The following is a 57671-nucleotide window of genomic DNA, read 5'->3' on the forward strand; positions in this document are numbered from 1 at the left end:
AAGTCTTTTTCTTCCATTCTCAGAATCTGTAAAATTAACAGCAAGCTCCGTATTAGTCATAAAAATATAAGATGGAGAAGTAGTTTGAAGCATTCTACTCATTAGTCTAACATCATCAATATCAACCCTATCACTATTAACATGTAGTAGGGCAGTTTGAGTCATAGCTGGAAGAGTTTTGTGACTAGAGTGAATAATAAGGTCAGCTCCAAGTTCACAAGCAGACTTTGGAAGTCTGTCGTTAAAATACATATGAGGACCATGGGCTTCATCTACAATAACTATAATATTTCTTTCATGGCAAATATCAATAATTTCCTTTAAATTACCACAAATTCCATAAAAAGATGGATGAAGCAGTACAATTGCTTTAACATCTTCATTTTCACTTAAAACCTTTAAAACTTCTTCTTTTTTTAAGTCGCCCACTACTTGATTTTCTTGATCGTAATAAGGCATCAAATATTCAACATCAAGGCCAGATAAAATAGCTCCATTGTAAACTCCAATATGAGAGTTTCTTTGAATTAATATTCTATCGCCAGGATTTGTAGCACTCATAAGTGCTATATGAAGGGCTCCAGTGGAACCATTAACAACATAAAGTGAGTGCTTCACTCCATAAACTCTTGCTATTTCTTCCATAGATTCTTCAATAATTCCCTCTGGACTATGAAGATTGTCTGTGCCAAATGTTTCAGTAGTATCAAACATTGGTAGTAAATTGTAGTCTAAACCATCGAATGTTCTTTTCCTATGACCAGGAAACTGAAAGTCTACAACCTGGTGTTGACTTAATTCTTTTAATTTGTTGTAAATTGGAGTTTTTATATCAATATACCTCTTTTCTATATTTTTTATTATAATTATATTATAAGTTAAAATAAGAATATTTCAAGTTTATTTAAGGGGAATTAGCAAAAAAATCAATTGACAGTAAAAAATTTATTAACTATAATTAATACATAATTAAAAATAAAAAAAGGAGAATCAAATGAAGAAATTATTTAAAAAAATATTTTTCTTAAGCCTAATTTTAAGTTTAACAGGATGCTTTAAATCACTTAAACCAGGTACATACGAATCCGAAGGAAACGGTCACAATAAAGATAAAAAAATCAAAATATCAGTTGTTATAAACGATGATAAAAAAATAGAATCAATAAAAGTTTTAGACCATGGAGAAAACGATGAACTTGGAGGAGTAGCACTTGAAAGTCTTGTAAAAGATGCAGTGGAAAAAAATTCAGATAAAATAGATGTTATAGCAGGAGCTACAGAAACTACAGAAGGTTTTAAAGAAGCACTTAATCATGCACTTGAAGAAGCTAGAGACGCCAAATAAATTAAACCACCATTTAATGAACTGACCCCAAAAAGTTGGACCTAAAAAAACCAACTTTGAGGAGGTCAGTTTTTTCATGACAAAATATAGTACAGAATTTAAGATGAAAATAGTACAAGAATACTTAAATAAAGAAGGAGGATATAAATATTTAACTGATAAATATGGACTCAGTGATCATTCAGTAGTCAGAAGATGGGTAAATTCATACAAAACACAAGGATATGAAGGCTTAAAAATTTCTAGAAAAAATAATAGTTACTCTTTCGAATTTAAGAAGAATATAGTAAACTTGTACTTAACAGGAGAAATGTCCTATCAAGAACTTTCTAATCAATTTAAGATTAATAATCCAGCGATCATTGCTAGATGGGTAATTGATTTTAGAAATCAAGGACTTGATGGACTTAGACCTAAAAAGAGAGGAAGACCTTCAAGTATGACTAAAGATAAAAATAATGAAAAAGAAAAAGAACAAGTAAAGAAAGAATATTCTAAGGAAGGGATAGACGAAATTGCTGAACTTAAAGATAAGCTTTACTGGGCACAAATGGAAATAGATTTTCTAAAAAAAAAGATGGAATTAGAGGACGAGGAAGATCAGAAAATGAGAGAATGGCTAGAATAATTCACTCATTAAGAGAAAAATATCCACTAAAAGATTTACTTAAACAATTTAATTTTCCAAAATCAACATACATGTATTGGCAAAAAAGATTTGATAGAAAAAATAAAGATGAAGCCTTTGAGAATCAAATCAAGAAAATGAGAAAAGATAATCCAAACTATGGATACAGAAGAATACATGCGATGCTTAGAAGACTTGGAATTTTAATAAACAAGAAAAAAGTTCAAAGGTTGGTACAGAAGCTGAAACTTCAGGTAACAAACTTTGCACGTAAATCAAGAAAATATTACTCATACAAGGGAACAGTAGGTAAAGTAGCACCAAATAGGATAAAAAGAAGATTTAAAACATCTGTAGTACATCAAAAAATCACAACAGATACAAGTGAATTCAAATACTATGAAACAGATAAGTATGGGAATATGCAAGTAAAAAAACTTTACTTAAATCCTTTCTTGGATATGTTTAATGGAGAAATCATTAGCTATTCAATAACAACTTCACCTACATTAGATGCAATAATAACATCACTTGAAGAAGCAATTTCAAAGACTTCAGATTGCAAGTTTAAAAGAATATTCCATTCAGATCAAGGATGGGCATATCAATTAAAACAATATACTGAAAAATTAGAATCTAATGGAATTTTACAGAGTATGTCAAGAAAAGGAAATTGCTTAGATAATTCTCCTATGGAGAATTTCTTCGGGATATTAAAACAAGAAATTTACTATGGTAGAACGTTTAAATCATTTAACGAACTAAAAAAGACAATAGAAGAATATATAAAATATTACAATGAAGATAGAATAAAAGAAAAACTTGGATATTTAAGTCCAGTTGAATATAGGAAATTGAATGCAGCTTAGCTGCGATTTCCCCTAGGGGAAATATGAGGACAAAAAAACCAGAGACAAATATTTCTAAATGTCTCTGGTATAAAGTCCAACTTTTTGGGGTCACCTTATAAAAATGGTGGTTTTTTATCTTTTTGAATTATCATAGATAATTTCGCCTAAATCCTGAAGCGTTTCAATTGGACTATCAATATTATTAGTATAAATTGTAAATATAAAAGTATTTTCCCCTTCTACAATTACAATATCATTATAATACCCATCATAATCACCCGTTTTATGATGAACTCCCTTGTCATCATTAAAATAAAAAGTAGCATATTCATTATAGACCGTATTTGCCATATCATTATAAAGCAGTTTGTAACTATCATACCTGCCATCATAAACCCTTATTAACATTTTAAGAGCCTCTTTTGGACTAATATAATTACCTTTCGTTGAAGAAATTCCATAATAGTCGTGAAGCTGATCTAAGAGATAGTATCCTCCATACCATCCCAAAAGACCATAGAGCATATTTGTAGCAACATTGTCGGATTCAGTAATAGAAAGTCTTAAAATGTCTTTAAGAGAGTAGATGCTGCCAAATTTATCAAACTGGATAACACCAGTTCCTTCTTCAAAATTATTTTTGTTGTAATTCATTATTCTAGATAGACTTAAGCCTTTCTTATTCACTATGTCATAAGTATAGACATTTATAGGAACTTTCATCGTAGAAGCTGCCAAAAATAATTCATTTTCATTGATTCCAAATCCCCTATCACTAGTCACATCATAAAAAGAAATTCCAATTAAATCTAATGGTATATTATTTGAATCTAAATAGTCATAGATTTCATTTTTAATTTTTTCTATATCAATACTATTTTCCTCTTCCCAGTCATAATTTATAATAATAGGCTCTATTTTTTCTTCATTTTCTAAATTAGAAAATCCTAAAAGCTCTAAACTATCTATTAAATAGTCATCATAAATCTCATAAGAATAATCTTTATTTTTTGGAATCCTATTACTAGACTTTTTACCTTCAGCTTTATAGCTAAAAATAATTAAATAAATAAGTAAAATACATAATCCTATAAAAAGAATACTTAGTATTTTTTTAAAAATTTTCAAATAATATTACACTCCTTAACTCTCATATCTATTTATATTGTATAGCATATATTTAAATTCTTCAATTAAAAAAATTCTATGATATAATTAATTGAGGTGATTTAATGGAATTTTTAGTTGCTATTGCTGGAATGCTTGTTCTAATACTCATACTTAAAATACTACAAGTTTCTGCAAAAATAATATCTAAAGTTTTTATAAATTCGATTTCAGGAATTATAGGTATATTTGTTTTTAATTTAATAGCTAGTTTTTTTGGTTACAATATAAATCTAAATTTTTTAAATTCATTAATAGTAGGAGTTTTTGGACTAGCTGGAATTATATTTATAATTCTTTTTAACATATAATAGACATTTTAAAAATATTTTGTTATAATAAGTAGTAGACTAAATATAAGGGAGGTCAATATTTTGGCAGACACTAAACTTAAAGTAATGAAGAGAGATAGTGTTGGTACTAACAGCAATAAGAAGCTTAGAAGACAAAACTTAATTCCTGCTGTTGTATATGGAAAAGGTGAAGATAATTTAAATATACAAGTTGAAGAAAAAGAATTAAATAGAGCATACTTAGATTGTGGTACTTCTGTTATTCTAGATTTAGAATATGAAGGAACTACTATTCCTGCTCTTTTTAAAGAAATTGTAAAACATCCATATAAAAACAACTATACTCACGCTGATTTTTTCAGAATCAATATGAAAGAAGCTCTTAGAATTTCAATTCCAATTATGCTTGAAGGTAGAGATGAAATTAGAGTTCAACCTTCAATATTAAATCAAATAATTAGTGAAATAGAAATCGAATGTCTTCCATCTGATATTCCTGAATTTGCAATTGTCGATGTAAGAGATATGCAAATTGGAGACTCAATAATGGTTAAAGACTTAGATATAGCTAATAATGATAAGCTTCAAATTCACGAAGATCTTGAAGAAATTGTATGTACTCTACAAGAACCAAGAGAAGAAACTGTTGAAGAAGAAACAGAAGAAAGTGCAGCTGAAGTTCCAACAGTTGATGAAACTGAAAAGGGCGAAGAAGGCGAAGAATAATTATAAGACCCTATGGGGTCTTTTTTAATAGGAGGAAAAATGAATATTACTTTTAATAAAAACTTTGAAAAAAAAGTTTATGTAAAATTTGAAAATGCTTCTACTGGAAATGCAAAGCTAGATTCTTTTTTAGAAAAGAAAGAAATTTCATACGATAAACCAAACATTAAATATTATATAGACCAAGATAAAGAAATTTTACTTCTTCTACTATCAAATCCAGATGACAAGAAAAATTTAATTATCGGATCAAAGAATCTATTTAATAGAGCAAAAGAAGAGAATTTTGACTCATTTAGCGTAATAATACCTAAAGAAAATGAAAGAGAAATTTTCAAGTCCATGCTTGAAGGATTTTTACATGCAAATTACTCTTTTGATAAATATAAAAAAGAGTCAAAGAAAAAAGAAATAAACATTTCTTTTGAAACAAGTGATTATAGCAAGGAAAAAGAAGAAATAGAAAATATAATTGAAGGCGTAAATTTAACTAGAGATTTAGTCAATACTCCTAGTAACGACCTTTACCCTGAAACTCTTGCAAATGAAGCAAAAGAAAATCTAGAAAAATTAGGAATAAAAGTCGAAGTTTATTCAAAAGAAGAAATAAAAAAGCTTAAAATGGAAGCATTTCTTGCTGTAGCTGAAGGATCAGACAAAGAGCCAAAACTTATAGTTATGAAATATCTTCCTAGAAAAGATGAAAAGCCAATCGTTCTTGTAGGTAAAGGACTAACTTACGACTCTGGTGGATATGCACTTAAACCAGCAAAAGGTATGCTCACTATGAAGGCTGATATGGCTGGATCTGCATCAGTAATAGGTGCTCTTTACGCAGCTGCAAAAAATAAAATCGAAAAAAATGTAATCGGTGTAGTTGCAGCATGTGAAAATATGGTTTCAGGTAAAGCCTATAAAAATGGAGATATTATTGGATCAATGAAGGGTGACACTATTGAAGTTATAAATACTGATGCTGAAGGTAGGCTTACACTTGCAGATGCCCTTTACTACTCAGCAGTAAAATTAGATCCAAAAGAAATAATTGATCTTGCAACTCTTACTGGAGCCTGCGTAGTTGGACTTGGTAATTATACTACTGGGGCTGTTACAAATAATAAAGATCTAATGGCTAGAGTTAAAAATGCTTTTGATGAATCTTTAGAATATGTTTGTGAACTACCTTCAAACGATGAACTTAGAGAAGAAATAAAAGGAGATCTTGGAGATATAAAAAATTCAACATACTCTTCTGGCGGAGCAATAACAGCTGGCCTATTTTTAGAAAATTTCGTAATGAATTACCCTTGGGTGCATCTTGATATAGCTGGCCCAGCACATGTTTCAAAAGCTTTTTCTTTCTATCCAGAAGGTTCAACTGGAATTCCAGTAAAATCACTTTATAATTTTATAAAAAACGAAAAATAAATTTTAAGAAATTAAAAAAAATTGCCCTCCCTACTAAAAAAGTAGAGAGGGCATTAATAATTTCATTAAACCTTAACTCTATAAATAATTAAGAGATCTTTTATAGTTATTAGAAAAACATCTATAAATTAAATAATAAAATATAAAGAAAATGAATGCAGCCATAAAGATTGCATCCCAAAATAACCTTACTTATTTTAAGTTTATTATAAATATTTCTCAGAAAATAACTTTTTACTTATCTCCATCCTGGTATGGCTTACCCCATCTAGTATATATGCTTCAGATATTTTTTTAAAACCAAACCTTTCATAAGGCTCAGTTAAATATGTTTCAGCATCAATTTCTATTTTCTCATCTTCAAAATTTTCAAATATATATCTAACTGCCTCTAAAAAGATTTTCCCACCAATACCTTTTCCCCTAAACTTTTTTGGAACATTAAATCTTCCCATACTTGAATACTCTCTTGAATCATATCTTGGTATAAGCCTCATATAACCAGCAAATTCACCATTAGAGTAGTAAATCATGTGCTTACAAATTTTATCTAAGTCGTCTATGTCATTGTAGGGAGATTTTTGTTCAACCACAAAAATGTCCTGCCTACTTTTCAAAATATCATAAAGTTGAAAAATATTAAATTCTTCAAAATCTTTAATACAAATTAAATCACTTTCATTTAAATTTATATATTCCATTAAAATATCCTTCCTATACCATAAGTTAGAATCATAACTATTAGGCCTGCCACAAAATTCCCACAAGCTATTATAGTAAGTGCATGTTTTAGTCTAATATTTAGAAAAGCTGCTATAAGTGAACCTGAATATATTCCTGTTCCTGGAAGTGGGATTGCTACAAAAAGAAAAAGTCCGAAAAGTCCTAACCTCTTTACATATTCTCCATTTTTTATGGCTTTTTTTTTCAATTTTATCAAAAAATTTCTTTAAAAAGGTATTTCGTAAAGTTGAAGCTACCGGCCTAAATAAGTATATAACAAATGAAATTGGAATAATTGATCCTATAAAACTAACTATAAAAGCCTCTATATGACTTAGACCAAGTGAAACCCCTATAGGTATAGCTCCTCTAAGCTCTATTACTGGAACCATAGCTATAAAAAAAGTATATAGATAAATATTAGAAATCATATAAGCACCTCTATTATATTATAACAAATAAATTTAAGATTTAAACTTATAGTTACACTTATTTATCATTTATTTCGTCTATGAAAAATGAGATTTTAATTATGTAAAAAAGGCATAGGGTAAATTCCTCTATGCCAAAGTTTTATTTTTTATTTTCTTTTAATTTAGCTATCTTCTTCTTTTCTTCTTCTAGCTTAATTTGAGCATTCTTTTCAAGTTGTTTTCTTTGGATTTCTTCAGCTTCTTCAACGCTTCTTCCTTCTTGGAAAAGATGGCAGCTAACAAAGTGATCATTTTCAACTTCTAAAAAGTCTGGTCTTTTTTGTCTACAAATATCCATTGCATTTGGACATCTAGTAACAAACTTGCATCCCTTTGGAGCATTTATAGGTGATGGAACTTCTCCTTCAAGATGAATCCTGTTTTCAATATCTGAATTGTGATCAGGATCAGGTACTGGAATTGCTGACATTAAAGCTTTAGTATATGGATGAAGAGGTTTATTATATACCTTTTCAGAATCCGCAAGCTCTACTAGAGATCCCAAATACATAACTCCAAGTCTATCTGAAATATGTTTTACCATTGAAAGATCATGGGAGATAAAAAGATAAGTTAATTTTTTTCTCCTTTTGAAGATGATTTAAAAGATTAACTATTTGAGCTTGAACAGAAACATCAAGTGCTGATATAGGTTCATCACAAACTATGAAAGATGGTTCTACTGCAAGAGATCTTGCAATCCCAACTCTCTGTCTTTGACCACCTGATAATTCATGAGGATATCTTAAAGCGTGCTCTTTATTTAATCCTACTTCATCTAAAAGAGTATTTACAACTTTTTTTTCTTTCAGCTTCGTTCATTTTTGGAAAATGAACATATAAACCTTCTGCTATAATTTCACCAACAGTCATTCTAGGGTCAAGGGAAGCGTATGGGTCTTGAAAAATATATTGACCATGTTTTTTAAAATCTAAGGCTTCCTTTCCTTTTAGAGAGTGGATGTCTTTACCATTATATAAAACTTCTCCCTTAGTGGCCTTATACATGCCAAGAATAGTTCTACCACAAGTTGTCTTGCCACAGCCAGACTCTCCTACTAGGCCAAATGTTTCCCCTTCATTAATCTTAAAGCTAACATCATCAACAGCTTTTAGATCTTGACCCTTTACATTAAAATATTTGGAAAGGTTTTTTACATCAAGTAATACTTTTTTATTTTCCATTAGTATTCACCCCTTCTCATCGCATCATAGTCTATTTCAGGTGCATTTGGATGTTCTAGGAAACATCTTACTGAGTGAGTATCAGATTTGCCAGTCTTTGAAGGATGATGCATTTTACAAACAGCCATAGCTTTTGAACACCTAGGTGCAAAAGGACATCCCTTTAAAGGTAATAGTAAATCTGGAGGAGTTCCACCAAGTGCTCTAAGGTCTTGATCTTTTTGGTTAACCTTTGGAATAGAGTTTAATAGAGCCCAAGTATATGGATGTCTAGATTCATTGAATATTTCCCTTGTAGTTCCCTCTTCGACAATCTCTCCAGCATACATTACCTGAATTCTATCTGCAAAATTAGCAACAACTCCAAGGTCATGAGTAACAAGTATAATAGCTGTATCAAGTTCCTCTTTAAGCTTGTTTAAAAGATCTAAGATTTGAGCTTGAATAGTTACATCTAGAGCCGTTGTTGGTTCATCAGCTATCAGTAAATTAGGAGAACAAGATAGAGCAATTGCTATCATAACTCTCTGTCTCATTCCTCCTGATAGCTCATGAGGATATGCTGAAAGTCTCTTCCTAGCTTCAGGAATCTGAACTATATCAAGTAGCTTTGCAGCTTCATCTTTAGCTTCCTTTCCACTCATATTTCTATGAATTTTTAAAGCCTCTATAATTTGATTACCAATTTTCATAGTTGGATTTAAAGATGTCATTGGGTCCTGGAAAATCATAGAAATATCTCCACCTCTAAGCTGAGTTAGTCTTTTATTATCCATTTTTAAGACATCTTCTCCATCGTAAGTTATAATGGAGCCTTTTTTTATTTCTGCATTTCTTTTTGGAAGAAGTCTCATAACTGATTTTGCTGTAACAGATTTACCGCATCCAGATTCTCCTACAAAGGCCAAGGTTTCTCCTCTGTTAACATGGAAGCTAACACCTCTTACAGCCTTTACTTCTCCAGCATAAGTATTAAAAGAAACGCTTAAGTTTTCTACATTTAGCAAAACTTTGCTTTTATCATTTTCACTAACTTTATTATCATTGTTTTTTATATTTTTTTCCATATTTACCTACTTCCTTAGCTTTGGATCAAGTGCATCTCTTAGGCCATCTCCTAATAGAGTAAAGCCAAGCATAGTGAGTGCTATCATTAAAGATGGGAAAAACATTTGATATGGGTGGTTCATAAGGTTTTGAGTTGCTTCTGAAGCCATAATACCCCAAGATGTATTTGGAGCTTGAAGCCCAATACCTAAGTATGATAAGAAGGATTCAGAGAAAATAAATCCTGGAATATCAAATGTAATACCTACAATAACTACTGGAAGAGCATTTGGAATTAAATGCTTCTTAATTATTTGCCAGTCTGAAACTCCCAATGTTCTAGCTGCTAATACAAATTCTTGATTTTTAAGTTTAAGAACTTCAGCACGAATAAGTCTTGCAGTTCCAGTCCAAGAAACTAGAGTAAGAGCTAATACAATAGACCAAAGTTCTCTTGAATTTAATCTAATTTGAACAAGAATAACTATTAAAAGGTAAGGTAGAGATGAAAGAATTTCTACGATTCTCATCATTATAATATCAGCCTTGCCTCCAACAAAACCTGCAATAGATCCATAAATTACACCTACAACTGTTGAAACGAAAGCGCATGATATACCAATAATAAGAGAAGCTCTACCAGCAACCCAAACTCTTGTGAAAATATCACGGCCAGAAATATCTGTTCCAAACCAAAACTCACCATTTGGTGGAATGTCTTTTAGCTTTGAAACCATAGTATTAAATTCATACTTATTGAAATATGGACCTACAGCACACATAAGAACAAGAAGTAGTAAAAGAATCATTGATCCAATAGCTACAGGATTTGACTTAAGTCTCATCCAAACATCTTGCCAAAATGTAAGTGAAGGTCTAGCTATTAATTCAGCCTCTTCCTTGTCTTTAGGAACTGGTCTAAAGAGTTCTTTATCTAAATTTAAATTATTATTTTCCATATTAATCCTCCGAAAGTTTTATTCTAGGGTCAACTATACCATATAAAATATCTACTACAAGTTGCGCTACAAGGAATAAAAATCCAAAGAATACTGTAGTACCTACTATCATAGGAAAGTCCATGTCAGATACTGATTTAACTAGATAAAATCCAAGTCCAGGTATAGAGAAAATCTTTTCAATAACGAATGATCCCGCAAAGATTCCAGATATTTGACCACCTAAGATTGTAAGTGATGGGATAATAGCATTTCTTAAAACATGCTTTCTAATTACTCCACCGTAACTTACTCCCTTTGCTTCCGCTGTTAATATATAGTCTGAGTTTATAACTTCTAGAACAGAAGATCTCATATAACGTGCATAAGTTGCAATAGTTCCAAATGATAAGGCTATCATTGGAAGAACCCATGAAAGTTTACTTCCCCAGCCATAAGCTGGTAGTAATTTTAATTTTACTGAAAATACATATTGTAGTAGAGGTGCAAGTACAAATGATGGAACAGTAACCCCTACTATAGCTAGAAATATAATTACATAATCTGGCCACCTATTACGGTTAAGTGCTGCTATTATTCCAAATAAAATACCTATAAACACCCCAACAACTAAAGAAGAAAAACCAATTTTAGCAGAAATTGGAGCATTTTTCTTAATTGTACTAGTAACCTTCATTCCTGGATAGATAATTGACTCTCCAAGGTCTCCATCGGTAAAAAAGTTTTTTAAGAACATAAATAACTGTTTGTGTACTGGTTCATTTAATCCATATTTGGCTTCAAAGTTTGCTCTAACTTGAGGCGGTAGATTTCTTTGAGCCATTTTACCTAATGGGTCTCCTGGAACTGTGTGCATTAGGTAAAATGTAGTTACAGTAATTACAAAAAGAGTAACTATCATGAAACCTATACGTTTTAGTATATACTTTAACATTTTAAAACTCCTATTTTTTTAAGTATTTACAAATTATATAATTTGTATTATCTGTAAAATTAGATATAAGGAAATAGCTAGGCTATTTCCTTATATCAATTTTTTATTACAGTTAAAGGTAAGATTATCTACCTTCAGTATGCATTGTTTGCCATCCCATAGTTTGGAAGAAGTTTTCTTGTGCTCCAACTACATAGAATTTTCTAAATATGTTAGAAATTGAATGGTTGATAGGTGCTATAGCCATATCATCTTTAATAAGAATTTTTTCAGCTTCTTTTAAATCTTTGATTCTTTCGTCAGCATCTCCACTTGCTTGAGCTTTTTCGATTAATTCATCATATTTTTCGTTCTTATATCCTTGTGATTCATAAGCTGGTGCTTTTGACCATAAAGTTTCAAGGAAGTTAGATGGATCGTTGAAATCAGCTCCCCATGCTAACCAGCAAATATCAAATTCGCCTGAATTTAACTTAGCTGAGAATGCGTTCCAGTCGTTATCAGTTACATTTAATTTAATACCTAATTTGCTTTCGATATCTTGTTTAATAAATTCTGACATAAGTCTTGATTTAGGATCATTTGATGAACCTTCGAATTTAATTTCAAGTTTAGATGGATCTTCTCCAAGACCTGCTTCTTTCATTCCTTCAATTAAAAGAGCCTTAGGGTCTTTAACTTCATCTATAACTTCTTTAAGAGGGCCTTCGCCGCTTGTATTGAAAGTCTTAGTTTGAAGTTGCATTGTTGGTGGAACAAATGAGTATGCTGGAACAGGGTTTCCGTCCATTGTAGCATCGATTAATTCTTGTCTATCAAGAGCTACTGCAATTGCTTGTCTTATCTTTGCTGATTTTGAAACAGGAGAATTTTCATTGAAGTTAAATAGTAAATATCCTGTCCATGGATTTTCTCTTCTTGTATAAGTTAATTCTGGATTTTCTTTGAATTGAGCTTGTTTTGAAGGATCTCCAATAGACGCAAAGTCAATTTGTCCAGTTTCTAGAGCTGTATTGATAGTGTTAGCATCTTGAATAATTTGTGCATGAACTTTGTCTAATAGAACATTTTCAGCATTCCAGAATTCTGGATTTTTCTTAAATTCTAGACTTGAGTTAACTAACCATGAATCTAAAATGAAAGGTCCGCAAGATGGAGTGTTTTCAGGTGCTGTAGCATAAAGATCAGCAAATTGTTTTACCATGTCTTCTCTTTGTGGGAAATATGTTCTCATAATAACTAAGTCTAGGAAATATCCAAATGGTTTTTCAAGAGTAATTTCTAGAGTCTTTTCATCAAGAGCCTTAACTCCTAATTCTTCAACTGGTTTGTCACCCTTGTTTACAGCTTCTCCATTCTTAATAGGATAAATTGTATTTGCAAAAGGTGAAGCAGTATTAGGATCAGCTGATCTCTTGATACCAAATTCATAGTCTTTTGCAGTAACAGGTGTTCCGTCTGACCATTTGTTATCATTTAATTTGAAAGTCCAAACTAATCCGTCTTCTGAAGTTTCCCAAGAAGCAGCTCCTGCAGGAACATAATCAGCTACAGCTGGATCATCTTTATTTTGAGCAATACGAACAAGTGGTTCTAATGTATTTAATAGAACTGTATTACCATACATATCAGATCCCTTTGATGGGTCTAAAGTGTTAGGTTGAGCGTCAATTAAAACATTTAGGAATTGATCCTTATCTGGTGTTCCAGTAGGTTGTTTCTTATCCCCACTTGTGTTATCTGCTGTATTATCATCACCAGCAGGCTCTTCTGTTTTATTAGTGTCATCTTTTTTGTTTTCATCTGTTGTTTGAGTTTTGTTTTCAGTATCAGATGGTTTATTTTCTTTATTACAAGCTACAAGTCCAAAAACCATAACCATAGCAGCTAATAATAAAGCTAAAATTCTTTTAGTTTTCATTTAAAAACTCCCTCCTTAAAATTAACGTTAATAGATAAAAACTATTTCCCAAAATTTTTATCCCTTACGTTCAGTTACTTATTTTATATCATAAACTAACAATATGCAAATTCTAGAATTTTTTAATAAAATGAAATTCCTTTTCCCGATTGATATTTTAATAACTTTAAGATCATAATTCAAAAAGTAAAGATTTTTTATCATCCTCTATTTTATAATGTTTGTTGAAATTTTTATTATTTAAATTTAATTTAAATAGTAATTTAAGATAAAAAAAATATTTTCCCAAATTTATTTTTTAAAATTATTGTCTTTTCTGAATATAAAATAATAGTTAAAAAATCTTTAGTATTTTATTCATTGTATATTTTTATTATAATTTATAGAATATTTTATTATTGCATAGTATATTTGATAATTTAGAGATCAAATGTTACAAAATAGTTAAAAACAATAATTTTAAGGTCAAATTTATTAATAATTTTACATTTTTTGCACATATTTTTTCAAGAATTAGAAAATATTAAATTTTTGTAACATTTATTAGTTTTTGTTTATATAGGTCATATCTGTGGTATAATTATTAAAAAGGAGGTTGTAAAATGCCTTATATAGAAGTAAAAAACATATCAAAAATATATAAAATGGGAGAAACTGAAATTGTAGCTAATGATAATATTAGTTTTGAGATAGAAAAAGGTGAACTAACAATAATTGTTGGCCCTTCAGGTGCAGGTAAATCAACTGTATTAAACCTACTAGGAGGTATGGATACGCCAAGTCTAGGAGAAATTTTTGTAGATGGGAAAGAAATTTCAAAACTAAATGATAGGGCCCTTACTAAATATAGAAGAGAAGATGTGGGTTTTGTTTTTCAATTTTATAACCTTGTTCCTAATCTAACTGCTCTTGAAAATGTTGAACTTGCTTCACAAATTGTTTCTGATGCAAAGGATCCTATGGAAACTTTAGAAAAAGTTGGCTTAAAGGATAGGGTTAATAATTTTCCTTCACAGCTTTCTGGTGGAGAGCAGCAAAGGGTTTCTATTGCAAGGGCAATAGCGAAATCTCCAAAAATTCTTTTATGCGATGAACCAACAGGAGCTCTAGATTATACTACTGGCAAGGAAGTTTTAAAGCTGCTTCAAGACCAATCTAGAATTTATGGCTCAACTGTTATTATAATCACTCACAACAAGGCAATTGCTCCTATTGCAGATAGAATTATTGAAATAAATGATGCTAAGATTAGAGATATTAAGATTAATAAAAAATTAAAAGATATAGAAGATATAGAATGGTAGGTAAAAATGAAAAAAGCATTAAAAACTGAAACCATAAGAGAGATTTTTAAGTCTAAAACTAGGTTTATATCTTTATTTGCTATGGTTCTACTTGGTGCTTTAGTTGTTGTTGGTCTATTTATTACAGGCGAAAATATGAGACTGAGTCTGGACCGATATCTTATAGAGCATAATGAACCTGATATAACTTTAACTCAAACCTACTCCTTTAATAATGAGGATGAAGAAATACTAAAGAGTTTTGATGAAGCTAAAAATATTTCTCTAGGTAGATTTGTGGATGTAAAGATAATGGATACAGAAAATATGATTAGGCTTTATTCTTATGAAAAAGATTCTATTAAATATGAAATTAAAGAAGGAAGGATGCCAGAAGCTAAAAATGAAATTGCTATTGACTATAATAGTAATTTTGACATAAATATTGGAGATAATTTAAATCTTGAATATTTTGAAATTCAAAAAAATGACAAGCCTCTAAATAGGACTGAATATAAAGTTGTAGGAAAGGTCTTGTCCCCTGAAAATCTATCTGTATTTATAAAAAATTCTTCCATATTTGGAAAGGGAGAAGTTGATGCTTTTGGCGTAATTTCTGGAGAAAATTTTGCAAATGAGGGTTTTGAAATAGCTAGAATTTACTTAAAAAAAGATTTTTCTTCCAAAATCTCAGATGAGTATAGAAATTATACAAATGATGAAAAAGAGAAACTTTCTAATCTTTTTTCCCATAGGCCTAAAGATAGACTCAAAGAAATAAAAGATGAATTATTCCAAGAAACTCAAAAAAACGAAAAAAAACTTGAAGATGCTAAAAAAACAATTGAGGATAATAGGAAAAAACTTCAGGATGCAGCTAGTGATTTGGAAGCTGGATTTAAAGAATATGAAGATAATAAAAATGACTTTGATAAAAAAATATTAGAAGCTAAAGATAAAATTTCAAATGAGGAAAAAAAGCTTATAGATGGAGAAAAGAAGTTAAAAAATGGGGAAAAAGAACTTTTAGAAAATAGGCAAAAGGCTGATAAAGAATTTTCTGATGCTGAAGAAAAGCTTAAAGAAGGAAAGATAAAACTTGATGATGGAGAAAAGGAATATTTAGATGGTCTTAAAAAACTGGTCGATGGTAAAAATCTCCTTGAAACAGAGAAGAAAAAGGCCTTTAGTAAGCTGGATTCAGCAAAAAAAGATCTTGAAGCTGGAGAAAAAAAGTATCAAGATGGGCTTATAGAATATGAAAATGGAAAAAGAGAATTTGATGAGAAAATAGCTAGTGCTGAAAATGAAATTATTTCATCACAAAATAAACTCGATTCAGCTAAGACTGAAATAGAAAAGGCCAAAGCTGAGATTGAAAGTAAAGAGGCTTATTTAAATCAAAAGGAAAAAGAATTAGAAGCTGGAGAAAAAGCTTTAAGTGAAAATGAACCTATAATAGAGAACTTAAGGTCTTCTGTCCTTCCTGATCTAGAAAATAAATTAGTTAATCTTTCTAAAAATATCGATAGCTTAAAATCTCAAATCGAGGCGTTAAAGTCTCAATTAGGTAGTGAAACTGACCCCATAAAAATAGCAGAAATCAAAGCAAAAATTGAAGCTTTAGAGGCTAAAGTTAATGAGTTAACAAAAGCAAAAGCTGAGCTTGAAAAAAATATAAGTGAAATAAAAACTAAAATTTTAGAATTCGATCAAGCTAAAGCTAAACTTATAGAAGCTAGAGAAGAATTAAATGAAGGAAAAAAAGCTCTTGAGGAAGCTAAAATTAAATTAAAAGCATATGAAGATGACTACCAAGATGGTCTTATAAAGCTAGAAGCAGGCAAAAAAAGACTCGAGAAGGAAAAAAAGGCTGGAGAAGAAAAATTAAAAAATGCTAAGCTAAAATTAGATAGGGCTAAGGAAGAGTTAGATAGAGGAAAAGCTGAGCTAGATGGAGGCTATAAGACAATAGAAGAAAAATTTAAGCCTGAAGAAGATAAGCTTAGAGAATCTGAAATAAAACTTCAAAATGCTAAAGATAATCTAGAAAAGGGTAAAAAAGAATATCTTGATTCTTATAAAAAATTAAGTAGCGAAAAAGAAAGTGCTTATAAAAAATTAGCGGATGGTGAAAAAGAGCTTAAAGAATCTAGAAAAAAACTCGAAGATGGAAAAAGCAAAATAAAAGATGCTAAGCTTGAACTTAAGAAAAATGAAGATGAAGGCAATACAAAGCTTCATGATGCATATAAAAAACTTCTTGATGGTCAAAAAGAGCTAGAAGAAAATTATGATAAGTTCAACAAAGAAGTTTCTGAAAAAAATGATGATATAGAAAAAGGCGAAGAAGATATAAAAGATGCAAAGAAATCTATATCTAAATTAAATACGCCAAAATATAGAATTAATACTATTAATGATGACCATGCTATAAATATTTATAGAACTAATGCCGCAAGGATGGATCTACTTTCCATGATATTTCCTGTGTTTTTCTATCTTATAGCTATGCTTGTTACAACAACTACTATGAAGAGAATGGTTGAAAAAGATAGGCAGCAAATTGGTATTAAAAAAGCTCTTGGCTTTACAAATAGAGAAATTTCATACAAGTATCTAATTTATGGGCTTATATCAAGTATTCTAGGATCATTAGTTGGAATCTATCTAGCCCACAGCCTTATTACGAAAATTATTTTTAAGGCCTACTCATCAGGATATGTAGTTGATACAATGAAGGACAAGTTTTATCCCCTATATTCAATACTGGCTTTTGTACTTTCAATTTCTTTAATTTTATTAACTATAAAAATAACCTTAAATAGTTCATTAAAAGAAAATGCTGCAAGTCTTCTAAGACCGAAGGCTCCAAAAGGCGGAACTAGAATATTCTTAGAAAAAATAAAACCAATTTGGTCAAAACTAAACTTCTTAACAAAAGTAACCTATAGGAACCTATTTAGATATAAGGGTAGAATGGTTATGACAATAGTTGGCGTTGCCGGATGTTTTGCCCTTATATATATGGGAATTGGAATAAAAGATTCAGTATCTAACATCTTTCCTGTACAATTTGATGAGCTTTTAAAATATGACCTAAATGTAATCATAAATGATGACTTAGATAAGGGTTATTTAGAAAAAGTTGAGAGAGAACTCGCAAAAAAAGATTCAGTAAGCTCTTATATTGATATTAGATTTAAACTTGGAGAAATAAGTAGAGGTAAAGAACCAGATCTAAATGTATTTATAATGTCAGCAAATGATGAAAAAAAATTTGAAAATTTTGTTACACTTAGAGAAAAAGATGGAAATAAACTTTCTTTAACAGATGAAGAAATTATCCTTTCAGAAAAGCTTAAAAAAATTATTCCAAATAAAGAATATCTAGACTATGAAGATACAGATGGAGAAAATAGAAAATTAAATATTGATAAAACAACGGAAAACTATATTGGAAATTATATCTACTTGTCAAAAGAAAAGTATAATGAAATATATGGCGATGAAAAATCAAATTCAATTTTAGTAAAGCTGAATAATATATCAAATGAAGAAAGAACAGAACTTATATCAAGTATAATAAATACTGAAGGAGTTCAATCAGTTTTGGACCTAAGTAAAACTGGTTCAAATATAAGTGCCCTATTAGATGCTATAAATTCAGTTGTTGGTGTAATACTTGTAGTTTCTTCAATTCTTGCTATTGTAGTATTGTTTAACCTAACAAATATAAATATAGAAGAAAGAATAACAGAACTTTCTACAATAAAAGTTCTAGGATTTTATTCAGAAGAAGTCACAGCTTATATTTATAGAGAAGCAGGAATCTTAACCCTTGTTGGCTTAATTTTAGGCTACGGACTAGGTAGAGCCTTGCACTGGTTTATAATTACTATTATTGTTCCAGATGATGTAATGCTATATCATAGGGTATTTACAAGTAATTTTATAATAACCACCTTGTTCACCATCTCCTTATCTTTTATAGTTATGATCATTATGCACTTTAAACTTAAAAATGTAGATATGGTTGAAGCTCTTAAATCGGGAGAGTAAAAAATTTAAAAAACTTAAAATACCATAAAAAAATAAACCCTTATAGGTAAAATATCATGTGAAGATTTTTCTCATTTAGATATTTTTATAAGGGTTTATTTATATTTAGTTTTAAATAGTATATAATTTTTTAACTAAAAATTTTATATTTCAAATAATTCTTCCTTTTTCTTGATAACTTCATTAAATCTTGTCATATATTCTTCTAAAGATCTAAAATTAGAAACTCTTTCAATCCTATCTTCATCTTTAAAATATACCTTACTCATAGCTGCCATTCCGCATCCAATAATTGACTCCTTATCTTCCATACTAATAATATTATAGTAGCATTGTTTAAATACCTTTGAGTATCCTATGTTTTCAAAACTTCCCAACATATTTTTTTGCCTATATAAATAATAAGGAAGATAACCATTTTCCTTTGTAAATTCTAATGAGTAGTTGAACATTTTTCTAATTTCATTAACTCTCTTTTCATCTTCTTTTGTTCTTTTGATTTTACTACCTTTTTTAAATGCAAGATTGTGAATAGTTAAGTTATCGGGGCTTAATTTTTTTATCTCATTTAAAGTATTCTTAAAGCTATCAAAAGTATCTCCCTCAAGTCCAATTATTAGGTCCATGTTTATAGTATTAAACCCAATTTGCCTAGCCAATTTAAATTTTTCTACAACATCAGATGGACTATGCCTTCTTAGTGCTTTTTCTAAAGTTAGTTCATTCATTGACTGAGGATTTATAGATATTCTATCAATCTTTAGATCATGTAAAACACTTAGCTTTTCTAGGTCAATAGTATCTGGCCTACCTGCCTCTACTGTAAATTCCATAATACTTTCTCTAGGATAAACGCTATATATAGTTTTGATTAAATCTTTTAACTGATCCTTATTGAGTGTTGTCGGAGTACCTCCTCCTATATAAACAGACTTAATTTTTTTATCCTTAAAAATATTTTTAGAATGAATTATCTCCTCTTTAAGTAAAGCCAAATAATCGTCAATCCTATCTAAATACCTAGAACTTAAAACTGTTGGAAAAGAACAGTAAAGGCATTTACTAGGGCAAAATGGAATATTAATATAAAGAGAAAATCCTTCTTCATAATTTTTTAAATAGCTATCTTGATTTTCTTTGATTTCTAGTAGAAGATCACTATTTTTTTCAGATATTTCAAATAAATTCACTAAAAGATTTTTTATTTCGCTTTCATTAAATCCATCTTTATCAAGCTGGCGGCAAAGTTTAACTGGCCTAATTCCAGTAAGTGTTCCCCATTCCGATTTTTTCCTAAAAGCATCAGATAAAGCTGTGTAGAGGTTCTTTTTTATTAATTTATATTCAAAATTTGAAATCTTTTGGTATCCTTCAATTTCATCATAATAATTTACATATTCTTTAAAATTATTTTTAGAAGTGTAAAAAATAGTCTTAACTTTTTTATTGCCTTTATCCAAAATACTTTCTATAAAGTTTTTACACCTATAGTCCGATTCTTCTTCTACAAAATTAACTGATATTTCGGGCTCAAAAGATTTAATTAACTCATAAACATCGTGTTCATAGTGATGACCGGTGAGCTTTACATATATACTGTTCATTTCCTATAATATTTCTTCTATTTCTATACTTTCTATTTTAATTTCATCAAGTGGTTTATCATTTGGATCAGTTTCGACTTTAGAGATAGCTTCAGCCACTTCCATTCCTTTTAAAACTCTTCCAAATACTGTGTGTTTAAAGTCTAACCAGTAACATCCTCCAAACTTTTCATAAGCGTCTATAACATCTTCGCTAAATCCGCCTTCTTCTCCTAGTTTCTTCATTTGTTCAATAATTTCTTTTTCTACACTTGACTTTGTAACAATAAAAAATTGAGAACCATTAGTATTTGGTCCGCAATTTGCCATAGAAAGTGAACCATAGATATTTCTAAAATTTAAATCAAACTCATCTTCAAATTCTTTTCCATAGATTGACTCTCCGCCCATACCTGTTCCGCTTGGATCTCCAGCTTGAATCATAAAATCTTCTATAACCCTATGAAAAATAATTCCATCATAGTAGCCTTTTTTAGCTAGACCTACAAAATTTTCAACAGTTTTAGGAAATTTATCCTTAAAAAGTAAAATTTCTATATCTCCAAGTCTAGTTTTAATAGTAGCAACAATATCATTTGTTTTCTTTTCTCTTAATTGTTCTAACATCAATTTCTCCTTAAATTAATATTTCTCTTATAGGTTTTGCTTCAGCCCCTCTTAAACCTAGATCCATTATTTTAGAGATGGTAGGTGCTATATTTATAAGTTCACTATTTTCTAGACTGGCACCTTTTTTAATCCCCTCACCATACATAAATAAAACTGCAGAAAAATCTTTTATATTTGGATCAAATCCATGAGTTGCTTTATATTTTGGCTTTTCTACGAAAAAATCTTCCCCTATGCTTTGATCGAAATAATAGCCCTCTTTTGTACTAATTAAAAAAGTTGCACAAGGGTCAGCTCCAAAATCTTCTATTTCTTTTTTATCATAGACTTTATCAAAAATGTCATATTTTTTACCAATATCTTCCAAATCTTTTTTTATTTTATCTATTTCATTTTGTTTAAGTCCATCAGTATAAATATAGCAAGCTCCGCCAGCTTCATGCATAATCGCCCTATAAGATTTAATTCTTCCGTCCTTATATTTTTTAAAATATCCATTTTTATCAAAATAATTATTAAGTCTTATACCCTTAGAAATATTAAGCTGGGCATGATCAGAAAGAACTACAAAAGTCGTTTTTATTCCATCCTTTTTAATAATCTCAAGCATATTTTGAATTCTCTTATCATAAGTTTTTATAGCCTGGGCTACTTCGTTTGAACTGCAGCCGTAGTGATGTTTTTTATCGTCAACTGCAATAAAATGTGTAAATGATAAGTCTGGCTTATATTTATTTAAAATAAAAGTATTTGCTGCTTCGACAAAATTATCAAGCTGGGGCTGATTTAATCCATCAAGCAAGTGAGAATATTCTTTATTTATCTTTAATAAAGGAAGAAGGCTAGAATTCATTAGGGAAACCATAATTTGATTTTGCCACTTCCTATTTGGAAATATTTCAGCTATATTGTAATCTATAAGTCCTCTAGCGGATACTGGCCAAAGAACTGCCGAAGTTTTTAAATTTTTCCTTCTAGCAGCTCTAAAAAGTGTATCCCCCTCAATATCCTTTTCATACCAATACCAGTCCATGCTCTTTCTGGAAGGCTGAAGATGTAGATTATTTACAATTCCAGTTGAGCTCGGCATCCTCCCAGATATAATACTTGCATGTGATGGATAAGTTAAACTTGGAAAAACTCCCTTAACTTTTTTTACATAAGCTCCATTTTCAATTAAAAATCTAAATCCCGGAAGATTTTCGAAAATATAACTATCTGTTGAAGCTATGGCATCCAGTGAAAAAACAATTAATCTATGTTTCATATTAGTCCTGCTCAGTAATTATCTCTACCCCATCATCTGTTACGGCAAGGGTGTGTTCAAATTGACAAGAAATAGATCCATCTAAGGTTCTTGAAGTCCAGCCATTTGAATCCATTTTCATTTTATATTCTCCCATATTTATCATAGGTTCAATTGTAAAGACCATTCCTTTTTGTAATCTAGGTCCTTTAATTTTTGTTTTGTAATGAAGAACCTGAGGATCCTCATGCATATTACTTCCAATTCCATGGCCAACAAAATCTTTAACTACAGAAAAGCCTTCTTTTTCTACAGTCTTTTGTATAACTTCCCCAATTTCACCAAGCCTAGTTCCTGGTTTAACGATAGCAATTGCATCATAAAGAGATTTTTTAGTTACATCATAAAGCCTTTTAACATCATCACTTACATCCCCCACTAAATATGACCAAGCAGAGTCTGCTAACCAGCCATCAAGATTAACAACCATATCTACAGTAACAAGGTCCCCATCTTTTAAAATAACCTTATCAGATGGAAAACCGTGGCAAATTTCATCATTAACTGATGTGCAAGTTGCAAAAGGATATCCCATATACCCCTTTTGTTCAGGTTTCGCTCCGTTTTCAAGAATAATCTTTTCACAAAAATTATCTATATCCATAGTGGAAATTCCAGATTTTATAAAATTTCTTAATTCTTTATGAACTTTAACCAGAATTTTTCCGGCTAATTTCATTTTTTCGATTTCTTCCTCAGTTTTTATAATTATCATTTTATAAACCTACATTCCAATTTTTCCAATATATACAAGACTTTCTGAGATTTTTTTAGGTTCTATATCCCACTTTTCTCTTAATCCTATTGTTTTTGCAAGTTCTTCAAAATAATAAAGCATAATTCCAGCATCTACATATCCATCATTGTTATCTGCATTTTCTAGATAAGCTTCAATTATTCCATCTTTTTTTATAATAAATCTAACTGGCTGTTTATTGTATGAAGATGGAGCAAATCTTAAATAATAGAATAAATCTAAAAGTCCTAAAGATTCAAGTTCATCTTCAGAAATTTTATTTCCTATACTTTCATTAAATACAAGTTCATCAGTTCCAATTTTAGAAGAAAAAGGCTTTTCACCAAATGAAAAATCTCTTTCAGGATAGCCAGCAGCTAATAAAAATTTAACTTCCCCACCATTATCCATAGCTTCTTCTAGCTTTTCTTTTGCTACATTAGTTAGAGTAACCCAGCAAGATCCCAATGAAAGACCCTTTAGCTCAGTTATTAATTTTTCAAAGTAAAAAGATGATTCAATATAAGTTTTAATATCTTCATTTTTAACTCTTAAAGCTAAATATATAGGTGCCTTTATCATAACTCCGCCGTAACCAGCACTTCCATCAAGGCTTTCATATACTCTTTTCGCATCTTCTTCTATTGTGAAATAAAAATCACTTGAAATTGTATTTGCATCGGCAATTATATTATTTAATTCTTTTAAATCCTTCTTATCAACCTTTTTATTTTTATAACTCCTAATTGATCTTCTTGACACTAAAAAATCACTCATTAACATATCTAAACTACCTCCAATTTTTTTCTTTATATATAATATTTTACTATAATCATACAATTACTTCAATTCAATTAATTATTACCCAACTTATTATATTAAAATTTATTTTTCACTTTTTATCTGTTAGAATACTATTAGGAGGAGAAATGGAACTTACTGAATCTCAAAAAGCTTGTGTAAACCATTTTGAAGGGCCATGCCTAGTTTTAGCTGTTCCTGGAAGTGGAAAGACCACAGTTTTAATAAATAGAATCGAAAATTTAATAAAAAAAGGCGTAGGCGAAAACGAAATAATGTCCATAACCTTTAGTAGATCTCAGGCGCTGGATATGAGAGAAAGATACAAGGAAAAATTCCAAAAAAATTCATATTTTTCTACAATTCATGCTCTAAGTTATTCTATAATCAGTTCTTATATGAAAGCAAATAAAAGAAAAATCAACCTAATAGAAGGCAATAATTATGTTTCAAAATATAGTCTAATTAGAAGAATATATTTTGATGTGAATTCATCCTATATGGATGATGAGCTTTTAGACGAGTTTTTCAACTCCTATTCATATATTAAAAATTCTATGATAGATTATAATAGCTACAAGCATTCAAATAAGCTAAAAAACTTTCCTAAATTATGCCAAGCTTATGAGAAATTTAAAGAGGATAATTTTCTAATTGATTTTGACGATATGCTCTCCCTTTCTTTCAATATTCTAAAAAAAGATGAAAAGCTATTGAAAAAAGTAAGAAAGAGGGCCAAATTTATACAAGTTGATGAAGCGCAAGACACATCTAAAATTCAGCTTGAAATAATAAAACTTATTGCCTATCCCCTAAATAATATTTTTATGGTTTTAGATGATGACCAAAGTATTTACAGTTTCAGAGGTGCAGACACTAGGGAAATATTAGCTTTTAAAAATTCCTATAAGGACTGCAAGCTCTATCTTATAGGTGATAATTTTAGATCAAGTAAGGATATAGTTAGAGTCTCAAGTAAATTCATTCTCTCCAACAAAAACCGTTTTGAAAAAGAATTTATTAGCGTAAAAGATAGTCTTAAACCAATTACACTTGTTAGGACAAAAAATTTAGAGGTAAGGGATAAATATATAGTAGATAAAATAAAGTCAATTGAAAAAAACAAAACAATAGCCATTCTTTATAGAAATAATATATCAGCCTTCTCTCTAATTTTTAAGCTCCAAAAAGAAGGATTAGACTTCTCCCTATCTGATAAAAAATTTCAGTATCTTAAAAGCCAATCTTTAAAAGATATATTAAATATTTTGGAATTTTCTTATAAACCTTATGACAAGGAAATATTTGAAAATATCTATTATAAGCTAGGTGCCTATTTAAAAAAAGATTTTTTAAAATTTATCCCCTCTTACAATAGTGAAAATATATTTGATATACTCCTAGATATTGAGGGGCTTAAATCCTACCAATACCAAAACATAGAGGATATTAAGGCTAAATTTGAATTTATGAAAGATTTGAACCTATACAAAAGGCTTCTAAATATAGACCTTTTAATTGACTATAGATCGTACCTAAAAAGCTCACTAAATATAGATAGTAACACTTTAAGAACATACGATATAATAATGGAATCTCTTTTAGATATATCAAAAACTACAGAAAGCTTAGATGATTTAAAGCTAAAGTTAGAGTCTATTTACGAATGTCAAAGTGAAAGATCAAGCTTAAATTTAAGTACGATTCACTCATCTAAAGGACTTGAATATGACTGTGTGTTTATAATTGATCTAAATAGGGATGAATTTCCAGGTATAAATTCTTCTTTGGATGATGATCTACTCGAGGAAGAAAGAAGACTTTTCTATGTAGCAATGACTAGGGCAAAAGAATCTTTATTTTTAATTTCTCAAAAAACTAGAAATGGCAATAAAATTTATCCTTCAGAATTTTATGAAGAAGTTAGAAAAATGAAAAAAAGCAAATAAAAAGCGGGGACTCATTTTCAAAAAATGTCCTCGCTTTACTAATTTAATTAATATGCAAAACCTATAAAAAATTGAACTAAAATAGGAATTGACGCTGATAAAATAGCTCCTGTAAAAAAAGCAATAATAGTTGTTTTGTTGTCTGTATTTTTAGAAATTATTGGTAAAACAGTATCCATAGCTCCAGCTCCCGCAATTGGAATACTAGATAGATAGCTTATTTTTTTAGCTGCGATAGGAACTATAGCTATACCTAAAACTTCCCTAAATATATTTGAAAGAAATGCTATAACAGCAAGCTCTTGATTATATTTTTCAATAATTACACCAGATAATGAATACCACCCCATACCTGAACCTAATGCAGCTCCTTCAAAAAAATTATATCCAAATACAAATCCAGCAACTACTCCCCCCAAAATAGACCCTATTATTGTAAGAAGTGGAATAAAAATAGTTTCCTTGCCCATACGTCTAAAAATACGTAGTAAGTCATCACTTCTTCCAAGATCTAGACCTACAAGAAAAAGAAGGGCACAAAGAAGGATTTCAATTCCAGATGCTGTAAAAGACATTGGCCCTATAAAATATCCAATTATAAGTCCAAAAATAATAGATAAAATAATAGTTAACATAATTTTCTCCTCAAACTGATAATTTAGTCGTCATTTTTATCTTTCATGAATAATTTTTCAAAGATAATTACAGGAACAATTGAAAAAATAATACCAGATATAGCAAAGATTAGGGATCTAAACCCTAACATATCTAAATTTGAAAGGAGTTTTTCATTTGATCCCAAATTAATTCCCATAAAAAATAATATGAGGAGGACAGCAACTGTTTGAAGTTTTTGTAGAAAGCTAACCTTTGCCTCACTAAATTTAAATTTATGTCCTATGTATCCGCCAGCAAGACAAAATAGCAAATATTTAATCATATCTAAATCCTCCTTTATAAATACTATAATTTTAGTTTATCAAAAAAAAAATATTCTTGCAATAGTTTTCATTTAGTTATTTAAATTTCATAATCCTTTAAAATTAGACCATCTTTCATAGTTTTTATTATACTAATAAAACATAAGAAACCTATTATAAATAAGGCTTCTTATGTTTTAAGTGATTTATTTCATGTGTGGAAAATTTAATTGTCTTAAAGCTTCAAATAAGATAATATTTACAGAATTTGCAAGATTTAAGCTTCTTAAACTCGTTTCTATCATAGGGATTTTTATATTTACCCCAGGTGAATTATCATCAAACAAAATTGATTCTGGAATTCCCCTAGATTCAGGTCCAAACATTATATAGTCCCCATCTTTAAAATCTACTTCCGTATAGTATTTAGAAGATTTAGTGCTTGCAAAGAAAAGCCGTCCATCTTTTTTATATTTTAAAAAATCATCATAAGAATCATGGACTACAAGATCTACATTCTTCCAATAGTCCATTCCAGCTTTTTTTATTAACTTATCATCAAGTCTAAATGAAAATGGACGAATAAGGTGAAGTCTTGAGCCTGATAAAACAGCGCTTCTACCAATATTACCTGTGTTTAATGCTATTTCTGGTTCATAAAGTACAATGTTTAGCATCTTTTAATCCTAGGCATCAGAACGTGAAAAGCTATTTCTCATTTCATTGCTAGCTAAATCTAAAATTTCCAAAAGAAATTCATCTGTAAGTTTTTTAGCTTCAATAGCTATTTTTTCATTTGCATCCTCTAATTGTTTTTTCATTTCTTCTTTAGAAGCATTTAATTCCAATATCTTCTTATCTGTTTCAGCAATTACTCTTTGAGAATTAATTCTAATCTTTCTTTGATAAGAATCTATTAAAGCATTTGCAAGTTTAAAATGTGGATCTGCTAAGGCTGCAATTATCCTATTTGTCCAGTAGAAGCTTGATGTGTCAACCTTATCTCCTGTATTAGAAAAATATTCTTCAGCTCTATCAACGCTTGTGTACTGGGAAATAAGCCCATTGAATACATTTGAAGCATAAGCTAAATGAAAAATAGACTTAAGTCCATCTGGCATAAATCCTCTAATTTGACTGATTCCTAAAAAGTTATTCCTATTTATACCAATTGGTCTTAAAACTTTATTTGCCTTTTCGCCAATATATGGATCGTATTTTGTTCCTTCATAGTGATTTGAAAGAATTTCCTTAACATCTTCTATAGTAATTTTTCTACTAGCCTTTAATGCCCAAGGAAGATTGTTTGAAAAATAATCTAGATTATTTTCATCTAAATAATCCTTATTGAAATAAGTGTGCATTATATATGCGCGTGGAGTGTTATAAATCTTATCGAAAATTGTATCAGACCCAAATGCAAGTCTTGGATTAAATTTCCCATCTAAAGAAAGATCTAAATGATACTTTTCAGTTAATTCTTTTAGGGAAGCTGAACACATAAAGTTCTTTTCTTCTCCATAAGCATCTTCAAAGTCAAATTCATCTATTCCTTGTTGGTTTGGCATAACAACATATGAATCGTCTGGTACTTTTCTTGCTATATAGTTATGTCCACCAATAGTTTCAAGAAGCCAAATTTCATCTTGGTCATGAAATGCAATTGCATTCATCTCATAGCTTCCATATTCTTCTAAAATTCTTCCAAGTCTTTTAACTCCCTCTCTTGCAGAATTTATATATGGTAAAACTAAGCTAACCATATCTTCTTCTCCAATTCCACTATAAAGACCAGTTTCTTTATTTTTTGAAAGTAGTGGATCCATTCCCTGAACTCTTTCATTTGAAGTAATAGTTTCTGTAGCAGTCATGCCAACATTTTTTTCATTTATTCCTGCGGCTGCCCAAATTCCTTCACCGCTAACTGCATTTGGTACAGCTATATATGAATAAGATCCACCTTCTAATGTTATTTCAAAGTCAGATAAAACTGATTTATATCTTCTTGAATTTTCTTCTCTTTTATAGAAAACCATTTTCTTAGGATTAAAAGCACCTGCTCCAGAATCTTCATTTCTAGCTACAATAGTAGATCCATCGTAAGATGCTTTTTTACCTATTAAAATTGTTGTACAAGCCATAATATCCCTCCATAAGTTAAATTTTTCTACATAATAATTATATATCAGTAGAATAAAAAAAAATAGACCGAAAATAAATTCGGTCTAATATTCTACAAATTCTTCTTTATCTTTGCATTTATTACTGGATACCAAGTATCTCCTATAACTTCAACCTTGCCTGTAGTTTCATTTTTCTTATAAGCTCTATAATGACTTCCATCATGAGGCTGAACTTCAACGACCTCAGCTCCTTTTTCTAAAGAATCATCATCAATATACTCTGTTTTTGCAGGAGTTGTATCTAAAAGCTCACTAAAAATAGATATATTATAATTCTTTGTATTAGTATCTCCTTCTATTGAAAAAGATATATATCCTGGTTCATAGTAAGATTTAATAACAATTGGAAAATCATAAGGATTTTTAAATACTAAATCAGCCTGACCATATTCTATAGTAGAATCAAGTCCTCCAGGTGAATAACTCATAAGCATAGTGTGAGGGTATCTTAAGATAACTTCGAGATCAGCTTTTAAAACGGCCTGGTAAAGACAGGTTGAGGTTTGACAAACTCCTCCACCATATCCTGGTACTTCCTTATCTCCAACAATTACAACGGCCTCTTGATATCCCTTGTCTGGAGTGGTATCTCCAATAAATGAATTGACACTGAAAGTCTCTCCAGGTCCAATAACAGCTCCATTAAGTGCTTCAGTAGAAACTCTTATATTTTCAGCTCTTGCCCAGAACCACCTATTAAATGTAGATTCTGCAGAGCCAATTGTTCCATTTACCCTATCTGCAAGGTCTTGTCTAGGCTCTTCCTGAACATCTATTATAGGCAGCTCTATATCTCCTCCATCTTTTTCATTTCTATGAATCATATGAACTAAATTCTCTTGATCAACTTTTTTACCAGGATCTCCAGCCTTAGCAACTACCTTTCCATTTTCAAAATCATATACATAGTAAGATTCTCCGCCAGCTACATCATATTTTTCTTTGATGCTAGCAATAATTTCATCAACTTTCTCTTTTGATCTTACTAGATCCATCTTTATATCAACAGGATTTTCCTTTATTTTTTTTATTTCCTCAGCGCTCTTGCCTCGGCCTAATTTAAAAGCTTCTTTTGTAGCCTTATCATAGTCATAGCTGTAGCCAAGATCTCTTAATGAATAAGTTAGTACATCATCACCTTTTTTAAAATTAATTTTTTTATCATCAAGATTCTTTTCAAATTTTTCCTTAAGAACGTTAACAGCTACAAGCCTATTCATATCACTAATATCTATTCCATTAACTGTAACTCCCTTGTAAATATTTAAAGATTTTTCAAGCTCACTATCAGTAAGAGACTCTTGACTATAACTCTTTGCCTCTGCTTTATTGTTAAAATCTTTAGATTTAGCATTAGGAATTTTACTAACATGTGAGCATCCAGATAAAAATACTCCTGCTAGAATAAATAAAATTAATTTACTCTTGTTTTTCAATACTATTCCTCGCTTCCTTCAACTTGCTCTTCAGTATTTTCTATTTCTCTACCGACTAAATTTACTTGATTTATAACTGGATACCATGTATCTCCAAGATACTGATCTTCTCCAGTTTTATTATTTTCCCTATATGCTGCATATCCTGATCCATTAACTCCCCAAACTTTTACCTTCTTTTCTCCAGGCTCTAAGCTATTATCTAAGATGTCCTCCTCTTTAAATGGAGTTTCAGATATAAATTCTGAATATATAGAATATGTGTTGGCCTTGTTTGGATCACCTAAAATATCAAAATAAACAGTTCCAGGTTCATAATAAGATTTTATTAGTACAGGAAAATCATATGGATTTCTTAAAACTAAATCGATTAGTCCATTTTCAATTGCAGCATCTAATCCTCCCCTAGAATATGACATAAGCATAGTATGAGGATGCCTTTCAATTATTTCAAGCCCAGCTTTTAAAGCTGCATGGTATAAAGTTGTAGAAGTTTGGCAAACTCCTCCTCCCATACCAGGAACTTCCTTGGTTCCAACTAAAACAATAGCTTCTTGATAACCCTTATCGCTAGTTGTATCGCCTATAACTCCATTAAATGAAAAAGTTTCCCCCGGTCCAATAACATAACCATTTAAAGCTTCAGATGATACTCTAATATTTTCAGCTCTTTCCCAAAAACCAGCATTAAAAGAAGTTTCGCCACTACCAATTACAGTATTTACAGAATCTGCAATTTTTTGACTATCAGGATTTACGGTAAGCTCTTTAGTTGGAACTACAATATCGCTTAGGCTATCCTTTTTTTCTTTTATTATAGCCTTAAGAGTCTCTAAATCAGTTTGGTAGCCTCCTTCTCCTTCCTTAGCAATAATCTTATCAAGCTCAAAATCATAAGTATAACCATTTTGAACTGGATCTTTTCTAACATTTTCAGCTATTTTTTCAAGACTTTGACTTAGTTTTTCATCATCTATTATTAGAGAAAGTTTTCTATCAATTGGTTTTTTAGAAATACTATTTATTAATTCCAGTCTAACTTCTTCACTTCCACTTCTACCTAAATTAAAAGCCTCCCATGTTTTTTCATCATAATCATAGGAAAAGCCCATATCTCTTAAACTAAGTGGAATACTTATATTTTCATGAATAAAATTAATCTTTTTGTCAAGATCTTTATCAAATTTTTCTATAAGTATTTTTTTTGCTTCTAATCTTGCCCTACCCTCAAAATCAATTCCTTCAATGGTTGAACCCTTGTAAATAGCAAGGGATTTCAAAAGCTCGCTTTTAGATAGACTCTTTTGACTTATCCCCCTATTTTTACTTTCTGACAGCTTAAAATTCATACAAGAGCTTTCAAGTAATTGAATTGAAATAAGAATAAGAATAAAAGCAAATAACTTACTTTTCTTCATTTATACTACTCCTTTTAAAATAAAGGCAAATATCCTTTAATGGACATAGACTACACTTAGGATTAGAAGCTTTACAAATTCTTCTTCCAAGTAAGATAAGTCTATGGTGCATACTAATCCACTCTTTTTCTGGCAGTCTTTTCATAAGAGATAGTTCAGTATTTAATACATCTTTTTCATTTGTAATTCCAATCCTATTAGAAACTCTAAAAACATGGGTATCTACAGCTATAGCTGGAGTTCCAAAAAGATTTGAGATTACAACATTGGCTGTTTTTCTTCCAACCCCTGGAAGTTTAATAAGATCATTAAAATCTGAAGGAACTTTGCCTGAGAATTTTTCATCTAAAATTTTACAAGTTGCAATTATATTTCTAGCCTTAGTATTGAAAAAACCGCATGGCTTAATATATTCCTTTAATTTTTCCTCTCCAAGATTTACATAATCTCTTGGACTTTTACAAATCTTAAAAAGCTCCCCAGTAGTTTTGTTTACCCTAACATCTGTACATTGAGCAGAAAGAATAGTTGCTACAAGTAAATTGGTATCAGAATTATAATTTAACTCCGTCCTAGGATTTTCAAAAAGAATTTTAAGCTTTTCAATAACTATCTCTATTTCTTTTTTATTTAATTTATATCTCAAAAAATCATGCCTTCCTAAAATTACAAACTAAACCCTTAAAAATATTATATCTTCAAATATATGATATAGAAAAAGCAAATAATAATCAAGGTTTTTTTAGCAAAATTATCATTACAATTTTGTAATAAACGAAACTTTATCTTTTATTATACCCATCTTTAAAAACTATTAATTATATAGATTTTATCTTTTATAAAACCATCTTATTTGATATACTAGATGCTAGGAGGCACTTATGTTTAACTTTAGAAAGAAAAATTTCTTTAAAATAGATATTATATTAATAATAACAATACTTATGCTAACGCTTTTAGGTCTAATTGTCTTAAACTCAGCTTCTTTAAGTCTAAGCTATAATCCTATTAAATCACAAGTAATAGCATCAATTTTAGGAGTTTTTGTAAGTATAATTATTATCTCACTAGATTATGATTTTATAAAAAATCTTAATAAGATAGTTTATATCATTTCACTACTACTAATGGTCTTGGTTACTCTTTTTGGAAAAGGTGAAGAAATTTGGGGGGCTAATAACTGGTTGGTTCTTGGTCCTATTCAGTTCCAACCATCTGAATTTGTAAAGATCGGAATGATAATATCATTTGCAAGGTCCCTTGAAGATAATAGGAAAAACATCTCAAAACCACTTGTACTGTTAAAAGTACTTACTCCCCAGCTAATCCTTATAGCTTTAATCGCCAAAGAAGACTTTGGTACAGCTTTTGTTACAACATTTATAATAGCTGTAATGCTTTTTTCAGCTGGCCTAAATATATTTTATTTTGTAGGCATTATTGCTTCTGGAATTTTATCTCTACCTATTATTTACAATTTTTTAGATGGTTATCAAAAAGATAGAATAAAAAATTTTCTTGATCCATCTAGAGATATAGCAGGGACTGGTTTTCAAGCTATGCAAGGGAAAATTGCCATAGGAAGTGGAAAGCTAACTGGTAGAGGCCTGTATAAAGGTATTCAAACTCAAAACAATTTTATTCCTGAAAAGCAAACAGACTACATCTTCCCAGTATTAGCAGAGGAGCTTGGATTTATTGGTTCAAGCCTACTTATTGCCCTTTACACAAATATGTTATATAGATTTGTAAAGATTTCAGAAAATGCCAAAGATCCTTATGGTTCCTATTTAGTAATGGGAATAGCTAGTATGTTTCTTATCCATATATTTGAAAATATTGGTATGACTATAGGAATAATGCCTGTAACGGGAATCCCTCTTCCTTTTATGTCTCACGGGGGAACTTTTCAGTTAATTAATTTTATTGCAATAGGATTAGTACTCAATGTAAATATAGAAAGACAAAAACTTGATTTTAATTAAAAGTGAGGAAAAAATGAAAAAAATACTTGTAGTTGAAACTGGCGGTACATTTGCAACCTGTTCTAATAGTAAGGTTAGAAGTTTATCTGGAGAAGATTCAAAGAAAATCTATGATTTCGATATAGTAAAAGATAGACTTAAGGGCTATGAGCTTGTCCTTGATAGAGAAAGACCAATATACACTCTTTCTGAAAATATGACCTTAGAAAATCTAAATATATTACTTGAATATCTGGAAAATAAGGACTTCAAAGAATATGATGGAGTTATTATAACTCACGGAACGGATACCTTATCATTCACATCAAACCTTTTGAGTCTTACAATTTCAGATAAGAAAGTTCCTATTGTAATAGTATCTTCCAATCATCCGCTTACAAATCCAAAGGCTAATGGCGTGGATAACTTTGTAGCAGCAATTGACTTTATAGAAAATGTAAAAGCCACAGGTGTTTTTGTAGTTTACAAAAATTTTAACGGAATTATGGAAGTACATTTAGGTTCTAGAGTAAAACAAATGAATCAAGTAATAGATGCCTATGAAAGTTTTAAAAATGTTAGATTTGGGATTATGGAATCTAGAAGTTTTTATATAAATACAAGCAAATATTCTCCTTCTCTTGAAGAAGTAACTAAAAATGAAAATACCAAAGATATAAAGGTTAATTTAAATAAAAATGTTATTTTAATTCATCCATATACAGGACTTAGATATGACTATTTCCAAATAGATGAAAATATAGATGCTATTTGCTGCGGAGTTTATCACTCAGGAACAGTAAACTCTCAGGATATAAATATAGATCAGTCTATAAATACTCTTATAAAAAGATGTGAAAAATATAATATTCCACTATTTATTGGAGAACTTACTAGTGGGGTGGAAGTTTATGAATCAATTGAAAAAATAAAAGAGTCTAGTATTGTCTATCCAGTTTATGATATATCACTAGAAAACCTATATATGAAAATACACACTGGCCTTTCTATCACAAAAAATAATGATGAATTATACGACTTTATAAATAATAAAAATATTTTCTTTGAGAAAATAGTTGAAAGGCACTAATTAAATTAGATCTACTAGGGATGCTAAGCTTATAAAAAAGTAGGCATCCTTTTTATTTCCTTTTTAGCTCCTTAAAGTAGCTTTTAAAAAATTAAATTAAATATCAATAATTAAATGTCTTGCCATTTTAAAAATACATTTAATAGAATATAAATGGTAACTTATATTAAAAAACGCCCTCCTACTCTTATACAGTAGAGGGCGTTTGATTTAAGATAAATATTAAAAATAATAATTAATATGAGCTTAGTCTATCTATTTTCCCTTATATGCAACTGTTATAGAAGATGAAATATATTCTTCTAGAGGAATTTCATCTATTCCCCACTTCTTGACATACTCTTTAGATGCTGGTTTTAGCCTAACTTCTATATTTTTAAAACCAATTTCTTTTAAAAGATTTTCTCTATATTCACAGCTTCCAGCTCCAGCAACGCAGGTTCCATACATTTTAGGATTATTTAAAACAGAATCTGGTATTTCTTTTATATGGACAATATCAGCGATAGAGATTCTTCCACCTGGTTTAAGAACTCTATAAATTTCACTATATACAGCTTTTTTATCTGTCGATAAATTAATTACGCAGTTACTTATTACTAAATCAATAGAATTATCAGCAACTGGAAGATGTTCAATCTCTCCTAATCTAAAATCTGTATTAGTAAATTTTCTGCCCTTAGCAATTTTCCTAGCAGTTTCTATCATTTGAGGAGTCATATCTACTCCAATTACAAGTCCGCTACTTCCAACTTTTTTAGCTGTATTAAATACATCCATTCCCTTGCCGCATCCTAAGTCTAAGACAGTCTCTCCTTCCATAGGTTTTCCATCTATTAAGGGATTCCCACAGCCAAGTCCAAGATTTGCTTCCTCTGGGATATTTTCTAAGTCTTCCTTAGAGTATCCAATAGACTCGCTTAGTTTAACAGAGTCAATCTTTATAGTTTCATTTCCATCAGCTACATCTGAATAAAATTCTTTAACTGACTTATCTATTTTTTCCTTCTCTAATTTTGCCATAATTTTTAATAAGCTCCTTTTTAAAATATTTCATATATTTACTTATAAAAAACAAATTCTAATCTTGATTTTATTAATAATGCTTATTCTTTAAGATAAAAGACCTAGGATATAACCTAGGTCTAATTAAACTACTATTAATCGTGAAGTTTGTCTCCAGGGATTATAGCATCTACAACACCAAATAAAAGTCCACCGATTAATGCTCCAATTACAGAAACATTAAATCCACTTACAAACTTACCTGCTAAATATAAAATAAGGGCTGTAACTAAAAATCCACTTAAACCTTTTGCAGCTCTAGATAATCCAAATATACTAGCAAGTAGGTGTTGAATGATTGCTATAGCTATAGCTGCTATTGCAAGTGTTCCAAATCCGCCAGAGTTTGACATTCCTGGAACTAAAAATGTTGTAACAGCAACAACTATCATTGATACAACTAGTCTTAAAATTAATCCAACTATACCTGTTTTCTTTTCCATAATAATTCCTCCTAATTTAAATTTGATAAAATATATTATTATATAATATCTCCGAAATAATACAGTAACATTAAAAATGCCAAAGTAATATTTCTTTAAGGGTTATAATGCCCTTAACTATTATATACCCAGCTTAATCTATTTTAAACATAAATTAGGAAATTTAATTGTAGAATTAATAATATTTATTATTTTATCCAGTTTATTAAATTTATTAGTTTCTTTCTAAATTTTTCTGCTAGTTTCATCTTCTTTATCCCTAAGAGAATATATACATCCGCAGTAATCCTGCCTATAAAGATCATACTTTTTTGAAAGATCTATGGAAATTTTATAGCCATTTTTCTTTTTAAAATCTGAGAAAAGATAGCTAGCCTTTCTATCTTTTTTTTTCTTCTTCTATTTCTCTAGCAATTTTATTTATTAGCTGAGAATCCTTGTGGGGAGAGACTGTAAGGGTTGTAGTAAAATAGTCAAATCCTAGCTTATCTGCTTTTTCTTGAAGCTTCTTAAGTCTTAGCTCAAAACATTTAGCACACCTAGCTCCGCCCTCTTTTTCATCCTTATAGTCATAAGTGAAAGAGAAAAATTCATTTGGCTTATAATCCTCTGCTATTAAGCCCACCCCTTCAAATTTAGAGATTATTTTTTTCTGAGCGTCTAATCTTTTATAATATTCTTCCTTAGGATGAATATTTGGATTATAAAAATAAATAGCTAGGTCAAAATAATCTTTTAAATAGCTAATAACATAGCTGGAGCATGGTCCGCAGCAGCTGTGAAGAAGTAGTTTTTTTTTCTCTCCTGAAATATTTTTTATCTCATCTTCCATTATTTTCTGATAATTAATTTTATTCATTTTCTACCTCAAAATTAAATTCTAAAATAATTATATCCCAAAGTCATTTGATTTTAAAGATAGTTATATAATTGAAATCAAAACTTAAAAAAATCACCTAGACTTGTTCTCCAAAAATAAAACATATTAAATACTTTTTCTTATAATAAAAAAATCGGCACAAGGATAATACCCTATGCCGATAAAAATTATTATTTTAAATTCCAGAGTAAAACTCTTTTAAGAGTTTTATTTTAACTCGTCACTATAACCTTTCATAGCTTCTTCTATAACGCTATCATCAGCTATATATGGAAGAGTTATGTGGTCTGTTTCACTCATTAATTCATTGTATTCCATAGAAGTTGAAAGAGCATTTTCATTTCTTGCCCAAGCTCTTCTAGCAACTCCTCCCATAACGTCCCAAAGCATTGCAGTTTTTAAAATCTTGTCAATTCTTTCAGATCCGTCTAATACGCAGCCAAATCCACCATTTATAGACTTGCCAATACCAACTCCTCCACCATTGTGAAGAGCTACTAAACTCATACCTCTTGCACAGTTACCTGCAAAAATTTGAGTTGCTTGGTCAGCCATTATATTTGAACCGTCTTTAATATTTGAAGTTTCTCTAAATGGAGAGTCAGTACCGCCTGTATCGTGGTGATCTCTACCCATCATTACAGGGCCAATTTCACCATTTCTAACCATTTCATTAAATTTAAGTGCAATCTTTCTTCTACCAAAAGCATCTTGGTATAAAATTCTAGCCTTAGTTCCGACAACTAATTTATTCTTTTCTGCATCTCTAATCCAAATCCAGTTATCTCTATCTTGATATCTTCTATCTGGATCAATGCAGTCCATAGCTGCCATATCAGTTTTTCTTAAATCTTCGTCTTTACCACTTAGGCAAACCCATCTGAATGGGCCATATCCAAAGTCAAATAGTCTTGGTCCAAGAATATCTTCAACATAAGATGGCCAAATAAATCCATCGTGTTCATCTATTCCATTTTTAGAAATTTCTTTAACTCCAGCATCAAAAACAGCCTTCATAAATGAGTTACCATAGTCAAAGAAGTAAGTTCCCCTATCAACTAGAGTTTTAATAAGTTCAAAGTGTTTTCTTAAACTTTCGTCTACTAGCTTTCTAAACTTTTCAGGATCTTCTGCTAATAGTCTAGTTCTTTCTTCAAAATCAATTCCTTGTGGACAATATCCACCAGTATATGGTTCGTGGCAAGAAGTTTGGTCAGAGCAAAGTGGAATTTCAATATTATTATCTACAGCATATTTTAATAAATCTACAATATTTCCATGGTAAGCAATAGCTCTAGCTTCTTCTTTTTCCATATATTTTTTAGCTTCAGCAAAAGCTTCTTCAGCTGATTCACAAACTTCATCAACCCAGCCTTGTTCAAAGCGGGTATCGATTCTTGATTTATCAACTTCTGCTATTATAGAAACACCACCTGCTATATTAGAAGCTTTTCCTTGAGCACCACTCATTCCTCCAAGTCCTGAAGAAACAAATAGTTTTCCCTTTAAGTTTCCATCATTTGGAATACCAAGTTTTAATCTTCCAGCATTTAATAAGGTGTTATAAGTTCCATGAACTATACCTTGAGGTCCAATATACATCCATCCGCCAGCAGTCATTTGGCCATAGTTTGCAACGCCTAGTGCTGATGCTCTATTGAATTCGTGTAAATTATCAAATAAGCCAACCATAAGTCCATTTGTTATGATAACTCTTGGAGCTTCTTCTTTTGAGTTGAAAAGTCCAACAGGGTGTCCTGAATATAAAACTAAAGTTGACTTATGATCTAGTCTTTCAAGATATTTTTTAATTAATCTATATTGCATCCAGTTTTGGCAAACTGATCCAGTTTCACCATAAGTTACAAGTTCATAAGGATAAAGAGCAACATCGAAGTCAAGATTGTTGTCAATCATTACTTGGAAAGCCTTACCTTCTATACAATTTGACTTGTATTCATCAATTGGTTTTCCAACAATTGGTCCTTCAGGTCTAAATCTATATCCATAAATCTTTCCATGTTCTTTAAGTTCTTCTAAAAATTCTTTTGCCATTTCCTTATGGAACTTTTCAGGAATGTATCTTAAAGCATTTCTAAGAGCTAATTCAACTTCGTTTTTTCTAAGATGACATTCTCTTCTTGGTGCTCTTCTTATCCCCTTTTGGAACTTAGGATACTCTGGAAGAACATCGTCTAATTTGATTGTCATAGCACCTTGTATCTCTTTATTTGTAATCATCTTTTCCCCCTTTATAAAAAGAATTATATTTATAATTATTTATTATATAAACGTTTACACACTTTTCTAATAAAAAGGCAGCTATCCGCCCTTTTATCTAAAATTATTTTGTAAATGCGTAAACAACTGCCTTTATAGTGTGCATTCTATTTTCAGCTTGGTCGAAAACAAGTGATCTGTGAGATTCGAAAACTTCATCAGTAACTTCCATTTCTCCAATGCCAAATTTCTTATAAATATCTTCTCCAATAGTAGTGTTTCTATCGTGGAATGATGGTAGGCAGTGTAAGAAAATTACATCTTCTGCTGCATTATCTATCATCTTTTGATTTACTTGGTAAGCTTTTAATTGATTAATTCTTTGTTCCCAAATTTCATCTGGTTCGCCCATAGATACCCAAATATCTGTATAGATAATATTTGCATCTTTTGTAGCTTTCATAGGGTCAGATTCTAATGTAATTTTTGAGCCAGTAATTTCAGCAATTTTCTTAGCTTCTTTAACTAATTCTTCTGAAGGGAAAAGTTCCTTTGGAGAAGCAGCTGTAAAGTTTAAGCCCATCTTTGCACAAGCTATCATAAGTGAGTTAGCTACATTGTTTCTTGCATCTCCAGCGTAAATAAAATTTAATCCCTTTAAGTAACCAAAATGTTCTTCAATTGTTAGTAGGTCAGCAAGCATTTGAGTTGGGTGGAACTCATCAGTTAGACCATTAAATACAGGTACTCCAGAATATTCTGCTAATTCTTCTACAGTTTTTTGGCTAAATCCTCTATATTCAATACAATCATACATTCTACCTAAAACTCTAGCAGTATCTTTAATAGATTCCTTTTTACCCATTTGGCTAGTACCTGGTTCAAGATAAGTAACTCCTAAACCTAAATCATTACCAGCAACTTCAAATGAACATCTAGTTCTAGTAGAAGTTTTTTCAAATAATAAAACCATATTTCTTCCAGAAAGGTACTTGTGTTCTGTACCTGCTCTTTTCATAGATTTGAAATCTTTTGAAAGGTCTAATAAGTATCTAACTTCTTCAGTAGTAAAATCAAGAAGTTTTAAAAAACTTCTTCCTCTTAAATTAATTCCCATTGTAAACACCCCTTTAATTTATTTTTATATTTTTATTATAACATAAATTATAGATTGTTGAAATAGTTTTCAAATGGTACTTACATTGTTATCTTGTTATTTTTTCTATTATATTTACTTCAATTTTAAATAAAATAAAATACTTTTATTCATATCTAAATGTGATAAAATATAATTGTATAAAAAGAATATAAATTTATCATATAGGAGGAAATTATGGAAAAAATGTTTTGTAATCAGTGTGAGGAAACTGTTAAAGCTAGAGGCTGCACCCAAACAGGAGTTTGCGGAAAGACAAGTGACACCAGTAACATTCAAGACCTGCTAATATATTCTACGAAATCTTTAGCCTATGTTTTAAATGCTTTAAAAGCTAAAGGAGAAAAGCTAGATCTCTCAAACTACAGAATAATAACAAATAACTTATTTTTATCTATAACAAATGCCAACTTTGATTCTAAATTTATTTTAGAAGAAGTTAAAAAAACAATAAATTTAAAAGATAAGCTTTTAAAAAAATTAGAAAACAAAGACTTTCTTCCTCCTTATGTCCTATATAGCGAAGAAAGTGAAGAAAAATTAATCGAAAAATCAAATAATTTACATTCTTCTAATGAAGATAAAGACATAAAATCCCTAAAGGACTTAATTCTTTTTGGTTTAAAGGGAATGGCTGCTTATTTACACCATGCAGAAGTTCTAAAATTTGAAGATAGAGAAATATATGAATTTTTAGCTATAGCTTTATGTGAAATAATGAAAACTGACCTATCTAAAGAATATCTAACCAACCTAGTTCTTAAAACTGGAACTTTTGGAGTAAGAACTATGGCTTTACTAGATGAAGCAAACATTTCTAACTATGGAGATCCTGAGATTACTAGAGTAAATGTTGGCACAAGAAATAATCCAGCTATTTTAATTTCAGGTCACGACCTTAAAGATATGGAGCTTTTACTTGAACAAACAGAAAATACTGGGGTTGATGTATATACTCACTCAGAAATGCTTCCTGCAAACTACTATCCTAAATTAAAAAAATATGAACACTTTGTTGGAAACTACGGGGGAAGCTGGCATAATCAAAAAGATGAGTTTGAACTTTTTAACGGACCAATACTTATGACTAGTAACTGCATTGTTCCTCCAAAAGAATCCTACAAAGATAGAATTTTTACAACAGGTCCTGCAGGATTTCCTGGATGTAAACATATAGAAGCTAAAGATGGTAAAGTAAAAGATTTTTCAGAAATTATTGAAATGGCTAAAAATACTAAACCACCTACCGAAATTGAAAGAGGATATATAACCGGTGGCTTCGCTCATACTAGTGTAGTTGCACTTAGCGATAAAATAGCAGAAGCTGTGAAAAATGGAGATATTAAAAAATTTGTAGTAATGGCAGGCTGCGATGGAAGAAAAAATTCAAGAAATTATTATACTGAATTTGCTGAAAAACTTCCACAAGATACTATAATCTTAACAGCTGGTTGTGCTAAATATAGGTACAATAAGATTAACCTAGGTTCAGTAGCAGGAATCCCAAGAGTATTAGATGCTGGGCAGTGTAACGACTCCTACTCCTTAGCTGTCATAGCTCTTAAGCTTCAAGAAGTTATGGGTTTAGATGATATAAATGACCTACCAATAATATATAATATAGCCTGGTATGAACAAAAAGCTGTTATAGTTCTACTTGCCCTACTTTCAATCGGAATAAAAAATATCCACCTTGGACCAAGTCTACCAGAATTTCTTTCAGATGGAGTATTAAATGTTTTGGTAGATAATTTTGGAATCAAAGGAATAGCTACAGTAGAAGAAGACCTAGACTACTTTTTCCCAGATAGAGATAAAACAAAATTTGTCTTTACAGGAGATACAATAATAAAAGAAGTCCTAGAAAAAAAGACCTCAAAAAGCAAATGTCCTTATGGAAATAGGAATGCACTGCCTAGGATGCCCTTCATCTCAAAATGAAACTATCGAAGAGGCAGCAGCTGTTCATGGAGTTAATACAGAAGAACTTTTACAAAAATTAAATGACTAAAATCTTTGTTTATTAATTTTTAGTCTATAGCTCAAAATAAAATAATAAATATATTAGCTAGTCCCCTCCTTACACAAACTAGAGTAAGGAGGGGATTTTTATTAGATTTTAAAAATATCTAATTTCAAAATATATTTATGAAAATTAATTTTATTAATTATGATAATAAATTGAAAAAACTCTATATATTAAAATTGTAATGAAATTGTAAGATTAGGTCCCAGGTATTCGTGGTATAATATTATTAGGATAAATAATAAAAGCTAGCTATCTTTTAAATTAAATTATTTGAGGAGGGTAAAGCTATGAAAAACGTATTTACATGATGTCACTTTAAAATTATTTCTAATTTATCAAATTATTTTGATTTTATAATATTAGGATCTAAATTTTCTATAAATGATATTATTAAGATAAATTACAAAAGCTAGCTTTGTTATTTATTATATTATTTGAGGAGGGTAAAGCTATGAAAAAATTTGTTTACATGATTTTAATTACTTTTTTACTTCTTGGATCATCTTTTGCCGATAATTTGGACTTAGACGATTATTTTAATCAAGTCATAAATAGTTTGGCAAATGAAGAAAATGGTTGGGTTTTAGATGAACTAAATAAGGATATTGTACCTACTTTTGATTTTGATAACAATTTAAATGGTGCAATCTGTAACTTAACTAAAGATGGGGAAGAAAAAGGTTATATTATCATAAATATTTTAGATAATAATTTCGATCTAGAACAATTTTCATACACTGGAAAATATGATAAAATACCGAAAGAACTTGAAAAGAGTAAATTAATAAAAGTTGGATTCGATTTATTCTATAATTCTAGTTTATTAAAAATAAATGATATAAATGAAAGTGCAGAAATTCAACGAATTAAACGTTATAATGAAGAATTTAAATATGTAGTTGAAGAAAATATAGCTAATAAAAAATCCTCTAATCAACTTAGAGCTAACTCAGATTATGATTTAACAGTTAAAAACTTATATGGCAATCCATCAGCTACAGGAGGTTTAAGATATAACTTTTTACCATTAACTATGAAGCAATTTACATCAGATAACAGTGAGAACTTTTGTGTTCCTCTTGCTAGTCTGAATTTATTAAGATATTGGAAAACAAGAAGAGGTGTAGATAATATTATTTATAGAGATGGTTATACAGAAGCTTTTAGAGCTTTAGATAATTGTATTCCTAGAATTCCGGTGATAGATGGTAGTGTTGCAGCATTAGCAAAAGATGGTACAAAAAAATATTTAAGAGATTATGGCCTAACAATGCCGGCCGGTGAGGATGTTAAAGTTTTATATGGTCTCGAAGATTTTATAAAAAGAAACATAAATAATAGTAATCCACTTGTAGTAACTTTAAGGCCTGGTGCAAAAGATGTAAAAAAAAAGAGATTATAATTGGCACGGAGTTTTTGCAGTTGGGTATGGTAAAAGTGGAAGTTGGGAATATTATAGAGTTTGTGATGGTTGGAATGCTAATTTTAAAAATTTTGTAGGAAGGGGGTACGTTTTTGATGCGTGGTATCTTAGATTTTAGAAAAATAAAATATATTCTCCTCTTATCTTTTATTTTCATACTAACTTCATGTGTTAAAGAAAATATAGATCTTAATAAAGAGAAGGAAAATGTTATTCCAGAGGCTTATAAATATGTAATTGGATTTAAGGAAGAGTCAACTTCTTGGGGATTAAATACAAATCTCAAAGAAATTATCCCATCATTTAACAAAGATGGAAAATTTGAAAGATTTGTTTTTACAATCTATAGAGATGACAATCTCGATTCTTTCCTATTTGCTGAAAGAAAAAATGATGGATCCTATGATTTTACCGTCTCTCATGAAGCAGATTTTAAATTTGATTCTGACTATAAATCAATAGATGGAAAAAAATATATAATTGACTCAGGCAAAGAAGCCATAGGTGATATTCTTGTTGGGGAAAATAAGGAGCTTAGTTTTAGATCTTTTGAAGAGCTAGATGAATCTTATAGAGATAAAAAAATAGAAGATAAGATTAAAGATTTTGATGTAAATGTAGAAAGACCAGAAACTGATTTTTATATAGATCTTGCTATTTTAAAGGAAAATGAAAAGATATTAAATGACAAAGAGATTGAAAAAAAGATAATAGAAGAAAATAGTAAACTCAAAGAGGCTAAGGCTATTCCAGTTAAAAATGGAAATGATGAAGTATGTCTATATATAGTGACTGAAATAACAAATGAAGATGAAAAAAATGTAAGGGTCATCTATCCATATCTAATAAATGGACAAGTAGCAAATGCAATGACCTTAGAGGGAGTTTTAAAAGAAAGATTTCCTGAACTATTTTCAATGGGTAAAGACCTTAATATTTATAAATTTAAAGGATATGGAGGTTTTATCTTTACTTTTGATGATGAGATATATAATTCTCGTAGAGAAAAATTAGAAGAGAGTGAATTTGAAAGGCTTAAAAACAATTAAAAAAAATGGGGCAATTAAATGCCCCATTTTTTATTATCTAAAGAATATCCAAATAATAGGAGCTGCAATAAGAATACTTAAAATTACTCTTTCTATCCAAATTAAAATATAGTCTGTAAATTTAATTGGAATTTCAGTACCCATTATACAAGGAATTGATGCTGAGAAAAATAGTATTTCAGAAACTGAAACTACTGCAACAAGCATTCTTGTAATTATAGAGAATCCTTCTCCAGCAACTATTGGCGCTGGTAGAAGCATTTCAGCTATAGATAGTGCAAGAGCCTTAGCTGTTATCATAGGTTCAGGAATTCTTGTAATTAGGGTAAATGGATAGAAAATATATCCTATTATGTCAAATATAGGTGTATATGTTGCAAGTATTAAACCTATCATACCTATTCCAAGTAATGATGGAGCGATATTTAGTGCCATTTTAAATCCATCAATAAAATTAGATTTTATAACTTCTGGAAGTGGTTTTGATTTTTTAAAAGCTGTCATACCAGCATCTGCTGCATCAGAAAAATTAACTTTTGCCTTCTTATCTTTTTCCTTTAATTTTCCTGAATAATATACTTCTTCTTTTTTAGAAAGAGGGAAAATTCTAGCTGTAATAGCTGTTACTAAAAATGTTACAATTAGTGTTATCCAGAAATAAGCTAACCAGTGTCCCATTAAGTCTAAGGTATTGGCAACAATTACCATAAATGTTGCTGAAACTGTAGAAAAACCAGTTGCAATAATAGCTGCTTCTTTCTTAGTGTAGAAATCTTCCTTGTAAACTCTATTTGTAATAAGTAGGGCAAGTGAATATGATCCTACGAAAGATGCAACTGCGTCAACTGCAGATTTGCCTGGAGTTTTAAAAATTGGTCTCATTACAGGTTCCATAAATACACCAATAAATTCCATAAGTCCAAAACCTGTTAAGAAAGCTAAAAATACAGATCCTATTGGTACAATTGTAGTAACTGAAACCATAATTCCATTCCAGATTAAAGGTAACATTCCTTTTTCAAAGAACTTTTCTGGACCTAGTTTTGTAACATACATAAATAAGAAAATAATACTTGTAAGTTTAAGCCCAAAAAATACTTTGTTTAGAGTAGATCCCTGCCAGCCTTTTGTTTTAAAAGCGTAAACGACTCCTGCTACTACCATAAAAATACCAAAAATAAAATTATAATTAGGAATTTTTTTAACAAAATTTGTTATGTGGTCGATAGGAATTGTACTCTTTCCTCCAATTGTGATAGGTATGAAAAACATAAATATTCCAAATAGGGCATAGAGTAAAAATAAGGCTACATCCTTGGAATTATAGTTCTTCATTTTTGTTTTTTCCATTACTATCCTCCTTTAATAAAATATTAATTTTGACTTTAGCTAAGTATCTTAACTATTGTCTAATATGTAGTATATCATATTTTAGTAAATTAAACCAGATTTAAAGTAAAATATTACTTAGTGTTTAGCTAAAATAAAAAAGAGCTATAAAAAACTCTTTAATTTTTCAAAAAAATAAAACCCTCATTCTTAGAATATATCTATTTATAAAAGTACTTTTTCTAATTTTATAATATTCTTTTTAATCCTTCTTTAAATATTGAAATAAACAAGTGATTATAAAATAATAAAATTTAAAATAGAAAAATTACCTTTAATCTAGATTTTCTTTTATGAGGGTTTAAGCATATTAATTTTTAAAACTCTTTATTAAATTTATTCTACTGTAACTGATTTTGCTAAATTTCTTGGCTTATCAACGTCTCTATTTAAAGCTTTTGCCGTATTATATGCTATAAGCTGAACAGAAATAGCTGTTAAAATTGGATAAAATACCTTGTAGGTTTCTGGAACAAATATAGAAAAATCAGTCTTATCTTTTCCCCTAAATATTTCAGAGTAAATTCCAATAGTTACAGCTCCCCTTGCCTTTACCTCCTCAAGATTGGATAGGGTTTTTTCAAATACTTCTTCTTGGGTAAGGACTGCTATAACTGGAGTTTTTTCTTCTATAAGAGCAATAGATCCATGTTTTAATTCTCCTGCAGGAAAAGCTTCAGTATGGATATAGGAAATTTCTTTTAACTTTAAAGCTCCTTCCATAGCTGTTTTATAATCAATTAGCCTTCCAATATAAAATGCAGAACTTTTTTCTTTAATAACATTAGCTATTTCTTCATATATCCCTACATCATCCAATATTTTTTTCTGTTTTTCAGGAATTGATTTAAGCTCTTCTATATATTCCTTAAATTTGCTTTCGTCAATTTTACCAGTAGCTTTTGCCAAATATAAAATAAACTCATAAATTGCCATTAGCTGACTTGTGTAGGCTTTAGTTGAGCAAACACCTATTTCAGGTCCAGCCAAGGTATAAATAGAGTAGTCAGAAAGTCTTGTTATAGCAGAAGCTAAAACATTAGTTATAGCTACTATTTTTGCACCCATTTTTCTAGCTTCTTTAAGGGCTGCAAGAGTATCTGCTGTTTCTCCAGACTGACTAACTGCAACTATTAATGAATTTTCGTCTAGGTTAGGAAGATCATACCTAAATTCTGATGAAAGAATTTCAAAACTTTCAATTCCTAGCATTTTCTTTGCAAGATAAGAAAAATTAATTCCTGCATAGAAGGCAGTTCCGCATCCAATAGTGTAAATCTTATTTATTTTAGATAATTCCTCTTTTGTAAAAGGAAAGTCTTCGTAGACAATATCTCCATTTTCTAATTTACTATTAAGTGTATCCATACACACCTTAGGCTGCTCGTAAATTTCCTTTAAAGTGAAAGTTTCAAAACCTTCTTTTGAAGCAGAGTCTTCATTTAAATTTGACTTTTCTACCTTGCAGTCTACTTTTTCCAAATCCATATTGAAGATTTTAATCTCATCAGATCCTAGAGTCGCTATTTCATTATTTTCTAGGTAAATAATATTCTTAGTGTATTTTATAAAAGCAGCTGGATCGGAAGCTAAATATACTTCCTCCCCCCCAACTCCAATAACTAAGGGAGAATCCTTTTTTACTGCAAATATTTTATCTGCATGATCTAAAAAAATTATAAGACAGGCATAAGATCCTTCCAAAGAATCAAATGCTTTTTTTATAGCTAAAAGAGGGTCTTTATTTTCATCATAATAATAAGAAATAAGATGACCTATAACTTCAGAATCTGTTTCAGACTTAAATACATATCCTTTTTCTAAAAGGCTATCCTTTATTTTCCTAAAATTTTCTATAATTCCATTGTGAACAACGGCAATTTTCCCATCCATACTTGTATGAGGATGAGAATTTGCTCCAGAAGGAACTCCATGAGTTGCCCACCTAGTGTGTCCTATAACTACATTTCCTTCGACTTTTCCCTCTAAAACTAATTTTTCTAACTCTTTTAGTCTACCCTTAGTCTTTACTATATTAAGTTTTCCATTATCTATGGCAGCAAGTCCTGCTGAATCATAGCCTCTGTACTCTAGTTTTGAAAGTCCTTCTAAAACTTTCTCTACCCCATTATTTTTCCCAATATATCCTGTTATTCCGCACATAAATCCTCCAATTTGCTAAGAGGTTAATAAAATTACGATAATGACTTTTTGTAATAAAATTACTTCTATTTTTTGTAGTCAAATTTAGGCATCGCTTGCCTTAGGAGCATCCGCCGAATTTTTCGATAACTCCTATCCTCGTCATCCACTTAGGGACCAGGCGCTTATCTTAGCTTTTCAATTATATTAAAAATATCAATTAATGTCAAAAATTACTAGAATTAGTTAATTTTTTTGATTGAAAAAATATTTTAAAAAATAAATTTTATATTTCTTAAAATATCCTATCCTTGTAAATGTAAATTTTATATAAAATTTAGTATTAGAAAAGATTTTTAGAAAAATTTTAAAATTATATTTAAGCTTAAACGGCTATATTTAGCCATTTTATGTAAAATCATAAAAAAACATAAAAAAAGTTTAAAAAAATGTTTGAAACCACATTAACTGGGTATAATAATATTAAGAAGGAATACTTCTTAAATACTAAAAGTCTAGTCTATTTTTATATAGGTGTTTTGTAAGTAAAAGAATGTGCTAATAGTATTTAAGATAGGCATAAAGAACCTAAATATATTTCTTCTAGGATATGCTTTTATTAAAGCAAAAGTCAATTTATTCCTTGGGAAGTTCGGAAGCTAATTGACTTTAAGTAATCTTATTAAAAAAACTAATGATGAGTATGGGGTTTTTCAGATAAAGGAGAATTTTAGAAATTTCATAAAGTTTTTAATAAGCCGCCTATTACTATACAAATAAGTGCAACATAGTATGATTTAAGTATCTTTAAATACTAATCTAGCAAATGAAGGGTTGAATTTTTAATCAAAGCACGATCTTCATAAATTATTTGTAAAAGAGAAGAAAAAGAAAATCGGAAAAAAAGAAAAAATAAAGTTTATGATCAAAAAAAAATATAGAAAATTTCTAAAATCAGAAACTTTAAATTTAAATAATAAATAGATTAAATAATATTCTATTTATTGAAAGGAGAATTAATATGTTAGAGCCAAAAACACAAGAAAAAAGCATATCTGAAAAGTAGTCTTAGCAGGTAATAAGAAACTTAGCTAAGACTACTTTTTTATATTTTTATATATTAATTTTTTCAACTATTATAGATCCTCTTAATTTCTCCATTCTAGTAAAAAGCTCTGGAACTGAGTGCCATCCAACTGCATAGAATCCATTTTCAGGATCCCACTTTTTATAATAATTTAGAGCATTTTTAATTGATATAAAAGTGCTCATGTCACTTTCAATTACAATTGCCCTATAATCTCCCTTTTTAAAGTTGTAATCTCCACCAAAAAGATATAAGGCAAGATTATTTTCTATAGCAAATTTTTTAGTAACCCTACCAATTAGACTATGGTCTCTATTTAACTCATATTTGTAAGGTGATAGGGCTTTTATCAAAATATCATTTCCTAATTTTTTTCTTAGACTTTTTAAGCTATCCTCTACATCTTTTTCATTTATAGCTAGATTTGTATATCCAAAGAAAAATATATTTTCTTTTTTTATTCCAAGCTCCATACAGCTATGTTTAAATTCAAGATTTCTAGCTTTTATAAGTTCAATTGGACCAATTTTTTTGTCTTTAGCAAGCTTTTCATTGATTAAAGTAATGGCACCTGTCTTTTCCCCATTGGTAAGTAGGGCAATATAAACTTCCTTGCCAGCTTTTAAATCTTCCCTTATAGCTGGTGCAAAGAAAACTAATTCATCGTCTTGGTGGGGACTTAAATAAAGAACCTTGTCATAATCCTTCTTTCTAACTCTATCAAGTCTCCCACCAACAACTGTAAGCCTTTTATAATCTAAATTATAAAAATCTAAGTCAGAGAGTTTTTCTTTAACTAATAGGGTTATTGTTGAGTTCTGATATGAAACTGGTCCAGATAAAATAGCATCCGCAAAATTGTCCCCCTTTGTAATAACAATACTATCTGACTTAGGATAATATTTTTCAAAAAGATTAAGGCTGGTTTCATACCTATCAGGTCCACAAATTCTTATTGGATTTGGAAAAAATTCTTCTAAATTAAAGCTTAATGAACTAGGTCCTGCAACAATTATACTTTCTTTAATTCCATCTTTTTTTAAATTTTCGCCAATCATCCTTGCATTATTTTCATCTATCAGATAAATAGGATAGGATTTATTGATAGCTAGACTTACTGCTGAAATTCCATCTGCATAATTCTCTTTTGAAATTAGTATCGCCTTTGATGCCTCTCTAAAATACTTCCTATTTATATCTATCTGATCCTTATCGTCTTTTAAACTTATTATTTCAAGCTCTTTTAAATTCCTTAACTTGTTTTTAATATCTTCACTAAAATTTTTTTCTCCCTCGAAAAGATAAATCTTTCTTATTCTCATATCTTTAGCAAGATCTTCTATCCTCTTATCTAAATTATCATCTTTTAAGTAGTAAAGCCTAGAAGATAGTTTTTCACTTAGAGAAGAAGCTATTACTTGACTTTTATAGTCATGGCCACTAACTAGTATAAGCGCATCACTTCCCTTATTTAAACTTTCATTAACTTTAAAAGAAGTTTCATATCTATCCTCCCCTGCTAATACTAAGGGTTGGGTAGCAAGTGATTTTGTAAAAATAAGCAAAAATGTAAGTAGACTTAAAAAAAATAATTTCTTCATTTCCTCCTCCAATAAGCTACATTGTCTTTAATCAATTATAAAACAAAATACGAATAGAATAAAGTAGTTTAATAAATTCTATTAAACTACTCTAAAATTCCATATTGTTTTTTCTAGTGGACTCAAGATATAATTTGTGGTAGTAGGAAGAATTTTCAAGTAAATACTCATGACTTCCACGACTTATAATCTTGCCATTTTGTAAAACTATTATCTCATCAGCATCTTTAATTGTAGAAAGCCTATGCGCAATCATAAAGGTTGTACGATTTTCTTTTAATTTTTCTATAGCTTTTTGTATAAGAATTTCAGACTCAGTATCTATATTTGAAGTTGCTTCATCCAAAATTAAAATTTTAGGATTTCTAATATAGGCCCTTGCAAATGATATAAGCTGCTTTTCACCTGCCGATAGATTGTTAGCTTTTTCTAGAAGCTCGGTATGGATACCTTTTTTAAGTAAAATATCCGCCCCCAAATCCCTTAAACTATTCTCTACTTGAGAATCGCTAAAATCTTCTTCTAGACAAATATTATCTTTAATAGTCCCCTTAAAGATAAAAGAATCTTGTAAAACAACTGCCATCTCACGCCTTAAAGAATCTTTTGAAACCTTTGAAATATCTGTACCGTCAAGGTAAATCCTGCCCTTTTGGGGAGTATAAAAGTTGAGAAGTAGGTTAATAATTGTACTTTTACCTGACCCAGTTTGGCCAACAAAAGCTACCGTCTTTCCTGATTCTACATTTAAATTTATATCTTCCAAGACATATTTTTTATCATAGGCAAATGAAACTGAATCAAAAGAAACACTTCCATTATTTTGAGTAAGCTCATTATTAGAGTCCACTTCTTCATCTAGCTTTAGTATCTCTAAAGCGTGTCTACCAGAGGCATAAGCCTGCTCAAACTCTGTATATCTTGTAACTACCCTATTTAAGTTATTAAAAATCTTCTGACTATAATCTAAAACAATATAAAGGCTACCAACCGAAACTGGATAAAGCCCCTTGATTTTTCCAAGTCCAAAATAAAGTAAAATTAAAATAGTTGCAACATAAGCTAGCGAATCTATTGCCCTATATCCAGAATAAGATCTTAGTTTAGAGTGCTTAAGCTGAGTTTTGAAAATTTTATCATTATATTCATCAAATTCTTCTTTAATATAATCTTCTTTATTAAAACTATTTATAACTTCCATATTTTGAATATTTTCATTAATCTTAGCATTTAATATAGAAACATTTTTCCTAACCTCCCTAGTATAAAGAGAAGTCTTTTTTCTTAAATCTATAAAAATAAGAGCAACTAAAGGAAACAAAGTAGCTATAAGCAGGGCGGGAACCCAGTTATTAACAAGTAAAACTATAAAAATCCCCACAGCCATCATAGAGCTTGTAAAAATATCTGAAAGTACAAGAGAAAACATCCTCTTAAGCCTATTAGTATCATTGGTTATCCTAGATACGATACTTCCGGCATTAAGACTATCAAAATATGATATAGGAAAGGCTGAAACTTTTTTATATACATCTTTTTGAATTCTTAGGGTAATATTGTTAGCAGCCTTTTGAAAAGATAAGGTTGTAAGATTTAATATTATTCCAGTTAAAATATACACAGCTAAATATAGCAATAAATATTTTATAATCTCTAAAATATCTATAGAACTTATGTCTTTAACTATCAAATTATCTAGGATATAGCCAATGATAAATGGGCCGAGCATTTCCAAAAAAGTCCTTATGGTAGAAAAGATTATGCCAAGACCAAGATATAATTTTTCAAGTTTCATATAATAAAAAAGTTTTTCTGAAACAAACTTATCTCTTATTTTTTTATCTTCCATCTTATTCCTCCATAGACTGTATTTGATATTGTTTATAATACCAAGCCTTATTAGCCATTAGAGCATCGCTATCTCCTTCTTCAACTATCTTCCCATCTTCTAAAACTATAATATAGTCAAGATCCTTAACCTGAACTATCCTATGACTTGCAATTAAAAGAGTTAATCCCGAAAAATTTTCCTTAAGATTAGTCAAAATATTTTTTTCAGTTTCACTATCAAGAGCACTCATAGTATCATCTAAGATTAAAATTCCAGGTTTTTTGATAAGAGCTCTTGCAAGTTGAAGCCTAGCTTTTTGCCCTCCAGATAAAGATATACCTTGCTCACCGCAAAGAGTTTCATACCCATCTGTAAATTCATCGACATCTTTTTTGAAATCTGCCATAGTAAGTGCCCACTCTAAATCTTTTTCATCTTTAGACTTATCGCCAAAAATAATATTTTCCCTAATTGTCTTAGAAAAAATCATATATTTTTGGGGAACATAGCCAATTTTACTCCTTATAGACTTAGTAGTGTAGTAGTCATAAGGCATATTATCTAAAAGAATAGTAGATGTATCCATTTTATATAAGTTTAAAAGCTGCTTAATTAAGCTAGATTTTCCAGATCCGGTTTTACCTAAAATACCAACAGACCTACCAGCATCAATTTTTAATTTAATATCTTTTAACCTCTTAATATCATTTGATGGATAAGAAAAACTATGGGAATTAAAATTTATATCAAAAACTTCATCTTTTAAATCTACCGCATCTTCTCTATCCACATAATCTTCCTTATAATTAAGAACCTCACCAATTCTATCCATAGAAGCTTCAGCCTGCTCCTTCATATTTATAAAATTACCAAGGGCATACATTGGCCAAATTAACATATTTAGATAATAAGTAAAGGAAACAAGCTCTCCAACGCTTATTTCATTAATCTTTATAAGATATGAACCATAAGAAATTGCTATAATAAAAGTAAGGGCTGGAATTATTCTTTGAAGAGGTGCCATTAGTGCTTCTAACTTAGCAACATTCATATTGTCATCTCTTAGTTTTTCACCCTTTTCAGTAAAGGCTTCATATCTTTTTTCTTTTTGATTGAATGTTCTTATAATCCTAACTCCCTCAACATCTTCTAGAACCTGATCATTTAGATTATCGAAAGATTTTTGAGCTATAAAATATTTTTCATATATCTTATCTCCGATTTTTATACATAAAATGGCAAGTAAAGGAAGGGGCAGAATAGAAACTATTGTAAGTTTAAAATCTATAGCAACTGCCATCATAATAACTATACAAATAGGAAAAACTGTTGAATCAAAAAAAGAAAGTGTTCCCGGTCCAGCAAGGTCAGAAAGAGCGTAAACATCCCCAGTAGATTTACTCATAAGTGAGCCAGTTGAATTTACTTCAAAAAATCTTAATTGCTGTTTTAAAAACTTTCTAATAAGTTTATCTCGAGTTTCATGTTCAATCTCGTTGGATGCTCTATTTATAAAATAAGACCATCCCATAGCAAAAAAGTATTTAACAACAACTACAAAAAAAGTAAAGAGAATTATCTTAATAAACCTATCAAAGCCAATCTCTCCCTTAAAGATAAGATCTGTAAGTTTGCCTGTAATATAGGGTGGAATTAATCCAACTAAGTCACTTAAAAAAAGAAATGTGAGTGCAATTATGTACTCTTTTTTATAATAATCTATAAACCAGCGAAATTTCTTAAACATAATAATTCCTTTCTAATATCATATTATTATCTATACCCAAAAAATATATTCAATTAGACAAAGTAGAAATCTATATATAGTATATATTCTAACATTTCATTATTATTTTTTAAAGCCAGTAATTTATTTGTTTAGTGACTATTTTTCTAGCTTCAATATAAAAAAAAGAATAGCAAATTATTTTAAAATAAAAAATCCCCTCTAGACTAATCTCTAGAGGGAATATTATTAAAAAACTAACTTACTTCTTTTTTACCTACTATTAGACTTCCAAGTGCTCCAAAAAATAAACTCCAAGCTAGTAAAACTACTAAACTAATAAAAATATTATTAGACTTTAGAAAAGAATTTAGTATAAAACTTCCATTTGCAAGCTCTGATGCCTTAATATGTGTAAATGGGATGATAACTTTTAAAGGACTTTTTATAAGGCTAACAAGGTAGATAAAAGCCCCTGTAATCCCTAAGCTTATAGCCAAAACCCTTATCTTTTCCTTTACAAAGATTGAAATAAATGCTCCAAAACTTGCTAAGAATCCAATTTGGAAAATATAAGAGGCTATAAGTTTTAGGTCATATTTCCATAAAGGAATTAGCTTAAAATATGGATCAGACTCAATTAAAACTTGCTCAGGTCTAACACTTCTAATATACTCTACTACTGGAAATCTAGGATCCCCTAGGCCCTCTGTTAAAAGTCCAAGGATAAAGAGTAGAAGAAATATAAGTCCAAGGGTAAGTATTCCTACTAAAAATGAAGCTAAAATTTTTCTTATATGATATTTACTTCTTTTGATAGGCTCTGTGTACATAAGTTCTATCTGATTTCCATTTTCTTTATCATAGGAGTAGTGACCAAAAGAGATAATTGAAATAAGGGTTATTATTAAAAAGTCTATTGGATAAGTCCTCTCTATCCTCCTTGGTAAGTAAAAAGATGAGTGAGAAAGTACATTATCCTCATTTTGCTCAAGCTTCCATGGATCTACATCTTCTAGTGAAGACATGAAAGGGTGAGTTGAAATCATAAGTGGAAGAATATTTCCCTTTGACATTTCCTTATATAAGGCCTTGCTTTCCTGATACGAAGGGCTAGTAAAAAAGTTTCCCTTAATACGTAATGAAAAAAATCATATCATTATAAACTATCTCCTTATATTTGAAGTCATAGAATTCCCTACCCTTCTTATCTTTATAGAAATTATAAGCTTTTAGTGAATCTTCATAAAATTTTTCTACCTCTTTAATCTTAGCTTCTAACTCTTTCTTACTTTTCTTATACTCATCACTATCTATCCCATAAGCATCTTTATAATCACTTAGCCTATATCTACTATTAGATTTAACAGTAGAAAGTTTTGATTCTGATACAGAAGTAAGATAAGTATCATAATATCGCTTAACCCAAATGTCCTTTAAATAAAGCGATAAAAATACAACAAAAAAAATAGCTAGTGTAGATATAATAGACTTTGTAAAACTGCTTTTTAGCCTGATTTTCTCAAATTCAAATCCTAAAATTGTATATAATTTATTTGTTTTTGTTTTTTTGCTATACTTATATTCCTTTGGCATAATTACCGTTAATATAGAAAATAGAATAGCCAGGCATAAATATGGTAGATAGATAAATATACTCCTACCTTCTACATTAGTTGCTATAGATACATTGTTAATGGTTCCTGATTCAATTCTCCCTAATATATTTTCATAATAATTTAAGGCATATATTGGATTGAGTGAGTTTTTTAGACCAGAAAATGTCTTAGTAAATAGACTTAAAATAATTATGCCAGAGAGCAGAATAATAATACCTCCCATATAGTCTTTAGATCTTTCACTAATAAAAATAATAATAGAGCTAAAGAAAAGAGTCATAATTAGGTAGCGGAAAAAAATCTTTATAAGTAGCTGGTAAGCGTATAGATACTTTAAATTATCTATATTTGAAAATATCCTATATATTTCTAGGTGAGAGTTATGCCATTTCTGTCCAAAAGCAAATCCTATTATTATTGTAAAAAAAACAATTGATAGAAAATATATTATAGAAGAAATAACAATAACAATCTGTTTTGAAATAACCATCCTAAAACGATCTATGGGCTGAGTTTCTAAAAGTAGGATAGTTCCATTACTTTTTTCACTTGAAATTATTGGAGTAAAGGCTAATATTAATATTAGCATAGGAAAAATCCCAAGTAATTTATTACTTAGGCTAAGAAGAACTCTCATTGGATTACTTGAGTACCTTCCATACATCAAATCTGTAAGGGTGGTATTATTTTCAAGCATTTTTTCTAGCTCAAAATTAGCAAACTCAATATCTGATGCATATTTGTCAGGTAATTGAAGTTTATATTTTTTAAGTACTTTATATTCATCTTCTACATACTTAGATACCCTATCTCTTAATTTGGTAGCCTCTTTTTCAATATCTTCGCCCTTCAAAATACTATATTGATCTGATACAAAACCCATAAATAAGGCGTCTGACTCCTTATTTAATCTTTCTTTTTCTTCATCGTCTAAGTGTTTTGCTAAATGATTACTATCAGGAAAACTATT

48 protein-coding genes and 2 pseudogenes (2 of these 50 running past the window's edge) are annotated in these 57671 nt (G+C 29.8%); 15 read left to right on the forward strand and 35 right to left on the reverse strand.

The features are described 5' to 3' along the window. Nucleotides 1–891: the 5' portion of an aminotransferase class I/II-fold pyridoxal phosphate-dependent enzyme gene (locus VLK81_RS09135; protein ID WP_324620515.1), read on the reverse strand. 588 nt of this gene lie to the left of the window's left edge; 891 of the gene's 1479 nt are visible here — the first part of the coding sequence; it begins with the start codon at nt 889–891; its stop codon lies off the left edge, out of view. Between the two features lie 103 nt (nt 892–994). Between VLK81_RS09135 and VLK81_RS09140 the strand changes: the two genes are divergently transcribed. The 3 genes from VLK81_RS09140 (at nt 995) to VLK81_RS09150 (ending at nt 2842) form a co-directional block, all read left to right on the forward strand. Next, nucleotides 995–1345: an FMN-binding protein gene (locus VLK81_RS09140; protein ID WP_324620323.1), complete on the forward strand. Its 351-nt coding sequence runs from the start codon at nt 995–997 to the stop codon at nt 1343–1345. 76 nt (nt 1346–1421) lie between these two features. Then, nucleotides 1422–1973: a helix-turn-helix domain-containing protein gene (locus VLK81_RS09145; RefSeq protein WP_324620325.1), complete on the forward strand. Its 552-nt coding sequence runs from the start codon at nt 1422–1424 to the stop codon at nt 1971–1973. After that, the gene (locus tag VLK81_RS09150) at nt 1961–2842 is read left to right on the forward strand and encodes an IS3 family transposase (protein ID WP_324620327.1); all 882 of its coding nucleotides are present in this window, start codon (nt 1961–1963) and stop codon (nt 2840–2842) included. Before VLK81_RS09145 ends, VLK81_RS09150 begins: the two co-directional genes overlap by 13 nt. A gap of 114 nt (nt 2843–2956) precedes the next feature. On the opposite strand, the gene VLK81_RS09155 is transcribed toward VLK81_RS09150, so the two are convergent. Further along, nucleotides 2957–3952 (reverse strand): serine hydrolase, encoded by a 996-nt coding sequence (locus VLK81_RS09155; RefSeq protein WP_324620329.1) that lies wholly within the window; start codon nt 3950–3952, stop codon nt 2957–2959. 104 nt (nt 3953–4056) lie between these two features. Here VLK81_RS09155 and VLK81_RS09160 point away from each other — a divergent pair, with 104 nt between their 5' ends. The 3 genes from VLK81_RS09160 (at nt 4057) to VLK81_RS09170 (ending at nt 6438) form a co-directional block, all read left to right on the forward strand. Beyond that, nucleotides 4057–4302, forward strand: coding sequence for a pro-sigmaK processing inhibitor BofA family protein (locus VLK81_RS09160; RefSeq protein WP_324620331.1), 246 nt, complete (start codon nt 4057–4059; stop codon nt 4300–4302). 63 nt (nt 4303–4365) lie between these two features. Beyond that, the gene (locus VLK81_RS09165) at nt 4366–5010 is read left to right on the forward strand and encodes a 50S ribosomal protein L25 (protein WP_324620333.1); all 645 of its coding nucleotides are present in this window, start codon (nt 4366–4368) and stop codon (nt 5008–5010) included. Between the two features lie 39 nt (nt 5011–5049). Then, the gene (locus VLK81_RS09170; protein WP_324620335.1) at nt 5050–6438 is read left to right on the forward strand and encodes a leucyl aminopeptidase; all 1389 of its coding nucleotides are present in this window, start codon (nt 5050–5052) and stop codon (nt 6436–6438) included. Between the two features lie 206 nt (nt 6439–6644). Here VLK81_RS09170 and VLK81_RS09175 read toward each other — a convergent pair whose 3' ends face one another. The 8 genes and pseudogenes from VLK81_RS09175 to VLK81_RS09205 all read right to left on the reverse strand — a co-directional run bounded on the left by VLK81_RS09175 (nt 6645) and on the right by VLK81_RS09205 (nt 13680). Beyond that, entirely contained in the window at nt 6645–7139 is a 495-nt protein-coding gene (locus VLK81_RS09175; protein WP_324620336.1) for a GNAT family N-acetyltransferase, read from the reverse strand. Further along, entirely contained in the window at nt 7139–7378 is a 240-nt protein-coding gene (locus VLK81_RS09180) for a small multi-drug export protein (RefSeq protein WP_324620337.1), read from the reverse strand. The genes VLK81_RS09175 and VLK81_RS09180 overlap by 1 nt, the downstream gene beginning before the upstream one ends. A gap of 4 nt (nt 7379–7382) precedes the next feature. After that, nucleotides 7383–7592: pseudogene (locus VLK81_RS09805) on the reverse strand (small multi-drug export protein); the annotation flags it as partial. 271 nt (nt 7593–7863) lie between these two features. After that, a pseudogene (locus tag VLK81_RS09185) lies at nt 7864–8819 on the reverse strand (ABC transporter ATP-binding protein); the annotation flags it as partial. Then, the gene (locus VLK81_RS09190; RefSeq protein WP_324620339.1) at nt 8819–9886 is read right to left on the reverse strand and encodes an ABC transporter ATP-binding protein; all 1068 of its coding nucleotides are present in this window, start codon (nt 9884–9886) and stop codon (nt 8819–8821) included. The pseudogene VLK81_RS09185 and the gene VLK81_RS09190, both read right to left, overlap by 1 nt. 6 nt (nt 9887–9892) lie before the next feature. Then, entirely contained in the window at nt 9893–10825 is a 933-nt protein-coding gene (locus tag VLK81_RS09195; RefSeq protein ID WP_324620341.1) for an ABC transporter permease, read from the reverse strand. A 1-nt stretch (nt 10826) separates the two neighbouring features. Next, a complete protein-coding gene (locus tag VLK81_RS09200; protein WP_324620343.1) occupies nt 10827–11759 on the reverse strand; it encodes an ABC transporter permease in 933 nt (310 codons plus the stop codon). Nucleotides 11760–11883: 124 nt separating this feature from the next. Next, nucleotides 11884–13680: a peptide ABC transporter substrate-binding protein gene (locus VLK81_RS09205; protein WP_324620345.1), complete on the reverse strand. Its 1797-nt coding sequence runs from the start codon at nt 13678–13680 to the stop codon at nt 11884–11886. A 602-nt stretch (nt 13681–14282) separates the two neighbouring features. Here VLK81_RS09205 and VLK81_RS09210 point away from each other — a divergent pair. Together VLK81_RS09210 and VLK81_RS09215 are read left to right on the forward strand one after the other, a co-directional pair. Beyond that, a complete protein-coding gene (locus tag VLK81_RS09210; RefSeq protein WP_324620346.1) occupies nt 14283–14984 on the forward strand; it encodes an ABC transporter ATP-binding protein in 702 nt (233 codons plus the stop codon). A 6-nt stretch (nt 14985–14990) separates the two neighbouring features. Then, entirely contained in the window at nt 14991–19025 is a 4035-nt protein-coding gene (locus VLK81_RS09215) for an FtsX-like permease family protein (protein WP_324620348.1), read from the forward strand. A 143-nt stretch (nt 19026–19168) separates the two neighbouring features. Here VLK81_RS09215 and hemZ read toward each other — a convergent pair whose 3' ends face one another. Genes hemZ through VLK81_RS09240 form a run of 5 tightly spaced genes read right to left on the reverse strand, consistent with a single transcriptional unit; the run spans nt 19169 to nt 24063 of the window. Then, nucleotides 19169–20629 carry a coproporphyrinogen dehydrogenase HemZ gene (gene hemZ / locus VLK81_RS09220; protein WP_324620349.1) on the reverse strand — a complete coding sequence of 487 codons (1461 nt, stop codon included), beginning with the start codon at nt 20627–20629 and terminating at the stop codon, nt 19169–19171. A 3-nt stretch (nt 20630–20632) separates the two neighbouring features. Continuing rightward, nucleotides 20633–21235 (reverse strand): peptidylprolyl isomerase, encoded by a 603-nt coding sequence (locus VLK81_RS09225; RefSeq protein ID WP_324620350.1) that lies wholly within the window; start codon nt 21233–21235, stop codon nt 20633–20635. Between the two features lie 10 nt (nt 21236–21245). Next, the gene (locus VLK81_RS09230; protein ID WP_324620352.1) at nt 21246–22505 is read right to left on the reverse strand and encodes an alkaline phosphatase family protein; all 1260 of its coding nucleotides are present in this window, start codon (nt 22503–22505) and stop codon (nt 21246–21248) included. A gap of 1 nt (nt 22506) precedes the next feature. Further along, nucleotides 22507–23259 (reverse strand): type I methionyl aminopeptidase, encoded by a 753-nt coding sequence (map, locus tag VLK81_RS09235; protein WP_324620353.1) that lies wholly within the window; start codon nt 23257–23259, stop codon nt 22507–22509. A 9-nt stretch (nt 23260–23268) separates the two neighbouring features. Continuing rightward, nucleotides 23269–24063, reverse strand: a complete 795-nt coding sequence (locus VLK81_RS09240; protein WP_324620354.1) for a nitroreductase family protein — start codon at nt 24061–24063, stop codon at nt 23269–23271. A 146-nt stretch (nt 24064–24209) separates the two neighbouring features. Between VLK81_RS09240 and VLK81_RS09245 the strand changes: the two genes are divergently transcribed. Then, complete coding sequence (locus VLK81_RS09245) at nt 24210–26030, forward strand: ATP-dependent helicase (protein ID WP_324620356.1); 1821 nt, start codon at nt 24210–24212, stop codon at nt 26028–26030. A 47-nt stretch (nt 26031–26077) separates the two neighbouring features. Here the strand turns inward: VLK81_RS09245 and VLK81_RS09250 are convergent, their stop codons facing one another. The 7 genes from VLK81_RS09250 to nth form a co-directional block, all read right to left on the reverse strand. Further along, nucleotides 26078–26665, reverse strand: coding sequence for a lysine exporter LysO family protein (locus tag VLK81_RS09250; protein ID WP_324620358.1), 588 nt, complete (start codon nt 26663–26665; stop codon nt 26078–26080). A 23-nt stretch (nt 26666–26688) separates the two neighbouring features. After that, nucleotides 26689–26970 (reverse strand): LysO family transporter, encoded by a 282-nt coding sequence (locus tag VLK81_RS09255; protein ID WP_324620359.1) that lies wholly within the window; start codon nt 26968–26970, stop codon nt 26689–26691. 186 nt (nt 26971–27156) lie between these two features. Further along, the gene (locus tag VLK81_RS09260; protein WP_324620360.1) at nt 27157–27627 is read right to left on the reverse strand and encodes a tRNA (cytidine(34)-2'-O)-methyltransferase; all 471 of its coding nucleotides are present in this window, start codon (nt 27625–27627) and stop codon (nt 27157–27159) included. A gap of 9 nt (nt 27628–27636) precedes the next feature. Next, nucleotides 27637–29091, reverse strand: a complete 1455-nt coding sequence (locus VLK81_RS09265) for a C69 family dipeptidase (RefSeq protein ID WP_324620362.1) — start codon at nt 29089–29091, stop codon at nt 27637–27639. Between the two features lie 92 nt (nt 29092–29183). Then, nucleotides 29184–30569 carry a VanW family protein gene (locus tag VLK81_RS09270; RefSeq protein WP_324620363.1) on the reverse strand — a complete coding sequence of 462 codons (1386 nt, stop codon included), beginning with the start codon at nt 30567–30569 and terminating at the stop codon, nt 29184–29186. A 2-nt stretch (nt 30570–30571) separates the two neighbouring features. After that, complete coding sequence (locus VLK81_RS09275; protein ID WP_324620364.1) at nt 30572–31987, reverse strand: VanW family protein; 1416 nt, start codon at nt 31985–31987, stop codon at nt 30572–30574. Next, nucleotides 31974–32633: an endonuclease III gene (gene nth, locus VLK81_RS09280; protein ID WP_324620366.1), complete on the reverse strand. Its 660-nt coding sequence runs from the start codon at nt 32631–32633 to the stop codon at nt 31974–31976. The genes VLK81_RS09275 and nth overlap by 14 nt, the downstream gene beginning before the upstream one ends. A 235-nt stretch (nt 32634–32868) precedes the next feature. Here nth and rodA point away from each other — a divergent pair, with 235 nt between their 5' ends. Together rodA and VLK81_RS09290 are read left to right on the forward strand one after the other, a co-directional pair. Next, the gene (rodA, locus tag VLK81_RS09285) at nt 32869–33972 is read left to right on the forward strand and encodes a rod shape-determining protein RodA (protein WP_324620367.1); all 1104 of its coding nucleotides are present in this window, start codon (nt 32869–32871) and stop codon (nt 33970–33972) included. A gap of 13 nt (nt 33973–33985) precedes the next feature. After that, nucleotides 33986–35041, forward strand: a complete 1056-nt coding sequence (locus VLK81_RS09290) for an asparaginase domain-containing protein (protein ID WP_324620368.1) — start codon at nt 33986–33988, stop codon at nt 35039–35041. 255 nt (nt 35042–35296) lie between these two features. Here the strand turns inward: VLK81_RS09290 and arsM are convergent, their stop codons facing one another. The 6 genes from arsM to argF form a co-directional block, all read right to left on the reverse strand. After that, the gene (gene arsM, locus VLK81_RS09295; RefSeq protein WP_324620369.1) at nt 35297–36064 is read right to left on the reverse strand and encodes an arsenite methyltransferase; all 768 of its coding nucleotides are present in this window, start codon (nt 36062–36064) and stop codon (nt 35297–35299) included. 137 nt (nt 36065–36201) lie between these two features. Beyond that, a complete protein-coding gene (locus VLK81_RS09300) occupies nt 36202–36549 on the reverse strand; it encodes a phage holin family protein (protein ID WP_324620370.1) in 348 nt (115 codons plus the stop codon). 225 nt (nt 36550–36774) lie between these two features. Continuing rightward, nucleotides 36775–36879: an epoxyqueuosine reductase QueH gene (locus VLK81_RS09305; RefSeq protein ID WP_324620517.1), complete on the reverse strand. Its 105-nt coding sequence runs from the start codon at nt 36877–36879 to the stop codon at nt 36775–36777. 49 nt (nt 36880–36928) lie between these two features. Then, nucleotides 36929–37408, reverse strand: a complete 480-nt coding sequence (locus tag VLK81_RS09310; RefSeq protein WP_324620371.1) for an epoxyqueuosine reductase QueH — start codon at nt 37406–37408, stop codon at nt 36929–36931. A gap of 228 nt (nt 37409–37636) precedes the next feature. After that, entirely contained in the window at nt 37637–39670 is a 2034-nt protein-coding gene (locus VLK81_RS09315) for a urocanate hydratase (protein ID WP_324620372.1), read from the reverse strand. Nucleotides 39671–39773: 103 nt separating this feature from the next. Then, nucleotides 39774–40766, reverse strand: a complete 993-nt coding sequence (argF, locus tag VLK81_RS09320; RefSeq protein ID WP_324620373.1) for an ornithine carbamoyltransferase — start codon at nt 40764–40766, stop codon at nt 39774–39776. A 225-nt stretch (nt 40767–40991) separates the two neighbouring features. Here argF and hcp point away from each other — a divergent pair, with 225 nt between their 5' ends. The 4 genes from hcp (at nt 40992) to VLK81_RS09340 (ending at nt 45306) form a co-directional block, all read left to right on the forward strand. Next, entirely contained in the window at nt 40992–42746 is a 1755-nt protein-coding gene (gene hcp / locus VLK81_RS09325; protein WP_324620519.1) for a hydroxylamine reductase, read from the forward strand. Then, nucleotides 42712–42816, forward strand: coding sequence for a DUF1858 domain-containing protein (locus VLK81_RS09330; protein WP_324620374.1), 105 nt, complete (start codon nt 42712–42714; stop codon nt 42814–42816). The genes hcp and VLK81_RS09330 overlap by 35 nt, the downstream gene beginning before the upstream one ends. 469 nt (nt 42817–43285) lie before the next feature. Beyond that, nucleotides 43286–44236 (forward strand): hypothetical protein, encoded by a 951-nt coding sequence (locus tag VLK81_RS09335; protein ID WP_324620375.1) that lies wholly within the window; start codon nt 43286–43288, stop codon nt 44234–44236. Between the two features lie 113 nt (nt 44237–44349). After that, the gene (locus VLK81_RS09340; protein WP_324620376.1) at nt 44350–45306 is read left to right on the forward strand and encodes a hypothetical protein; all 957 of its coding nucleotides are present in this window, start codon (nt 44350–44352) and stop codon (nt 45304–45306) included. 33 nt (nt 45307–45339) lie between these two features. Here VLK81_RS09340 and VLK81_RS09345 read toward each other — a convergent pair whose 3' ends face one another. From VLK81_RS09345 to VLK81_RS09375, 7 genes are all read right to left on the reverse strand, one after another. Continuing rightward, on the reverse strand, nt 45340–46656 hold the full coding sequence (locus tag VLK81_RS09345) for a YjiH family protein (RefSeq protein ID WP_324620377.1): 1317 nt from the start codon (nt 46654–46656) through the stop codon (nt 45340–45342). A gap of 375 nt (nt 46657–47031) precedes the next feature. After that, the gene (glmS, locus tag VLK81_RS09350) at nt 47032–48858 is read right to left on the reverse strand and encodes a glutamine--fructose-6-phosphate transaminase (isomerizing) (protein ID WP_324620378.1); all 1827 of its coding nucleotides are present in this window, start codon (nt 48856–48858) and stop codon (nt 47032–47034) included. Nucleotides 48859–49950: 1092 nt separating this feature from the next. Continuing rightward, nucleotides 49951–51525, reverse strand: a complete 1575-nt coding sequence (locus tag VLK81_RS09355) for a cell wall-binding repeat-containing protein (protein ID WP_324620379.1) — start codon at nt 51523–51525, stop codon at nt 49951–49953. 91 nt (nt 51526–51616) lie between these two features. Then, nucleotides 51617–53374, reverse strand: coding sequence for an ABC transporter ATP-binding protein (locus VLK81_RS09360; protein ID WP_324620381.1), 1758 nt, complete (start codon nt 53372–53374; stop codon nt 51617–51619). A 1-nt stretch (nt 53375) separates the two neighbouring features. Next, complete coding sequence (locus VLK81_RS09365; protein ID WP_324620382.1) at nt 53376–55103, reverse strand: ABC transporter ATP-binding protein; 1728 nt, start codon at nt 55101–55103, stop codon at nt 53376–53378. A gap of 236 nt (nt 55104–55339) precedes the next feature. Continuing rightward, nucleotides 55340–56158 carry a hypothetical protein gene (locus tag VLK81_RS09370; RefSeq protein WP_324620383.1) on the reverse strand — a complete coding sequence of 273 codons (819 nt, stop codon included), beginning with the start codon at nt 56156–56158 and terminating at the stop codon, nt 55340–55342. Between the two features lie 55 nt (nt 56159–56213). Further along, nucleotides 56214–57671 carry the 3' portion of an ABC transporter permease gene (locus tag VLK81_RS09375; protein ID WP_324620384.1) on the reverse strand. 177 nt of this gene lie beyond the right edge of the window, so only the last 1458 of its 1635 coding nucleotides appear in the window; the start codon falls outside the window, past its right edge; the stop codon is at nt 56214–56216.

This window comes from Citroniella saccharovorans, assembly GCF_035481615.1.
In the GTDB taxonomy this organism is placed as follows: domain Bacteria; phylum Bacillota; class Clostridia; order Tissierellales; family Peptoniphilaceae; genus Citroniella; species Citroniella saccharovorans.

Coding starts and splice junctions, on each gene's coding strand:
- VLK81_RS09310 (WP_324620371.1), bottom strand. CDS start 37,408: ATGAATAAAATTAATTATCAGAAAATAATGGAAGATGAGATAAAAAAT.
- VLK81_RS09345 (WP_324620377.1), bottom strand. CDS start 46,656: ATGGAAAAAACAAAAATGAAGAACTATAATTCCAAGGATGTAGCCTTA.
- VLK81_RS09360 (WP_324620381.1), bottom strand. CDS start 53,374: ATGGAAGATAAAAAAATAAGAGATAAGTTTGTTTCAGAAAAACTTTTT.
- hemZ (WP_324620349.1), bottom strand. CDS start 20,629: ATGAACAGTATATATGTAAAGCTCACCGGTCATCACTATGAACACGAT.
- VLK81_RS09170 (WP_324620335.1), top strand. CDS start 5,050: ATGAATATTACTTTTAATAAAAACTTTGAAAAAAAAGTTTATGTAAAA.
- VLK81_RS09140 (WP_324620323.1), top strand. CDS start 995: ATGAAGAAATTATTTAAAAAAATATTTTTCTTAAGCCTAATTTTAAGT.
- VLK81_RS09370 (WP_324620383.1), bottom strand. CDS start 56,158: ATGTCAAAGGGAAATATTCTTCCACTTATGATTTCAACTCACCCTTTC.
- VLK81_RS09240 (WP_324620354.1), bottom strand. CDS start 24,063: ATGTTAATGAGTGATTTTTTAGTGTCAAGAAGATCAATTAGGAGTTAT.
- VLK81_RS09200 (WP_324620343.1), bottom strand. CDS start 11,759: ATGTTAAAGTATATACTAAAACGTATAGGTTTCATGATAGTTACTCTT.
- VLK81_RS09195 (WP_324620341.1), bottom strand. CDS start 10,825: ATGGAAAATAATAATTTAAATTTAGATAAAGAACTCTTTAGACCAGTT.
- VLK81_RS09175 (WP_324620336.1), bottom strand. CDS start 7,139: ATGGAATATATAAATTTAAATGAAAGTGATTTAATTTGTATTAAAGAT.
- VLK81_RS09355 (WP_324620379.1), bottom strand. CDS start 51,525: ATGAAGAAATTATTTTTTTTAAGTCTACTTACATTTTTGCTTATTTTT.
- VLK81_RS09255 (WP_324620359.1), bottom strand. CDS start 26,970: ATGATTAAATATTTGCTATTTTGTCTTGCTGGCGGATACATAGGACAT.
- VLK81_RS09290 (WP_324620368.1), top strand. CDS start 33,986: ATGAAAAAAATACTTGTAGTTGAAACTGGCGGTACATTTGCAACCTGT.
- map (WP_324620353.1), bottom strand. CDS start 23,259: ATGATAATTATAAAAACTGAGGAAGAAATCGAAAAAATGAAATTAGCC.
- VLK81_RS09245 (WP_324620356.1), top strand. CDS start 24,210: ATGGAACTTACTGAATCTCAAAAAGCTTGTGTAAACCATTTTGAAGGG.
- hcp (WP_324620519.1), top strand. CDS start 40,992: ATGTTTTGTAATCAGTGTGAGGAAACTGTTAAAGCTAGAGGCTGCACC.
- VLK81_RS09145 (WP_324620325.1), top strand. CDS start 1,422: ATGACAAAATATAGTACAGAATTTAAGATGAAAATAGTACAAGAATAC.
- VLK81_RS09365 (WP_324620382.1), bottom strand. CDS start 55,103: ATGTTTAAGAAATTTCGCTGGTTTATAGATTATTATAAAAAAGAGTAC.
- VLK81_RS09150 (WP_324620327.1), top strand. CDS start 1,961: ATGGCTAGAATAATTCACTCATTAAGAGAAAAATATCCACTAAAAGAT.
- VLK81_RS09210 (WP_324620346.1), top strand. CDS start 14,283: ATGCCTTATATAGAAGTAAAAAACATATCAAAAATATATAAAATGGGA.
- glmS (WP_324620378.1), bottom strand. CDS start 48,858: ATGTGCGGAATAACAGGATATATTGGGAAAAATAATGGGGTAGAGAAA.
- VLK81_RS09265 (WP_324620362.1), bottom strand. CDS start 29,091: ATGGCTTGTACAACAATTTTAATAGGTAAAAAAGCATCTTACGATGGA.
- VLK81_RS09300 (WP_324620370.1), bottom strand. CDS start 36,549: ATGGAAAAGAAAACAGGTATAGTTGGATTAATTTTAAGACTAGTTGTA.
- rodA (WP_324620367.1), top strand. CDS start 32,869: ATGTTTAACTTTAGAAAGAAAAATTTCTTTAAAATAGATATTATATTA.
- VLK81_RS09335 (WP_324620375.1), top strand. CDS start 43,286: ATGAAAAAATTTGTTTACATGATTTTAATTACTTTTTTACTTCTTGGA.
- VLK81_RS09250 (WP_324620358.1), bottom strand. CDS start 26,665: ATGTTAACTATTATTTTATCTATTATTTTTGGACTTATAATTGGATAT.
- VLK81_RS09160 (WP_324620331.1), top strand. CDS start 4,057: ATGGAATTTTTAGTTGCTATTGCTGGAATGCTTGTTCTAATACTCATA.
- VLK81_RS09330 (WP_324620374.1), top strand. CDS start 42,712: ATGCACTGCCTAGGATGCCCTTCATCTCAAAATGAAACTATCGAAGAG.
- VLK81_RS09205 (WP_324620345.1), bottom strand. CDS start 13,680: ATGAAAACTAAAAGAATTTTAGCTTTATTATTAGCTGCTATGGTTATG.
- VLK81_RS09315 (WP_324620372.1), bottom strand. CDS start 39,670: ATGATTACAAATAAAGAGATACAAGGTGCTATGACAATCAAATTAGAC.
- VLK81_RS09260 (WP_324620360.1), bottom strand. CDS start 27,627: ATGCTAAACATTGTACTTTATGAACCAGAAATAGCATTAAACACAGGT.
- VLK81_RS09215 (WP_324620348.1), top strand. CDS start 14,991: ATGAAAAAAGCATTAAAAACTGAAACCATAAGAGAGATTTTTAAGTCT.
- VLK81_RS09190 (WP_324620339.1), bottom strand. CDS start 9,886: ATGGAAAAAAATATAAAAAACAATGATAATAAAGTTAGTGAAAATGAT.
- arsM (WP_324620369.1), bottom strand. CDS start 36,064: ATGGCAAAATTAGAGAAGGAAAAAATAGATAAGTCAGTTAAAGAATTT.
- VLK81_RS09225 (WP_324620350.1), bottom strand. CDS start 21,235: ATGTTAGAACAATTAAGAGAAAAGAAAACAAATGATATTGTTGCTACT.
- argF (WP_324620373.1), bottom strand. CDS start 40,766: ATGGGAATTAATTTAAGAGGAAGAAGTTTTTTAAAACTTCTTGATTTT.
- VLK81_RS09275 (WP_324620364.1), bottom strand. CDS start 31,987: ATGAAGAAAAGTAAGTTATTTGCTTTTATTCTTATTCTTATTTCAATT.
- VLK81_RS09230 (WP_324620352.1), bottom strand. CDS start 22,505: ATGAAACATAGATTAATTGTTTTTTCACTGGATGCCATAGCTTCAACA.